This is a genomic window from Actinophytocola sp. (genome assembly GCF_035762905.1).
Taxonomy (GTDB): Bacteria; Actinomycetota; Actinomycetes; order Mycobacteriales; family Pseudonocardiaceae; genus DASYTH01.
Genome location: NZ_DASUCC010000151.1, coordinates 1 through 56858 on the forward strand (window position 1 = coordinate 1; position 56858 = coordinate 56858).

The 56858-nt window shown below is 71.4% G+C and carries 52 protein-coding genes (1 of these 52 running past the window's edge); 20 read left to right on the forward strand and 32 right to left on the reverse strand.

What is annotated here, in order from left to right:
- The 4 genes from cydB to VFV67_RS33040 all read right to left on the reverse strand — a co-directional run.
- The coding region (gene cydB / locus VFV67_RS33025) for a cytochrome d ubiquinol oxidase subunit II (RefSeq protein WP_326474636.1) at positions 1–605 on the reverse strand (605 nt) is incomplete at its 3' end.
- A gap of 15 nt (positions 606–620) precedes the next feature.
- Entirely contained in the window at positions 621–2024 is a 1404-nt protein-coding gene (locus tag VFV67_RS33030) for a cytochrome ubiquinol oxidase subunit I (RefSeq protein WP_326474637.1), read from the reverse strand.
- Between the two features lie 123 nt (positions 2025–2147).
- The gene (locus VFV67_RS33035; protein ID WP_326474695.1) at positions 2148–2540 is read right to left on the reverse strand and encodes a pyridoxamine 5'-phosphate oxidase family protein; all 393 of its coding nucleotides are present in this window, start codon (positions 2538–2540) and stop codon (positions 2148–2150) included.
- Between the two features lie 157 nt (positions 2541–2697).
- Positions 2698–3345: a response regulator transcription factor gene (locus VFV67_RS33040; protein WP_326474638.1), complete on the reverse strand. Its 648-nt coding sequence runs from the start codon at positions 3343–3345 to the stop codon at positions 2698–2700.
- A 36-nt stretch (positions 3346–3381) separates the two neighbouring features.
- On the opposite strand from VFV67_RS33040, the gene VFV67_RS33045 reads away from it, so the two are divergent.
- The 3 genes from VFV67_RS33045 to VFV67_RS33055 all read left to right on the forward strand — a co-directional run bounded on the left by VFV67_RS33045 (position 3382) and on the right by VFV67_RS33055 (position 5755).
- The gene (locus VFV67_RS33045; protein ID WP_326474639.1) at positions 3382–4668 is read left to right on the forward strand and encodes a serine/threonine-protein kinase; all 1287 of its coding nucleotides are present in this window, start codon (positions 3382–3384) and stop codon (positions 4666–4668) included.
- A 10-nt stretch (positions 4669–4678) separates the two neighbouring features.
- Positions 4679–4969: a DUF4342 domain-containing protein gene (locus VFV67_RS33050; protein ID WP_326474640.1), complete on the forward strand. Its 291-nt coding sequence runs from the start codon at positions 4679–4681 to the stop codon at positions 4967–4969.
- A 75-nt stretch (positions 4970–5044) separates the two neighbouring features.
- Positions 5045–5755, forward strand: coding sequence for an HNH endonuclease family protein (locus VFV67_RS33055; RefSeq protein ID WP_326474641.1), 711 nt, complete (start codon positions 5045–5047; stop codon positions 5753–5755).
- A gap of 122 nt (positions 5756–5877) precedes the next feature.
- Here the strand turns inward: VFV67_RS33055 and VFV67_RS33060 are convergent, their stop codons facing one another.
- From VFV67_RS33060 to VFV67_RS33075, 4 genes are all read right to left on the reverse strand, one after another.
- Positions 5878–7017, reverse strand: a complete 1140-nt coding sequence (locus tag VFV67_RS33060) for a DUF222 domain-containing protein (protein ID WP_326474642.1) — start codon at positions 7015–7017, stop codon at positions 5878–5880.
- Positions 7018–8029: 1012 nt separating this feature from the next.
- Positions 8030–8887 carry an ANTAR domain-containing protein gene (locus tag VFV67_RS33065; RefSeq protein ID WP_326474643.1) on the reverse strand — a complete coding sequence of 286 codons (858 nt, stop codon included), beginning with the start codon at positions 8885–8887 and terminating at the stop codon, positions 8030–8032.
- A 91-nt stretch (positions 8888–8978) separates the two neighbouring features.
- A complete protein-coding gene (locus VFV67_RS33070) occupies positions 8979–9704 on the reverse strand; it encodes a GAF and ANTAR domain-containing protein (protein ID WP_326474644.1) in 726 nt (241 codons plus the stop codon).
- Positions 9701–10306, reverse strand: a complete 606-nt coding sequence (locus VFV67_RS33075) for a GAF and ANTAR domain-containing protein (protein ID WP_326474645.1) — start codon at positions 10304–10306, stop codon at positions 9701–9703. Before VFV67_RS33075 ends, VFV67_RS33070 begins: the two co-directional genes overlap by 4 nt.
- Positions 10307–10625: 319 nt before the next feature.
- On the opposite strand from VFV67_RS33075, the gene VFV67_RS33080 reads away from it, so the two are divergent.
- Together VFV67_RS33080 and VFV67_RS33085 are read left to right on the forward strand one after the other, a co-directional pair.
- The gene (locus VFV67_RS33080; RefSeq protein WP_326474646.1) at positions 10626–11189 is read left to right on the forward strand and encodes an HPP family protein; all 564 of its coding nucleotides are present in this window, start codon (positions 10626–10628) and stop codon (positions 11187–11189) included.
- 53 nt (positions 11190–11242) lie between these two features.
- Positions 11243–12937: a GAF domain-containing protein gene (locus tag VFV67_RS33085; protein ID WP_326474647.1), complete on the forward strand. Its 1695-nt coding sequence runs from the start codon at positions 11243–11245 to the stop codon at positions 12935–12937.
- On the opposite strand, the gene VFV67_RS33090 is transcribed toward VFV67_RS33085, so the two are convergent.
- Complete coding sequence (locus VFV67_RS33090; protein ID WP_326474648.1) at positions 12934–13569, reverse strand: response regulator transcription factor; 636 nt, start codon at positions 13567–13569, stop codon at positions 12934–12936. The two genes, VFV67_RS33085 and VFV67_RS33090, sit on opposite strands and share 4 nt — an antisense overlap.
- A 320-nt stretch (positions 13570–13889) precedes the next feature.
- On the opposite strand from VFV67_RS33090, the gene VFV67_RS33095 reads away from it, so the two are divergent.
- Together VFV67_RS33095 and VFV67_RS33100 are read left to right on the forward strand one after the other, a co-directional pair.
- Positions 13890–15101, forward strand: a complete 1212-nt coding sequence (locus tag VFV67_RS33095; RefSeq protein WP_326474649.1) for a lytic transglycosylase domain-containing protein — start codon at positions 13890–13892, stop codon at positions 15099–15101.
- Between the two features lie 31 nt (positions 15102–15132).
- Positions 15133–16107 carry an endonuclease/exonuclease/phosphatase family protein gene (locus VFV67_RS33100; protein ID WP_326474650.1) on the forward strand — a complete coding sequence of 325 codons (975 nt, stop codon included), beginning with the start codon at positions 15133–15135 and terminating at the stop codon, positions 16105–16107.
- 21 nt (positions 16108–16128) lie between these two features.
- Here VFV67_RS33100 and VFV67_RS33105 read toward each other — a convergent pair whose 3' ends face one another.
- The 5 genes from VFV67_RS33105 to VFV67_RS33125 all read right to left on the reverse strand — a co-directional run bounded on the left by VFV67_RS33105 (position 16129) and on the right by VFV67_RS33125 (position 20690).
- On the reverse strand, positions 16129–16728 hold the full coding sequence (locus tag VFV67_RS33105) for an ATP/GTP-binding protein (protein WP_326474651.1): 600 nt from the start codon (positions 16726–16728) through the stop codon (positions 16129–16131).
- Positions 16709–17086: a DUF742 domain-containing protein gene (locus tag VFV67_RS33110; RefSeq protein ID WP_326474652.1), complete on the reverse strand. Its 378-nt coding sequence runs from the start codon at positions 17084–17086 to the stop codon at positions 16709–16711. The genes VFV67_RS33105 and VFV67_RS33110 overlap by 20 nt, the downstream gene beginning before the upstream one ends.
- 14 nt (positions 17087–17100) lie before the next feature.
- Positions 17101–17520 (reverse strand): roadblock/LC7 domain-containing protein, encoded by a 420-nt coding sequence (locus VFV67_RS33115; RefSeq protein ID WP_326474653.1) that lies wholly within the window; start codon positions 17518–17520, stop codon positions 17101–17103.
- Positions 17517–19928: a sensor histidine kinase gene (locus tag VFV67_RS33120; RefSeq protein WP_326474654.1), complete on the reverse strand. Its 2412-nt coding sequence runs from the start codon at positions 19926–19928 to the stop codon at positions 17517–17519. Before VFV67_RS33120 ends, VFV67_RS33115 begins: the two co-directional genes overlap by 4 nt.
- 372 nt (positions 19929–20300) lie before the next feature.
- Entirely contained in the window at positions 20301–20690 is a 390-nt protein-coding gene (locus VFV67_RS33125) for a nuclear transport factor 2 family protein (RefSeq protein ID WP_326474655.1), read from the reverse strand.
- A 56-nt stretch (positions 20691–20746) separates the two neighbouring features.
- Between VFV67_RS33125 and VFV67_RS33130 the strand changes: the two genes are divergently transcribed.
- The gene (locus VFV67_RS33130) at positions 20747–21313 is read left to right on the forward strand and encodes a PadR family transcriptional regulator (protein ID WP_326474656.1); all 567 of its coding nucleotides are present in this window, start codon (positions 20747–20749) and stop codon (positions 21311–21313) included.
- A gap of 6 nt (positions 21314–21319) precedes the next feature.
- On the opposite strand, the gene VFV67_RS33135 is transcribed toward VFV67_RS33130, so the two are convergent.
- From VFV67_RS33135 to VFV67_RS33145, 3 genes are all read right to left on the reverse strand, one after another.
- Positions 21320–22216 carry a MerR family transcriptional regulator gene (locus VFV67_RS33135; protein WP_326474657.1) on the reverse strand — a complete coding sequence of 299 codons (897 nt, stop codon included), beginning with the start codon at positions 22214–22216 and terminating at the stop codon, positions 21320–21322.
- 38 nt (positions 22217–22254) lie between these two features.
- Positions 22255–24036 (reverse strand): carbohydrate-binding module family 20 domain-containing protein, encoded by a 1782-nt coding sequence (locus VFV67_RS33140; protein WP_326474658.1) that lies wholly within the window; start codon positions 24034–24036, stop codon positions 22255–22257.
- Between the two features lie 77 nt (positions 24037–24113).
- Positions 24114–25133, reverse strand: coding sequence for a LacI family DNA-binding transcriptional regulator (locus tag VFV67_RS33145; RefSeq protein WP_326474659.1), 1020 nt, complete (start codon positions 25131–25133; stop codon positions 24114–24116).
- Between the two features lie 136 nt (positions 25134–25269).
- Here VFV67_RS33145 and VFV67_RS33150 point away from each other — a divergent pair, with 136 nt between their 5' ends.
- Positions 25270–25707: a hypothetical protein gene (locus tag VFV67_RS33150; protein ID WP_326474660.1), complete on the forward strand. Its 438-nt coding sequence runs from the start codon at positions 25270–25272 to the stop codon at positions 25705–25707.
- A 16-nt stretch (positions 25708–25723) separates the two neighbouring features.
- Here the strand turns inward: VFV67_RS33150 and VFV67_RS33155 are convergent, their stop codons facing one another.
- Genes VFV67_RS33155 through VFV67_RS33190 form a run of 8 tightly spaced genes read right to left on the reverse strand, consistent with a single transcriptional unit; the run spans position 25724 to position 34113 of the window.
- A complete protein-coding gene (locus VFV67_RS33155) occupies positions 25724–27235 on the reverse strand; it encodes an alpha-N-arabinofuranosidase (protein WP_326474661.1) in 1512 nt (503 codons plus the stop codon).
- Positions 27232–28731: a long-chain fatty acid--CoA ligase gene (locus VFV67_RS33160; RefSeq protein ID WP_326474662.1), complete on the reverse strand. Its 1500-nt coding sequence runs from the start codon at positions 28729–28731 to the stop codon at positions 27232–27234. Before VFV67_RS33160 ends, VFV67_RS33155 begins: the two co-directional genes overlap by 4 nt.
- 5 nt (positions 28732–28736) lie before the next feature.
- Complete coding sequence (locus tag VFV67_RS33165) at positions 28737–29609, reverse strand: amidohydrolase family protein (protein ID WP_326474663.1); 873 nt, start codon at positions 29607–29609, stop codon at positions 28737–28739.
- Positions 29606–30574 (reverse strand): branched-chain amino acid ABC transporter permease, encoded by a 969-nt coding sequence (locus tag VFV67_RS33170; protein WP_326474664.1) that lies wholly within the window; start codon positions 30572–30574, stop codon positions 29606–29608. Before VFV67_RS33170 ends, VFV67_RS33165 begins: the two co-directional genes overlap by 4 nt.
- The gene (locus VFV67_RS33175) at positions 30571–31428 is read right to left on the reverse strand and encodes a branched-chain amino acid ABC transporter permease (RefSeq protein ID WP_326474665.1); all 858 of its coding nucleotides are present in this window, start codon (positions 31426–31428) and stop codon (positions 30571–30573) included. The genes VFV67_RS33170 and VFV67_RS33175 overlap by 4 nt, the downstream gene beginning before the upstream one ends.
- Before the next feature lie 58 nt (positions 31429–31486).
- Positions 31487–32143, reverse strand: a complete 657-nt coding sequence (locus tag VFV67_RS33180) for an ABC transporter ATP-binding protein (RefSeq protein WP_326474666.1) — start codon at positions 32141–32143, stop codon at positions 31487–31489.
- A complete protein-coding gene (locus VFV67_RS33185) occupies positions 32140–32913 on the reverse strand; it encodes an ABC transporter ATP-binding protein (RefSeq protein ID WP_326474667.1) in 774 nt (257 codons plus the stop codon). The genes VFV67_RS33180 and VFV67_RS33185 overlap by 4 nt, the downstream gene beginning before the upstream one ends.
- A gap of 6 nt (positions 32914–32919) precedes the next feature.
- Complete coding sequence (locus VFV67_RS33190) at positions 32920–34113, reverse strand: ABC transporter substrate-binding protein (RefSeq protein ID WP_326474668.1); 1194 nt, start codon at positions 34111–34113, stop codon at positions 32920–32922.
- An 87-nt stretch (positions 34114–34200) separates the two neighbouring features.
- Here VFV67_RS33190 and VFV67_RS33195 point away from each other — a divergent pair, with 87 nt between their 5' ends.
- The 3 genes from VFV67_RS33195 to VFV67_RS33205 are packed head-to-tail and all read left to right on the forward strand — an operon-like array spanning position 34201 to position 37214.
- Entirely contained in the window at positions 34201–35013 is an 813-nt protein-coding gene (locus tag VFV67_RS33195; protein ID WP_326474669.1) for a PaaX family transcriptional regulator C-terminal domain-containing protein, read from the forward strand.
- 60 nt (positions 35014–35073) lie between these two features.
- Positions 35074–35637: a hypothetical protein gene (locus VFV67_RS33200; protein WP_326474670.1), complete on the forward strand. Its 564-nt coding sequence runs from the start codon at positions 35074–35076 to the stop codon at positions 35635–35637.
- Entirely contained in the window at positions 35634–37214 is a 1581-nt protein-coding gene (locus VFV67_RS33205) for an NAD(P)/FAD-dependent oxidoreductase (RefSeq protein ID WP_326474671.1), read from the forward strand. The genes VFV67_RS33200 and VFV67_RS33205 overlap by 4 nt, the downstream gene beginning before the upstream one ends.
- A gap of 23 nt (positions 37215–37237) precedes the next feature.
- Here VFV67_RS33205 and VFV67_RS33210 read toward each other — a convergent pair whose 3' ends face one another.
- Both VFV67_RS33210 and VFV67_RS33215 read right to left on the reverse strand, forming a co-directional pair.
- Positions 37238–38446, reverse strand: coding sequence for an MFS transporter (locus VFV67_RS33210; protein WP_326474672.1), 1209 nt, complete (start codon positions 38444–38446; stop codon positions 37238–37240).
- Between the two features lie 22 nt (positions 38447–38468).
- Complete coding sequence (locus tag VFV67_RS33215; protein WP_326474673.1) at positions 38469–39095, reverse strand: TetR/AcrR family transcriptional regulator; 627 nt, start codon at positions 39093–39095, stop codon at positions 38469–38471.
- 64 nt (positions 39096–39159) lie between these two features.
- Here VFV67_RS33215 and VFV67_RS33220 point away from each other — a divergent pair, with 64 nt between their 5' ends.
- The 5 genes from VFV67_RS33220 to VFV67_RS33240 all read left to right on the forward strand — a co-directional run bounded on the left by VFV67_RS33220 (position 39160) and on the right by VFV67_RS33240 (position 48552).
- Positions 39160–40686: an AMP-binding protein gene (locus VFV67_RS33220; RefSeq protein ID WP_326474674.1), complete on the forward strand. Its 1527-nt coding sequence runs from the start codon at positions 39160–39162 to the stop codon at positions 40684–40686.
- A 263-nt stretch (positions 40687–40949) separates the two neighbouring features.
- On the forward strand, positions 40950–42353 hold the full coding sequence (locus VFV67_RS33225; protein WP_326474675.1) for an FGGY-family carbohydrate kinase: 1404 nt from the start codon (positions 40950–40952) through the stop codon (positions 42351–42353).
- Complete coding sequence (locus VFV67_RS33230; RefSeq protein WP_326474676.1) at positions 42350–43216, forward strand: hypothetical protein; 867 nt, start codon at positions 42350–42352, stop codon at positions 43214–43216. Before VFV67_RS33225 ends, VFV67_RS33230 begins: the two co-directional genes overlap by 4 nt.
- Before the next feature lie 78 nt (positions 43217–43294).
- Entirely contained in the window at positions 43295–47740 is a 4446-nt protein-coding gene (locus VFV67_RS33235) for a serine/threonine-protein kinase (RefSeq protein ID WP_326474696.1), read from the forward strand.
- Positions 47728–48552, forward strand: coding sequence for a hypothetical protein (locus tag VFV67_RS33240; protein WP_326474677.1), 825 nt, complete (start codon positions 47728–47730; stop codon positions 48550–48552). Before VFV67_RS33235 ends, VFV67_RS33240 begins: the two co-directional genes overlap by 13 nt.
- On the opposite strand, the gene VFV67_RS33245 is transcribed toward VFV67_RS33240, so the two are convergent.
- Together VFV67_RS33245 and VFV67_RS33250 are read right to left on the reverse strand one after the other, a co-directional pair.
- Positions 48491–49786, reverse strand: coding sequence for a serine protease (locus VFV67_RS33245; RefSeq protein WP_326474678.1), 1296 nt, complete (start codon positions 49784–49786; stop codon positions 48491–48493). The genes VFV67_RS33240 and VFV67_RS33245 overlap by 62 nt on opposite strands.
- Positions 49786–50439 (reverse strand): hypothetical protein, encoded by a 654-nt coding sequence (locus tag VFV67_RS33250; RefSeq protein ID WP_326474679.1) that lies wholly within the window; start codon positions 50437–50439, stop codon positions 49786–49788. The genes VFV67_RS33245 and VFV67_RS33250 overlap by 1 nt, the downstream gene beginning before the upstream one ends.
- Positions 50440–50561: 122 nt before the next feature.
- On the opposite strand from VFV67_RS33250, the gene VFV67_RS33255 reads away from it, so the two are divergent.
- Both VFV67_RS33255 and VFV67_RS33260 read left to right on the forward strand, forming a co-directional pair.
- A complete protein-coding gene (locus VFV67_RS33255; RefSeq protein WP_326474680.1) occupies positions 50562–51320 on the forward strand; it encodes an enoyl-CoA hydratase/isomerase family protein in 759 nt (252 codons plus the stop codon).
- 8 nt (positions 51321–51328) lie between these two features.
- Complete coding sequence (locus VFV67_RS33260) at positions 51329–52429, forward strand: hypothetical protein (protein WP_326474681.1); 1101 nt, start codon at positions 51329–51331, stop codon at positions 52427–52429.
- A 43-nt stretch (positions 52430–52472) separates the two neighbouring features.
- Here VFV67_RS33260 and VFV67_RS33265 read toward each other — a convergent pair whose 3' ends face one another.
- From VFV67_RS33265 to VFV67_RS33275, 3 genes are all read right to left on the reverse strand, one after another.
- On the reverse strand, positions 52473–53570 hold the full coding sequence (locus VFV67_RS33265; protein ID WP_326474682.1) for a serine hydrolase domain-containing protein: 1098 nt from the start codon (positions 53568–53570) through the stop codon (positions 52473–52475).
- Entirely contained in the window at positions 53567–55057 is a 1491-nt protein-coding gene (locus VFV67_RS33270) for an APC family permease (RefSeq protein WP_326474683.1), read from the reverse strand. The genes VFV67_RS33265 and VFV67_RS33270 overlap by 4 nt, the downstream gene beginning before the upstream one ends.
- Positions 55058–55213: 156 nt before the next feature.
- Complete coding sequence (locus VFV67_RS33275) at positions 55214–55990, reverse strand: CDP-alcohol phosphatidyltransferase family protein (protein WP_326474684.1); 777 nt, start codon at positions 55988–55990, stop codon at positions 55214–55216.
- 74 nt (positions 55991–56064) lie between these two features.
- Here VFV67_RS33275 and VFV67_RS33280 point away from each other — a divergent pair, with 74 nt between their 5' ends.
- A protein-coding gene (locus VFV67_RS33280; protein ID WP_326474685.1) for a zinc-binding alcohol dehydrogenase crosses the window boundary here: on the forward strand, positions 56065–56858 show its 5' portion. Its footprint extends 178 nt past the window's final position; 794 of the gene's 972 nt are visible here — the first part of the coding sequence; its start codon is at positions 56065–56067; its stop codon lies beyond the right edge, outside the window.

Here is a 56858-nt window from a genome sequence, read left to right on the forward strand (position 1 = left end):
GGGATCGCAAGTCTTCGGGCGGCCGCCTCGGCGCGGCCACGCAGTTCGCCGACCGTGCGGAGCGAGAGGAACGTCGCGCCGTGGAACGCGAAGAGCGCGACGACCGCGACTCCGGCGAACACGCTGTACGGGCTGAAGAGATCGAGGAGGTCGCCGGTGAAGTCGCCGTCCGAGTCGATCGGTGTCCCGTACAGCAACGCTGCGAGCCCGGCACCCCACACGAGCGCGGCGCCGAACGAGCCGATGGTGTTCGCCCATGTCCATGTCGTCCGCCACCCGGGCGTCTCGCTCTTCGAGCGCCACTCGAACGAGACGACCCGGACGATCAGGAAGAAGAGGATGAGCAGAAGCGCGAGGTAGAAGCCCGAGAACATCGTCGCGTACCAGGCCGGGAAGGCGGCAAAGGTCGCCGCGCCGGCAACCACGAGCCAGACCTCGTTCCCGTCCCAGACCGGGCCGATCGTGCGCAGCGCGACCTTGCGGTCGACGGCGTCCTTCGCGACGACCGGCAGCAGCATCCCGACGCCGAAGTCGAACCCCTCGAGCACGAAGTAGCCCGTCCACAGCACGGCGATGAGCAGGAACCAGATGTCGGTCAGCGGCATGACATCTCCAGTGCGTCAGTAGGCGAACACGGGTGCCGGCCGGTCTTGGTCCACATCGGACTCATCCGGCGGCGGGGCGGGCGGCGGCGGACCGGCCTTGGCGTAGCGGAACATCAGCATGCCGTCGATCACCGCCAGCACCCCGTACAGGACGGTGAACGCGATCAGCGAGGTGAGCACCATTCCGGTGGAGACGATCGGCGACACCCCGGCGGCGGTCTTCAGCACGCCGTAGACCACCCAGGGCTGCCGGCCCATCTCGGTGAAGATCCAGCCCATGCTGTTGGCCAGGAACGGAAGCGTAACCGCGGCGATGGCGGCGGCGTAGAACAGCCGGGAGGTGGGGGTCCGGCCGCGCCGGAACACCCACAGCCCGACGACGGACAGCAGCGCCATCAGCGCGCCGAAGCCGATCATCAGCCGGAACGTCCAGTAGGTGACCGGAATGTTGGGCCGGTAGTCGCCGGGGCCGTACTTCTGCTCCTCGGCGGCCTGGATGTCGTTGATCCCCTCGACCGTTGCGTCGAACGAGCCGGTGGCCAGGTAGGACAGCAGGCCGGGTACCCGGATGCTCCAGACCTCTTCGGTCCCGTCCAGGGTGCCGATGGTGAACACGGAGAACGACGCCGGTGCGTCGGTCTGGTAGAGCGCCTCGGCGGCGGCCATCTTCATCGGCTGCTGGTCGGTCATGATCTTGGCCTGGAGGTCTCCGCTGATCACCACGCCGACGCTGCCGATCAGCACGGTGACCAGGGCCAGCCGCATGGACGGGCGGAACACCTCGGGCGCGGTGCCCCGGCGCAGCTGCCAGGCGCTGATCGCCACCACGAAGATCCCGGCGGTGACCATCGCGGCGGTGATGGTGTGCGCGAACGCGCCCAGTGCGGTGTTGTTGGTCAGCACGGCGCCGAAGTCGGTCAGCTCGGCCCGGCCGGACTCGGGGTTGAACCGGTAGCCGACCGGGTGCTGCATCCACGAGTTCGCGGCCAGGATGAAGTAGGCGGACAGCACGGTCCCGATCGCGGCCAGCCAGATGCAGGTCAGGTGCAGCCGCTGCGGCAGCCGGTCCCAGCCGAAGATCCACAGCCCGAGGAAGGTGGACTCAAGGAAGAACGCGAGCAGGCCCTCGATCGCCAGCGGCGCACCGAAGACGTCCCCGACGAAGGCGCTGTAGTCGCTCCAGTTCATGCCGAACTGGAACTCCTGCACGATGCCGGTGACCACGCCCATGGCGAAGTTGATCAGGAACAGCTTGCCCCAGAACTTTGTCATGCGCAGGTACTTCTCGTTGCCGGTGCGCACCCACGCGGTCTGCATTCCGGCCACCAGCAGGGAAAGACCGATCGTCAGCGGTACGAAGATGAAGTGGTAGACGGTGATGATGCCGAACTGCCAGCGGGCCCATTCCAGCGCGCTCATCCGGGATCTCCCTGCCAGAGTGGAGTTTCCCGCATTGTGTCCACGCCGGACGAAGCGCCACAACCGGACGCACGGCCCGTCGTTGAGGGACGTAAGTCCCCTTCGATCGGGTGAATAGTCCTGCTATTGAGTGAGCTGGTAGCCGGTCACCAGCTCCGGCTGAATGCGCAGCACCTGCTCACGCTGGCCGTTGACCCACGGACGCAGTAATCGCTCGTACCGGGCCACCTCGTCCGGGTCACACACCAGGGTGGCGAGCCCGGTCACGATCACGCTCCAGCCGAGGTGCTCCGCCGGGTCGATCTCGTCGGCCTCGAAGGCGACCACGACGCCGATGTCGGCCAGCACCTCGGCGCCGAGGTGGGCGCGCACCACGACGGTGCCGTCCTCGACGATGTGGCTGATCGGGCGGACCGCGGGCAGGGCCTGACGGGTGAACACGATGCGGCCGAAGGAGACGCTGCCGAGCAGGCGCAGCGACTCCCACCGGGAGAGCTCGACCATCCGGCGCGGCACGGTGCCCAACAACGACCTCCAACTACTTCGACTCCCGGCCAGCCAGCTTCATGGCTGACCCGGCCGGTGCGCCAGAGTCAAAGTCATCGAAGGATCAGGGACCTTCGGCCCTTGTCGGTCCGGCGGAGTGACGGCGGTCACGCTGCGTGGCAGCGGATCAGTGGTTCTCCTGGTCGCGGCGCAGGTCCGCGGCGAGGACCGCGGCCTGGGTGCGGCGCTGCATGCCCAGCTTGGCCAGTAGGTGGGAGACGTAGTTCTTCACCGTCTTCTCGGCGAGGAACAGCCGCTCGCCGATCTGGCGGTTGGTCAGGCCCTCGCCGATCAGGTCGAACACCGCCCGCTCCTGCTCGGTGAGCGCGGTCAGCGGGTCGCCCTTCTCGCGCTCCCGGCGGATGCGCTGGAGCAGCGCGGCGGTGGTGCGCGGGTCGAGGAGCGAGCCGCCCTCACCGACCGTGCGTACGGCCTTGATCAGATCGGTGCCGAGCACCTGCTTGAGCACGAACCCGGACGCCCCGGCCATGATCGCGTCGAACAGCGCCTCGTCGTCGGCGTAGGAGGTGAGCATCAGGCAGTTCAGCTCCGGGAACTGGGAGCGGAGCTCGCGGCACAGCTCGACGCCGCTGCCGTCGGGCAGCCGGATGTCCAGCACCGCGACGTTGGCGTCGGTGCCGCCGACCCGGGCCATCGCCTCGCCGACCGATCCAGCCTCGCCGACGACCTCGAAGTCGGGCTCGTCCTCGAACAGGTCCGAGATGCCGCGCCGCACGATCTCGTGGTCGTCCACCAGAAAGATCCGTATCGTCACGGCGTTGACGGTACGCCGCGTTGCTACCGTTGTCCGGTGGACCCGGACGAGCTGATCGCAGGCCGGTACCGGCTCGTTTCCCAGGTCGGGCGCGGGGCGATGGGCGTGGTCTGGCGGGCGCGGGACGAGCGGCTGGACCGGACCGTCGCGGTCAAGCAACTGCTGGCCGACTCGGCCGCCCGGGAGGCCCGGATCGCCGGCCGGCTGCGCCACCCGAACGCGGTCGCCGTCTACGACGTGGTTGTCCACGACGGCAACCCCTGCCTGATCATGGAGTATGTGCCGGCGGAGAACCTGGGCCGGCGCGGCGTGCTCCCGCCCGAGCGGGTGGCCCGGATCGGCGCCCAGGTCGCGTCGGCGCTGGCCGAGGCGCACGCCGCCGGCGTCGTGCACCGCGACGTGAAGCCGGACAACGTGCTGCTGGCCGAGGACGGCACCGCCAAGATCACCGACTTCGGGGTGTCCCGGGCGGTCGGCGTCGGCACGCTGACGGCCACCGGAATGCTCGCCGGCACCCCCGCCTACCTGGCTCCCGAGGTGGCCTCCGGGGCCGACGCCGACCCCCGCTCGGACGTGTTCTCGCTCGGCGCCACCCTCTATGCCGCGCTCGAGGGTGAGCCGCCGTTCGGCTTCGAGGACAACCCGATCACGCTGCTGCACAAGGTGGCCCGGGCCGAGATCCGGCCACCCCAACGATCCGGCCCGCTCACCGGCCCGCTGTTGGCGCTGCTCCGCCGCGATCCCGCCGAGCGCCCGACGATGCGTGAGGCCCAGCAACTGCTCGCCGCCGTCGCCGACGGTAGGCCGCCGCCCGCGTTCCGGCCACGCACCCCGACGATGGTGCTCCAGACCCGCCGGGTTCCGCGCCGCCAGCTCGTGCTCGGCGGCGCCGCGGCCGCCCTGGTCGCCGCCGGCGTGGTGATCGGCGTGCTGATCGCCGACGGCTCGGGCGCCGGCTCCCCGGCCGCCGGCGCCGACCCGGCGGCCTCGACCACCACCACCGTGCCCCCGTCCCCCTGCCAGGCCTCGTACGAGGTCAAGCAGTCGTGGGACAACGGCTACCTCGTCGAGGTGACGGTCACGAACCGCGGCGCCGACGACGAGCTCACCGGCTGGCTGGTGACCTGGACCCTGCCCGCCGGCCACCAGATCGACCAACTCTGGAACGGCGAGCGCGAAACCGACGGCCCAGCGGTCACCGTCAGGAACGTGGACTACAACGGCATCATCGCCGCGGGCGCGAACGTCAAGTTCGGGCTCACCATGCGGGCGCCGGGCGCCGGTGAACGAGAGGTACCGGCCATAGACTGCCGGGAGGACTGAGGGAGGAACGATGACCGAGGAACGCGAACCGATCGTCCGCCAGGCCGGCCAGGCCGTGCTCGGCAAGGTGAAGGAGCTGATCCACGAGGGCAACGTGCGCCACGTCGTGATCCGGAACGACGCCGGCCGCACGGTGATGGACATCCCGCTCACCGCCGGCGTCGTCGCCGCCTGCGCCGCGCCCGTGGTCACCGCGATCAGCGCCATCGCCGCCCTGGCCAACGACTGGTCGATCAAGGTCGAACAACCCCTCCCGCCCAGCGACCCGATCGTGATCGACGCCGCGCCCACCGACCACTGAACCATCGACCCCGGAGCCCGCCGACCACCGGGAACCGGGGGATTGACCATCCCACCGCCTGGGAATCCCGTTCCCATGGTCCCCGCCCGGCGCATCGCGGCCACCCTTGCCGCCGCCCTGCTCACCGCTGCCCTGACCGCCTGCGAGCCCGTGGATCTTTCCATCCCACCCGGCACCGGCCCGGCCGCCAACCCCGCCGCCAACGCCCACGAACCCCCGGGCACCGTCGACGCCCCCACCGCCCGCACCCGCCTCGCCGCCCTCATCGAGGCACCCCCCGCCACCCTCGACGGCTACGTGCGCGACTGCGACAACGGCGACGCCTGCGTCTTCGGCCAACCCTGGTTCGACACCGACGGCGACGGCTGCGACCAACGCTCCCAGGTCCTCGCCCGCGACATGGTCGACGTCATCCGCAAACCCGGCCGCTGCGCCGTCACCTCCGGCACCCTGCACGACCCCTACACCGGCCAAACCGTCACCAGCGTCTCCAAGATCCAGATCGACCACGTCGTCCCCCTCGCCGAAATGTGGCGCAGCGGCGCCGCCAACTGGCCCCCCGACCAACGCACCCGCGCCGCCAACGACCTCACCAACCTCCTCGCCGTCAACGGAAAGACCAACCAGTCCAAAGGCGACAAGACCCCCGACGTCTGGCTCCCGCCCAACACCGCCTATCACTGCACCTACGCCCGCATCTACATCACCACCAAGTCGAACTACGCCCTCACCGTGACCGCCATCGAGCGCCAGGCACTGGCCCAGGCCCTCGCCGCCTGCGGTTGATCCATGCTGGGTTGTCATTGCCGGAGCACACTGTTGTCATTGCCGGAGCACGTTCCGCATCGGCCTTTGCTCCGGATCAACCCATTTCGGCGGTCGGAAGTGAGGCAATCCGTTCACGAGTTTTATCGTCCATTTCGAGTGATGCAGCAACCGATGGTGTCTCCTGCAAAGGAGCACCATGTTGGCCATATCGGTCGCACCGCCCTCCGATCAGAATTTGATGTGATGCGCGTCGGTCCATCTCGCCGGTAGATGGCACCCCGGAAACGCGCATCCCCGGTCCGGGCAATCAGTGCTTTGCGCTGTTCGGGTTTCACCAGGCGGCGTTCCCGGCCCACGTCCAGTGGAACCGAGTCGCCGTTGAGCACGACCGGGATCAGCCCCGTATCGCAAGCGATCCGTCGGGCCGCACTCGCCGACAGGAACGCCCCACCGTCCAAAGTGGCGGTACCGATCCCTTCCAGCAGTGCGTTGAGGTCCATGTAGAGGTGCAGGTGCGGCTTGTTCCCACCGGCCGTGCTGTCGTCGAGCTGCGCGGCGCTGTGGCACAGCTGCGCGAACCCGTCACCGCGCCGCCGCTGCGCCGAACGCGGATCCGGCACACCGTCGACCGGAGATAGCGGCAGGCTCAACGCGCCGATCAGGCTGACGAACTCCTCGCCCGCCTCGGGGTCCAGGACGCCCCGGAACTTGATCCACCCGTCTGGCTGGGTGCAGATGTGCAGCTCGTTCTCCGGTTCGGCGAGCTTGTCCTCCTGGTGTGGGTCCTCGCCGTCCTGGTCGATGCGCGCCAGCAGGATCCGCCCGTACTGCTTCACGACCCGCGCATCGGAAGTCCGTGCGGTCTCGGTCAGTGCGGACTCCACCACCTGCTTGTTCTCCGCCCCCGCCCACTCGGGGATCGCGTTGACCGCCTCCGCGATGACCTCGACATGGTCCGCATCCAGCGCCCCGTCCCGCAATGCCTCGCGCACCAGCGGCAGCTTGGCCGGCGTCACATGCCCGGTCGGCGTGACCGACTCGGCCACCTGCTCGGCCTGCGCGATCAACCCCGATGCCTTCCGGGTGGTGATCCGCAACAGCTCAGCCAGGTATCGGGCCGCACTTGGGTACCCGGCGAACAATTCCGTCTGGTGGTGAGCGATGTCGTTCACGATGTCCAGCGCGGCGGCGTAGTCCCGACGCATTCTGGCGAAGATTTCCTTCAGCGCAGCCGGAACCTCCGAACCCCGCAGGGTCGCGTATTCCCGGGCTGCGCTCATGCCGCCATTCTATCGGTGCTCGGTCCTGGTTTCGAGAATGTTCACTCGATCAGGTGTTCGACGGGCGGACGTGCCATTCGCGTGGTTTTCGAGTTGCGGTGCAGAGAAACCTTTGCTGTGGTTGGCAGGGGTCCCCGGCTGCGTCGGAACGCTCGGGGTGGCCGCCTTGGCAGAGCGGGGCCCGGCGTTCCGCCGCACGGCCGTGGACAGGCGCTCCGAGCACCAACCCGGGCCCGGCCTGCCCACAACCGTGCACCGAGCCACCCGCTCACCCGCCGACCCCCACGACTTCCCACCCCCAACACCCGAATCCCCAGCACCGACAACCCAGTTACCACCTCCCGCAGCAACCCCGAACTCCCAGCCCAACAGCCGAGTCCCACCCCCAGCAGCCGAGTACCACACCCAGCAGCCGAGTTCCCAACCCCAACAGTCGAGTCCCACCCAGCAGCCGAGTCCTCAGCTCCGGTAGCCGAACTCCCAGTTCCAGCACCCCAAGTTCCCAGGCCCAGATCCCTTAACGACCTGACCAAGCAACCCGCCATGGTGACGTACCTTGCCCGGTGCACGGTTGTGGGCAGGCCCGCGCCCCGCGTCTGTGCACGAAGCGGCCTGTCCACAACCGTGCGGCGGAACGCCGGGCCCAGCCCCGCCAAGGTGCCCACCCCGAGCGTTCCGATGCAGCCGGGGACGGCACCCAGGCCAACCCGGCCCCCCGGCACCGGCGGTTCGGCTGCCGGGATCAGCGGTGGGGATGCTGGAGTCGGGAGTTCAGGTGCTGGAGCCGGGAGTTGGGGTGCTGGGACCGGCAGTTCAGATGCTGGAGTCGGGAGTTCAGGTGCTGGAGCCGGGGGTTGGGGTGCTGGGACCGGCGGTTCAGGTGCTGGAGTCGGGAGTTGGGGTGCTGGGGCCGGCGGTTGGGGTGTTGGGGTTGGGAACTCGGCTACCGGAGCTGGGAGTTGGGGTGCTGGGGCTGGCGGTTGGGGTGTTGGGGGCGGCGACTCGGGAACGCTTACAGTCCCGAGGTCCCGTCCAACACCGACTGCGCCACTTCCAACAGCGGCCGCTTCAACTCCGCTGCCCGGTTGGCCATCAGTTGGAACGCCTCGGCGCCGGTGGTGTGGTGGCGTTCGGCGAGGGTTCCTTTGGCCTGTTCGATGATGGCCTGGTTTGACAGTGCCAACTCTAGTTGCGTGACGAACTGCTCCCGATGGGTCGCGGCGTGTTCGTGCAGGATCGCCACGGCGGCGAGATCGGCCAGTCCTTGCAGGATCCGGTCGTCGAATCCGCATACCCGGTCGACCCCGGGCAACACCAACGCGCCGAGGATATCGGAGCGGAGCCGCACCGGTGCGGCGTGCACGGTCGAGATTCCCATCCCACGCGCGTGGTCGAACAGTTGCGGCCAGGCGGAGTCGATCTCGATCGGGACCGGGCCGGGTCCGTCCAGGTAGAGCCGGAAGAACTCCCGGAGTGGAGCATCGTCGGGCTCGACGGCGAGCAGCGTTCGCGGCCGCGCCAGGACGATACCGGCGGCGTCCACCGGCAACAGTGCCACGCAGCAGCGCAGCAGCGGGCGCAGGGTGTCGACCAGGGGCATTCCGTTCACCAGCGCGCTTGCGGTGGCCAGGAACGCCTCGACGACCCGCTGCTCGGCCCCGTGTCCGGTCGTGATCAGCCGGACCGCCACGTCCCGGATCTGCGAGATCGCCCGGTCCACCTGACCGATCGCCGACCAGACCCGTTGCCGCGCTTGACCTTCCTGGTTGCGCTCGATCAGCGCAAGCACGCCGTGCAGCTCCATGCTGACCCCGAACAGGCACTGGACGGTGGGATCCAGCATGTCCACCTCGCTGGGAACCTGATCCATCCGGCCTGCCGTCTCCCCGGTTCGGAGTCCAGTGCGGCTCATCGTGACGTGCAACTTGCACGAGGTCAACCGTCCGGTTGGCCGAGCACTGCTACCTGCCGCCGATCTCCGCCAGATCCGCCGAGCCGTGCACCACCTCGCTGGCCAGCTCACCCAGGTTCCGTCCGGTCCGCCTGGCGTAGGCCCGCAACCGCGCGTGCGCGTCGTCCACCGACGTCCCGATGTGCTCGGCCAGCACGCCTTTCGCCTGGTCCAGCACCACCCGCTGGTTCAGTGCGGTCTGCAACTGCCCGAACACCAGGTCGCGGTCCCGCACCGTGCGCTCGTGCATGATCCCGATCGTGGCCACGTCGGCCAGCGCCTGCCCGAGGTCGATCGCCTCCTGCTCCAGCTCACCCGGCTGGCTGTCGAACAGGTTCAGCCCGCCGATCAGCCCGTCCCGCAGCCGCATCGGCAGCGCGTGCGCCGACCCGAACCCGGCCGCCCGGGCCGCCGCCGCGAACTGCGGCCACCGGTCGGTCGCCGCGGCGAGATCACCGGCGTGCACCGCCCGACCCACCCGGTAGCAGTCCAGGCACGGCCCTTCCCGGTTCTGCAGCTGGAACAGCTCAAGCACTCGGCCCTGCTCGGTGGACGCCGCCACCAGCTTGAGCGTGCCGCGGTGGTCGGCGAGCAGCAGCCCGGCCGCGTCCACCTCGAGCAACTCCACGCAGCGTTTCGCCAGCAGCTCAAGAAAGTCCAGGACATCGAAGTCGGTCACCAGCCGGTCGGCCAGTGCCACGAAGGCCTCCCGGACCCGTCTATCCGACGCGTTCATCTCCGCGGTTCCTCCCCGTTGGGCCGGTTGCCTTCGGCAGGCGGATTGCCCGCACCGCCTCCATCGAAGCGCAACCGCCGCCCGAGCACGTCCCTGGCCACCTCGACCAGCCGACGATCACGGGCGTACGCATAGGCACGCAACCGAACCAGCGCCTCCTCGACTCCCAATCCGAGCTGCACCGACACCATCCCGGCGGCCTGGTGCACCTCGGCGCGCCACTCGTCGAAGCCCCCGTCGACCAGGTCCGGGTAGGCGCCGGTGATCCCGCCCCGGTCGTCCAGCACCAGCAGCAGCGCCGCGTCCGCGAAGACCAGCGCGTCGGCCAACTCCTCGCCGGCCAGCCCACCCGCCCGGTCCCGGTACAGGTCCAGGACTCCGACCCGGACGGCGCCGAGCGCGAGCGGGAACGAGAACATCGCCAGCACCCCGCGCCGGGTGGCGGCCGGGGCGAACATCGGCCACCGGCAACGGCTCGCCGGGGCGGACAGGTCCGCCGCCAACACCGGTTCGGCGCCGGACATCGCGTCCGCGGACGGTCCCTCGCCCAGGGTGAACTGCAGCTCGGCCAACTCGGCGCTGTTGTCGTCGGTGGCGACCACGGGATCGTGCCGGCCGGACCCGCGCGTGATCGACAGACCGGCCCCCGTCGCGGCAACGGCCCGCGCGCACGCCGTACACACGTGCCGCAGTGATGCCGATACCCCCTCCCGCTGTGCGTGTTCCGTGATCAGCGCCCAGGCCCTGACCACACGGTCCTGATCCACAGGCGAAAACCGCCTCGCCGCCTTCTCCGAATGACCTAGTGGGGCGGAACCCTATCCAGACCAGCCGACCGGTCTGAAATTCCGGGTGGATTTTGGGCTCGGGCGCGGTACTCCGAAGGTGACGTGGAGTCACCTTCCGCCGGAGGAGAAGGCCATGCAGGCGCGCGACATCATGACCAGCCCGACCAGCACGGTGCGGGTCGGCACCACGGTTGCCGAGGCCACGGCGCTGTTGGCCGCGTGGGGATTCGGCGCGCTGCCGGTGGTGGACGAGGCCGAGCGCCTGGTCGGCGTGGTGACCGAGGGCGAGCTGGTGCGGTCAACGGCGCGGACCGTGGGGGAGGCGATGACCGCGCCGGCAGCCGCCGTCGGCCCGGACACGGAGCTGGTCGACCTGACCGTGGCCCTGCTCGGCCGGGGCCAGCCGTGCCTGCCGGTGATCGAGGCTGACCGGCTGGTCGGCGTGGTCACCCGAGCCGACCTGCTCCGGGTGGTGGCCCGGGACGACGCCGTGATCGCCAGGGACGTGTGGCGCCGGCTGATCGACTACAGCGGGCACGACCGCTGGCGGGTCGAGGTGCACGGTGGCGACGTCACCATCGCCTGTGCCGGGGGCGGTGGGTTCGCCGACGAGACCGATCGGTTCGTGCTGGCGGCGCTCGCCGGGGCGGTGCCCGGCGTGCTGCGGGCGCGCACCGTCGCGGGCAAAGACGGCTGACGCGCGACTGGTCCAGCCTTCGCCGTCGTGGCATCGTTTGGCAGGAGGTCAGGATGCTCGAGGAATCCGGGTCCGCGTCGCTGGCCGGTCTGCGACTGGACGAGTTGCTCGGCGAGGTGCAGGACCGGCTGGCCGAGATCGGCCGAACCCGGGACCGGTTGAAGGGTCTGCTGGACGCGGTGCTCGCGGTGGGCGCCGGCCTCGAACTGGACGGCACCCTGCAGCGGATCATCCAGACCGCGCTGAAGCTGGTCGACGCCCGGTACGGGGCGCTTGGCGTGCTCAACGAGGAGGGCGGCCTGGCCAGGTTCGTCTACGTCGGCATCGACGAGGAGACCAGGGCGTCGATGGGGCACCTGCCCGAGGGAAAGGGTCTGCTCGGGGTGCTGATCGACCACCCGGAGCCGATCCGGTTGCCGGACTTGTCCAAGCACCCGGCGTCGGTCGGGTTCCCGGCCAACCATCCGCCGATGCGCAGCTTCCTCGGGGTGCCGGTCCGGGTGCGCGACGAGGTCTTCGGCAACCTCTACCTGACCGAGAAGCGGGGCGCCGCCGAGTTCACCGCCGACGACGAGACCGTACTGTCCGCGCTGGCCGCGGCGGCCGGGGTGGCGGTCGAGAACGCCCGGTTGTTCGAGGAGTCCCGGTTGCGGGAGCGCTGGCAGCAGGCATCGGCCGAGATCAACACGTTGCTGCTCGGCGGCGCGACCGGCGACGAGGCCATGCGGCTGATCGTGCGGCGGGTCCGCGAACTGTCCACTTCGGACTGTGCGGTGATCATGCTTGCGGTGCCGGGCGATCCGCTGGTGGTGTCGGCCGCCTCCGGTGCGGCCGCCGAGGAGCTGGTCGGCCTGACGGTGCCGGCCGCCGAGCCGGCGTTCGCCGGGGTGGTGACCGCCGGCACCGCGCGGCTCATTCCGGATCTGATGCAGGCGCTGCCCGGCGGGCTCGGTCTGGGCGCCGAGACCTACGGGCCCGCGCTGGCCGTCCCGCTCGGCGCGGCCAGCCAGACCAGCGGTCTGCTGCTTGCCTTGCGCACCAAGGGTTCCGCTCAGTTCGCCGAGGAACAGGTGCCGGTGCTCGCCTCGTTCGCCGACCAGATCGCGCTGGCCCTCGAACTCGCCGGCAAGCAGCGCACCCAGCGCCAGCTCGACCTGCTCGCCGACCGCGACCGGATCGCCGGGGACCTGCACGACCACGTGATCCAGCGACTGTTCGCGACCGGGATGAGCCTGCAGGGCGGGGTGCGCCGGATCAGCGACCCGGATGCGCGCCGCCGGGTGATGACCGCGGTCGAGCAGTTGGACGAGACGGTGCGGGAGATCCGCACGGCGATCTTCGACCTGCACACCAGCGCCGACGACCGGGCCGGCAGCCTGCGCAGGCGGATGCTGGACACCGTGGCGCAGACCGGAGCCGGCGCGCCGGTGACGCCGTCCCTGCGGATCAACGGCGCGGTGGACACCCTGGTCCCGCCGGACATCGGCGAGCATGCGCTTGCGGTGCTGCGCGAGGCGGTGAGCAACGCGGTCCGGCACGCCGCGGCGAAGAGCATCGTGGTCACCGTCGAAGCCGCCGACGAGCTGATCATCGACGTGCTCGACGACGGGATCGGGATGCCGGAGAAGGTGGCCAGGAGCGGGCTGCTCGGCGTCGCGCACCGGGCCGCGCAGTGCGCCGGCAGCGCGACGGTGACCGCCGGCCCACGCGGCGGAACCCGGCTCACCTGGCGGGTTCCGTTGCGCTAGAGCGGTTTGGGCAGTCGGGCGGCGAGCACGGCAGCCTGGGTGCGGCGCTGCACGCCCAGCTTGGCGAGCAGGTGCGAGACGTAGTTCTTCACGGTCTTCTCGGCGAGGTAGAGGCGTTCGCCGATCTGGCGGTTGGTCAGCCCCTCGCCGACCAGGTTGAGCACCGCGCGTTCCTGGTCGGTCAGCTCGGAAAGCGGGTTGTGCCGGTCGCGGTCGCGCTGAATCCGGCTCAGTACGGCCGAAGTGGCGCGCGGGTCGAGCAGGGAGCCACCGGTGCCGACGGTGCGCAGCGCGGAGAGCAGGTCGCTGCCGAGCACCTCCTTGAGCACGAAGCCGCCGGCCCCGGCCATGATCGCGTCGAACATCGCCTCGTCGTCCGGGAACGAGGTGAGCATCAGGCAGTTCAGATCGGGCATCCGGGACCGCAGCTCCCGGCACAGCTCGATTCCGTTGCCGTCCGGCATGCGCACGTCGAGCACGGCCACATCCGGTTCGCAGTGCGGAATCCAGGCCAGGGCCTCGGCGACCGAGGACGCTTCCCCGATCACCTCCAGATCCGGTTCGAACTCGACCAGATCCGAGATCCCGCGTCGCACGATCTCGTGGTCGTCGACCAGAAAGATCCGTACCACAGGCAACTCCCATGATGATCCGACGATTGCTCCGACGAGGCTACGCGGGGTTTTCCGCCGGCACAGGCGTCGTGTGACCCGCATGTGCAGGGTCCAAGGTCCCGGTTCCGACCGGGACCTGCCGCCGGCGCAGGCGGTTCGGCCGGTCCGATCGGGCCGGGTCGGCTGCCCGATCGGACATGGTGCGGCCCGGCGTGGATCGGCGGGCCGGCCGGCGGCTCAGATAACACGTGAGGAATTCGAGAGGCATCCGAGCGGGTCGCGGGCGCGGCGGGCGGCACCGTCTCGGCCGGCCCGCACCGGGGCTGGAGTGGATCATCGTGTGCGAGCCCGGCAGCGGGGGCCGGCACCGTACCGGTGCGGGGGTCAGTGGCGGCGTGCTCGCCGCGGGTGTGGTCCTGGCGGCCACCTCCGCGGCGGCGCCCGCCGTCGCACCGTCCGGCCCGCCCAACGCTCCGCAGCCGGTGGACCAGGAACGGGCGGTGGTCGCGGACCACCGTGGCGGGAACTGGATTCCCGATCGGATTCCCACCGAGGGACCGGATCAGGGCGTGGTGCTCGACGCCGACATCGAGTCCACAGTGGACGATTCGGGTCCCGGTCCGATGATCCCGGCGGTGTTCACCGGGGACATTCCGACCACGGTGCTGGACGCCTACCGGCGCGCCCGGGACGCGATCAACCTGGCCCAGCCCGGCTGCCGGCTGCCACTGGAGCTGCTCGCCGCGATCGGCAAGGTGGAGACCGGGCACGCGCGCGGCGGCCAGGTCGACACCAACGGCAACACGATGCGCCCGATCCTCGGACCGGCGTTGAACGGCAACGGGTTCGCCGCGATCGCCGACACCGACGGCGGCGCGCTGGACGGCGACACCACCTGGGACCGCGCGGTCGGCCCGATGCAGTTCATTCCCGGCACCTGGCGGCGCTGGGCCTCCGACGGCAACGGCGACCGCCGGTCCGATCCGCACAACGTCTACGACGCGAGCCTGGCCGCCGCGCGCTACCTGTGCGCCGCCAACCGCGACCTGGGCACCCCGGAGGGGCTGGACGCGGCGATCCTGAGCTACAACCACTCGACCAGCTACCGGAACCTGGTGCTGCGCTGGATGCAGAATTATCGGGGCGGCACCGTGGTGGTCCCGGACGCGACCGGTCTGCCGCCGGTGGTGATCGTTCCGACCGTGCCGCCAGCCGGACCGCCCGCCGCGCCGGGGACCACGACACCCGCGCCGCCGGCCACCACCGCGCCGAACCCGCCGGTGACCACGACGCCCACGCCGCCGGCACCCACGACCACCACGCCGGCCCCACCGACCACGACCGAACCGCCGGCCACACCGAACACAACCGAACCGCCGGCCACACCGAACACCACCACGACGGCCCCGCCGACCACCGAACCGGCGCCGCCGGCCAGCACCGAGCCGGCCCCGCCGACGTCGACCACCGCGCCGGTCACCGGACTGGTCGGTGGCCTGGTGTGCGGCGTGGCCGGGCTGCTCGACCCGGTGCTGCCGGCGTGTGACTGACCGGCACTGCCCAACGAGTGCGGAGAAAGGGATGGTCACCGTGCGGATCGCGACCTTCAACATCGAGAACTTCGACGAGACGGCGCCGGGCGCCAAGCCGTCACTGGCCGAGCGAATCGAGCTGATGCGCCCGCAGATCGTCCGGCTGCGCGCGGACGTGGTCTGCTTCCAGGAGGTGCACGGCCAGGAGCGGGCCGGGCAACCGCGGGACCTGCTCGCCCTGAAGGAGCTGTTGAAGGGGACCAACCTCGACGGCGCCACGCTGGTCAGCACCCGCACCGGCGACGGCGTCTACAACGAGCGCAACCTGGTCGTGGCCACGCATCTGCCGGTGCTCGCGTTCCGTCAGCTGCGCAACGACCTGGTCGCCATGCCGCTCTACCGGCGGCTGACCGCGGTCCCGGCCGATACCGCCGCCGTGGAGATCGCCGTCGAGCGGCCGGTGCTGCATGTCGAGCTGGACCTGGCCGGCAGCCGGCTGCACGTGATCAACGTGCACCTGAAGTCCAAGATCCCCACCGACATCCCTGGCCAGAAGATCGACGCATTCACCTGGCGCAGCGCCGAATCCTGGGCCGAGGGGTTCTTCATCTCATCGATGAAGCGGATGAGCCAGGCACTCGAGGTGCGCAGGCTGGTCGAGCAGATCCTCACCGCCGATGAGGCTGCCCGCATCGTGGTGGCCGGCGACTTCAACGCCAGCCCGGACGACGTGCCGGTGCAGGCCATCCGCGGCGACGTGGAGAACACCGGCAACGGCGCGCTGGCCGGCCGGGTGCTGGTCCCGATCGAGCAGACGATCGCCGCGCCGGCCCGCTACACGCTGTTCCACCATGGCCGGGGCGAGATGCTGGACCACCTGCTGATCACCCGCAACCTGCTCGCCAACTACCGCGGGTCGGAGATCCACAACGAGCTGCTGCACGACGAGTCGGCCGCCTTCGCCGAGGACAAGAAGTACCCGGAGTCCGACCACGCACCGGTGGTCGCCACCTTCGAGTTCTGACCGCCGAGTTCTGACCAGCCGTCAGCCGGCCCGCACCGGCCGGTTGTCCAGCCGGGTCAGCGCGTGCTGGCTGGCCGCGATCAGCACCTGCTTGGCCGAGTCGGGGGAGCGCGCGTCGCAGGTGATCACCACGGTGTCCGACGGCAGCGCGAGCGCCTCCCGCACATCGGCCGGGGAGTGCTGCTGGACGCCGTCGAAGTTGTTCATGGCGATCAGGAACGGGATCTCCCGCGCCTCGAAGTAGTCGACGGCGGCGAAGCAGTCGGCCAGCCGGCGGGTGTCGACCAGGATGACCGCGGCGATGGCGCCGCGGACGATGTCGTCCCACATGAACCAGAACCGGTGCTGGCCCGGCGTGCCGAACACGTAGAGCACCAGGTCCTCGGCAAGGGTGAGCCGGCCGAAGTCCATCGCCACCGTGGTCGTGGATTTGTTCGGGGTCGCCGCAGCATCGTCGACGCCGACGCTGGCGCTGGTCATCGGCGCCTCGGTGCGCAGCGGCACGATCTCGGACGTGGCCCCGACGAACGTGGTCTTTCCGGCGCCGAAGCCGCCGGCCACCACGATCTTCGCCGACGTGATCCGCTTGCGCGGCGCCCGGCTATTGTGCGCGTAGTCCACTGAGCACCCTCTCGATCAATTCCCGGCGCTCGGCCAGGGTTGTGTCCTCGCCGAGGGTCGCGTGCACGACGACCAGACCCTCGTTGAGCAGGTCCGCCACGAGCACCTTGACCACTCCGGGAGGCACCGACATGTGCGCCGCGATCTCGGCCACCGACCGGGCCTCGTAGCACAGTTGCAGAACATTCCACTGTGGACTGGTCGCGTTCGGCGGCACCGAGTAGCCGGCGCGGGTGGTCTGCACCTGCGCCTCGATGGCGATCTCCACGCTCGGCTCGGTCCGGCCCTCGGTGAAGGAATACGGACGGGCCAGTCCCGGGCGGGAGTGTCGGCCGCTGTACGGCTCGGACTCGGTCACGTTCTCCCCTGGCCTCAGGGCCTGTCGGCTGTCCCGCGCATCGGCGTGTCGACCATCCGACCGACCCGGTCGACGAGCAGCGTCATCTCGTAGCCGACCAGGCCGATGTCGCACCTGGCCGAGGCGAGCACGGCGAGGTGCGAACCGTCACCCACGCTCATCAGGAGCAGGAAGCCCTGCTCCATCTCGATCACCGACTGAACCACCCGGCCACCGGCGAACAGCTGGGACGCGCCCACGGTCAGGCTGGACAGGCCCGCGGCCATCGCCGAGAGCTGGTCGGCCCGGTCCCGGGGCAGCGCGTCGTTCGCCGCCACCATCAGCCCATCGGCGGATACCAGCACGGCGTGTGCGACGCCCGGAACCTCGTTGGTGAACGCGGTCACCAACCAGCCGAGCGACGACTCGGGCGCCGTCGTGATCTCCGTCGTCATGCTTCTCCCTCGGATCGTTCAGTTCGTGCCGCGTCGGAGTCCGACGCATGGCGCGACGTCCGCGCGTTGCGGACTCCGGTGTAGTGGCGCGCCAGGTTGTTGCGGATCGACTCCGGGTCCCGCTGCAGTGCGTGGGCCGGTTCCCGGCTCACCGCGCCGTCGGTCAACCGCGAGCCCGGCCGGCGCATCGGCAGGCCGGATCCGGTCGTCCCGGCCGGCGCCGGCTCCTCGGCGGGAGGCCGGGCGGGCAGCCCGGACACCGGCGCCGCGGGCAGTTGCTGACCGCCGTTGCCGCCGGACCTGCGCTGCGGCAGGCCGGACCTGGTCGGCTGGTCCTGCCGGGGCGCCTCGGACGAGCGCCACTCCCGGTCCGGCGGGTTCAGCCAGGACTCCGGCGCCGGGGGCGGCGGGGCCGGTGGTGGCGGGGTGGCGGTCACCTGGGCCGCGACCGGCTCGGTCCGCCGGAAGCGGGCCGTCTCCATGGTGGGTGGGGTCGGGTCGGTCATCGGCTGGAACCAGTCGCGGAGCGGGAAGTCGTCGGCCGGCCGGGCGGCGTGGCCGTTCGTGGAACCGTTGAACGCGCCGGACCGGATCGGCGCCGCCGGAGCCTCCAGCGCCACGTGCATCGGCGGGATGTGCACGATCGCGGTGATGCCGGACTGGCTCGACCGGCTCTCGTAGGTCGGCCGCAGCCGGACCTTCACGCCGTGCCGCTCGGCCAGCCGGCTGACCACGAACAGGCCCATCCGTCGGGTGGTCTCCGGGCCGACGTCCTCGCCGGCCGCGAGCCGCTCGTTGGCCTCGGCCAGCTCGTCCGGCGGCATGCCGATGCCGGCGTCGATCACCTTGACCAGCAGCCCGCCGTCGTGCGCGCGGTCGGCGCTGAACTGCACCTTCTTGTCCGGTGGGGAGAACCGGGCGGCGTTCTCCAACAGCTCGGCGAGCAGGTGCACGACGTCGGCGGCCGCGGGGGAGCGGACCTCGCCGTTCGGGGCGTGGCCCAGGTTCACCCGGCGGTAGTCGTTCATCTCCGAGATCGACGCGCGGAGCAACTCGACCACGGAGACCGCGCCCTGGCCGCGGCGGGCCGGGGTGCCGCCGGAGAGCACCTGCAGGTTCTCACCGTTGCGGCGCAGGCGGGTGGCCAGGTGGTCGAGCCGGAACAGGTCCTCGAGGCGCTTGGGGTCCTGCTCGTCGGCCTCCAGCCGCTCCAGCGTCTCCAGCTGCAGCTCCACCAGGGACTGCGAGCGCCGGGACAGCGTGGTGAACATGTCGGCGACCTGACGGCGCAGGTCGGCCTGCTCGCCGGCGAGCCGGACGGCCTGCTGGTGCATCTCGTCGAAGGCGCGGCCGAGCTGGCCGATCTCCTCACCGGTGTGCACCGGCACCGGTTCGACGGTGCGCCAGTCCACCTCCTCGCCGTCGCGGATCCGCTGCACGGTGTTGGGCAGCTTCTGGTGCGCGACGTCCAGGGCGGCGGACCGCAGCACGCGCACCGGACCGAGCAGCGAGCGGCCGACCAGCAGGGCGAGGGCAAGGGCCGCGAGCAGCGCGCCGAACACGATCGCCGAGTCACGCAGCGCGTTGGCCTGGGCGTCGTCGGCCAGCTGGCCCGCCTGGGCGTTCAGCCCGTCGAGCACCTGGGCCAGCAGGCCGTCCACGGCCTCGGCCTCGGTTTTGATCTTGGGCAGCAGGGCCGCGGGGGAGACCTTGCGCGGGTCGGCGATGGCGGCCTGGAACGCCTGCCGCCGCTCGCCGGCCGAGGCCACCGCGTTCTCGAACGCCTCGCGCTTGTCCTGCGGGATGTCCCGCTTGATGCGCTCGGCGAGGATGGCCTCCTCGGAGGTGGTTCGCTGACCGGTACCGACGTCCAGCGGCTGCCCGGCGGCGTTGAGCAGCAGGACCACCTGGTCCATGCCCTGCAGACCGCGCACGCGCAGCATCGCCTCGACGGCCTTGCCCGGGCCCTCCAGGTTCTGGTTGCCGGACGCGGCGACGATGCCCGAGGACAGCGCGCTCATGCTGTTGACCAGGTTGTAGTAGGACGTGACCACGTTGAACGGGGTGGCGTCCGGGCTGCTGGCCAGCTTGCGCGCGTTGTCCAGGCCGGCGTAGCTGTCCCGCAGGATGCGGTCCTGGCTCTCCGGCAGCACGGTCGCCTCGTCGGCGCGCTGGAGCTGTTGGAGCTGCTCGTTGACCGCGGCGGCGACCTTCTCGCGATCCCGGCCGACCGGGGACGCGGCCACCAGCTCGTCAGCGAGGCGGGAGGCCAGCTCGGCGCTCTCGCGAAGCAGCGTCACCTGGTCACGCAGGGTGTTCAGGCGGTCGGCCTCGTCCAGCTGGGCCTTGACTCGAAGGGCACCAAGGGCGAGGGCGGCAAGCGCGGGCAGCAGGAGTACGACCGCCACCTTGGTGCGGACGCTCCAGCCATTGATATGCCATCTACGGGTGTTCTGCATGCCTGCTACAGGCACCGCCTTCTCCAACTGGATTTGCCATCACGTATTCGGAAACTCGGACACAATACGAAACGGCCTCACATGTCAAGTTCCCAGGTCACAGTGGGTCGTGCCGTGGTAACCAGTCCAGGGTCTAAAGACCCTACCCGAGGGTTCAAAACCGGCACGGAGAGAGCCGCCCCCAGTACCTACGGTTACGAACGAGCCCAAAATGGTGGCGCACGGTGCCGACTGCAAGCTGCAATCCGCAGTGACCTAAATAACAATATCAATTGGGATTCCAGGACGTGTCGATTTGATTTGTTCGCCAGTCGCACAGAGTCATACCCCGGCCTCCTGCCGGATCCGCTCGAACTGAGCGTTCATCGCCTCGGCGAGCGCCGTGGCGCCGGACAGTGGCCGCACCATCACCGTGAGATCGTCGATCAGCCCGTGCTCGTCGTGGTGCAGGAAATCGCATCCCTGCACCTGGCGGCCGTTCACCGTCGCGGTGAACACGAGCGCATGGTCCCGGCCGTCCGCACTGGCGATCTCCCTGACGTAGCTGAAGTCCTCGAACACCCGCGCCGCCCCGCGCACGATCGCCGCGGTCAACGCCTTGCCCGGGTACGGCCGGTAGGCCACCGGACTGGTGAACACGACGTCGTCGGCCAGCAGGGCCTCGATCGCCGCCAGGTCACGCGCCTCGATCGCCTTCCGGAACGGATGCACGGCGGCCCCCTCTACTCAATTTGTTGACTAGGTGCCGATGACACTATCGTGCCGGCATGTCGCTGCGCCATGCCGTCATGGCCGCCCTTCTCCACGGTGCGGCGTCCGGCTACGACCTCGCCAAGGAGTTCGACGCCTCGGTGGCCAACTTCTGGATGGCCACCCCGCAGCAGCTCTACCGCGAGCTCGACCGCATGCACGCCGCCGGACTGGTCGAAGCCCGCGTCGTGGAGCAGGACCGCCGCCCCAACAAGCGCCTGTTCTCCCTCACCCCCGCCGGCCACCGCGAGCTGCACTCCTTCACGGCCGCCCCCACCCGCCCCGGCACCATCCGCGACGACCTCATGGTCAAGGTGCAGGCCCTGGACGTGGGTGACGTCGAGTCGGTCAGCGCCGCCATCCAGGAACGCCTCACCTGGGCCGAAGCCAAGATCGCCCGCTACGAACGGCTTCGCGCCCGCCTGCTGCACGGTCGCACCGAGCAGCAGTACCTCGCCGAATCGTCCCGCGTCGGCCCCTACCTCACCCTCACCCGCGGCCTCACCTTCGAACGCGAGAACCGGCACTGGTGCCAGTGGGCCCTCACCGTCCTCACCCACCGCACCCCCAGTTCGAGCACCTGAGTCGGGTCAGCCGGCGGCGCGCAGGGCGGCGATGAGCCATTCGACGGCGGGGACCCGGGTGGGGATGGGGGGCCAGCCGTTGATGGTGGCCATGAGTTGCCAGTAGCGCTCGGCGCGGGTGTCGGTGCCGGTGGCGATGTGGTCGGCGGCCTGGGCGGTGGAGATGCCGAGGGTGGTGGTGATCTCGGTGCTGAGGGCGCGGGCGCGAGCAGAGGTCGGGGGTTCGTCGGCGGCGAGGGCTTCGGCGGCGATCTCGGTCCAGCGGGGCCAATCGTCGGCGGGTGCCATGGACTGGCCGGCGGTGCGGGCGGCCGAGTGGGACTCGCTCATCTGCCGGATGCGGGCACGGAAGTCCTTGTCGCGGACGAGTTCGGCCAGTTCGATCCAGGCTTCGAGCTGTTCGGGGGTGGGGTCGGCGGGGAGTTGGGGCTTGGCCGAGCGCATCCGGTCGGCGAAGGCCGGGTCGATGTTCAGGCCGCCGGTGACCTCGTCCCAGAACTCGTCGATCAGGCGGTCGCGTTCCTCGTCCGTCATTCCGGCGAGCTTGGTCATCAGGGTCACCTCGTCCGATCCGCGGTTGGTCACCGCGCGCAGCACCGCGCGGCGCAGGTTGAGCAGGCGGATCTGGTTGTCCAGCACATCGATGTGGTGCCGGGCCAGGTCCACGATGGTCGTCTGGCCGGCCAGCGCCCGATCGATCTCGGGCAGGCCGAGGCCGAGCTCGCGCAGCGTCTTCACGAGCTCGATGGCGGCGAGCGACCGGGCGTCGTAGAGCCGGTAGCCCCCGGCCGAACGCTCGGCCGGGGGCAGCAGACCCTCGTCTGAGTAGAACCGGATCGTGCGCGTGGTCAGACCGGTGCGCCGGGCCAGCGCACCGATCGTGAACCTTCCGTTGTCCGGCACCGGACCATCGTCAACCTTCCAGTAGCTGGAAGGTCAAGTCAGTTTCGCCAGACCTCGTCGAACGAGACCGAGCACGCGCTGCCGGTGGACCGGACCCGGTTGGCACCGGACTCCCAGATCACCTGACTGCCCATGCGCTTGATGTACTTGTACTCGAAGGTCACGTTGGCCGGCAGGTTGACCGTGCCGCGCCAGATCGGATAGGTCGCCGCGGACAACGGCAGGCTGTTCGCCGGGTCCCAGTTCCCCAGCTCCGGCCGGTTTCCGGCGACGAACACGTTCTCGCCGAAGATCGTGAACGCCTCGACGTTGAAGCCCACCGCGACCGTGGTGCAGCCACCGCCGCCACCGGACGTCCGGGCGCCCACGTGCAGCGCGAGCATCCGTCCGGACGGCACCGACGCGACGAACCTGCCACCACTGTCCACCGTGTACGCGGCACCGGTGCAGGTGCCGGCACTGAAGTCGCCGTTCGCGACGTCACAGTAGGTTCCGGCCGGCAGGTCGGTCTGGAACGTACGGGACAGCGTGCCGCCGTCGCGGTTGAACGCCAGGTACGCCTTGCCGGCCCGGCCGAAGCCGATCTGGCTCGATCCGTTGCTCCACCAGTTGGTCACGCCGGCACCGCTGCTGTTGTTGCGCAGTCCCACCAGGTTCGCCGTGGTGCGCCAGCGGTGCTCGCACACCCAGCCGCTGGCGCAGTTGACCGGCGAGGTGGTGCCGTTGCCGGCGGCCGGCGGGCCCTGGTCGCCGCCGTTGAACGTGAAGCTGGACATCACCTGCGGCACCCCGTACGGCCAGGCCAGCATGAACGCCTCGGCCAGCGCGTAGTTGTTGCCGTCCTTGTAGGTCAGCCGGGCGCGGCCGTTGCGCTGGGTGTCGTGGTTGTCGATGAACGCCACCGCGTCTGGTGAGCCGAGCGCCATGGAGCCGGCCAGGTTGTTGAGGTTGCTCAGGTTCCCGTCGCGGAAGGCGTTGCCGACCACGTCGCCGTAGCGGAACTCGGTGACGTCACCGATGCCGGTGTACTCGCCGGGTGCGATCTCGCCGGGCCCGCCCTCGATCACCTCCTGGAAGACGTAGCGCGGCGAGGCCATCGGGCCGTAGATCGCCTGCAGGTCGGCGACCGGCACGTGCTTGGCCGCGTCCACCCGGATGCCGTCCACCCCGAGCCCGGCCAGGTCCTGCAGGTACGCGGTCAACTTCCCGCGCACGTAGGAGGATTCGGTCTTCAGGTCGGACAGGTCGACCAGCTCGCAGTTCTGCACCTCGAATCGGTCGGTCCAGTTGCGGATGTCGTCGTTGCCGTTGCGGCCGCAGTGGTGGAAGTCGTCGAACCCGTACGGCACGGCGGGATAGCCGTACTGGGTGTAGCTCGATCCGCCGCTGCCGGGCCCGGCGGAGGCGCCGCCGGCCATGTGGTTGACGATGGCGTCGACGAAGATCTTCACGCCGGCGGCGTGGCAGGTGTTGACCATGTTGGCGAACGCCGCCCGGTTGCCGCGGCGGGAGACGAGCTGGTAGCTGACCGGCTGGTAGTCCTGCCACCACGGGTACCCGCTGCCGGGCAGCACCACGTGCTCCTGTGGCGGGGACACCTGAACGGCGCCGAAACCCTTGGGCCCCAACACGTTTGTGCATTCCGAGGCGACCGAGGCCCAGGGCCACTGGAACAGGTGGACGATCACGTCCTTGGCGCCCGGGCTGGTTCCGGAGGCGATGCCGGCCGGTTCCGAGGTTGCGGCCGGCACGCTCACGCCGGCCAGGACGGTGGTCGCGATGGTCAGAAGACGCAGGGTTGATCGCATGCGACGGTGCATGACGCCTCCTTACGGAGGTGAAAAGAGTTGCAGGGAGTTTCCGCAAGATTACCAAGGAGAGTGCCCCGGGTAAACCCTCAGGACGGCGCCGCTCCGGTCGAACCGCGGACCACCAGCTCCGGCAGGAAGACGAACTCCGCGTGCGGCGCCGGGGTGCCGCCGACCTCCTCGAGCAGCGCGTTCACCGCGGCCTGGCCCATCGCCTCGACCGGCTGGCGCAGCGTGGTCAGCGGCGGATCGGTGAACACGATCAGCGGCGAGTCGTCGAAGCCGACCACCGACACGTCCGCCGGCACCCGCAGCCCGCGCTGCCGGGCGGCCCGCACCGCGCCGAGCGCCATCAGATCGCCGGCGCAGATGATCGCGGTGCAGCCCTTGTCGATCAGCGCGTGCGCGGCCGCCTGCCCACCCTCCACGGTGAACAGCGAGTGCTGCACCAGCCGCTCGGCGGCCTCCGCGGACAGCGGCAGCAGGGTGCGCATGTGCTGCACGAAGCCCTCGATCTTGCGCAGCACCGGGACGAACCGGCGCGGCCCGACGGCCAGCCCGATCCGCTCGTGGCCCAGCTCCACCAGGTGCGTCACGGCCAGCCGCATGGCCGCGCGGTCGTCGGTGGAGACGAACGGCGCGGACACCTTCTCGGTGTAGCCGTTGATCATGACGAACGGCACGCCGCGCCCGGCCAGCTTGACGTAGCGGTTCATGTCGGCGGTGGAGTCGGCGTGCAGCCCGGAGACGAAGATGATCCCGTTCACCCCGCGGTCGACGAGAGCGTCGGTCAGCTCGTCCTCGGTCGACCCGCCGGGCGTCTGCGTGCAGAGCACCGGCGTGTACCCGTCCCGGGTCAGCACCCGCTCGATGACCTGGGCGAACGCCGGGAAGACCGGGTTGGACAGCTCGGGGGTGATCAGCCCGATCAGCCCGGCGCTACGGGCCCGCAGCCGGGCCGGCCGCTCGTAGCCGAGCAGATCGAGCGCGGCCAGCACGGCCTCCCGGGTGGCCGCCGAGACACCGGCCTTTCCGTTGAGCACCCGGCTGACCGTGGCCTCGCTGACGTTGGCCTGCGCGGCGATGTCCGCCAGCCGGGTCCGCTCCATGGGGTCAAGGTACCGCAACATCTTGCCGGAACATTCAAAGATCTTGCATTCGTAACGGCCCGTCGAAGCGGGGCGATGCGCAGGTCATCGGCCGGCCGAGCAGAACGTCCACTTTCCTGAGGAGTATTTGTCTACAATGGACAGTCGTATCCGTCTGGCGTTCGCCGGCGGTCTGCTGTTGACGCTGGCCGCCTGCGGCACCGCGCCCGGATCCCCGGTCGAGCCGTCGGTTTCCGTCGCGCCCGCCACCACCGTCCCGGACCCGACCACCACGACCACGCCGCCGCCGGTCACCACGACCACCGTGGAACCGCCACCGGCCCCCGCCGAACCACCGCCCGCGCCACCCGCGCCGAAGCCGCCGACCCCGAAGCCGCCGGCTCCGAAGCCCGTGCCGCCGCCCAAACCGCCCGCGCCCAAGCAGAACTGCGACGCGTCCTACCCGGGGGTGTGCATCGCACCGGCACCGCCGGATCTGGACTGCCCGGACGTTCCCTACAAGAACTTCCAGGTGCGGCAACCGGATCCGCACCGTTTCGACGCCGACCACGACGGGATCGGTTGCGAGACCTAGCCTCGAAATTTCGAGGCTAGGCCGGCTCGCCCGCGTGCAGGGTGATCACGCTCCAGGACACCGGAGGCAGGACGGCGGTCAACCGGCCGCCGTCCGGTGCGGGCAGGTCGAGCGCCCTTGGCCGGACCCGGTCGGGATGCGCACGGTCGTTGACCGCGTGCGGGTCGGGGTCGGCCAGGATGTGCGCGCCGGTCACCGTGACCGGGCCGAGCGCGCGCAGGTCGGCGGTCAGCGTGACCGGCTCGGTGGTGTGCCGGTTCATCGCGAACAGTGCCACGGCACCGGACTCCGGGTCGTGCGTGGCGACCGCGTCCAGCACCGGGACCTCGCCGTGCGCCACGGTGTCCACGGTCGGACCCGCCGGTTCCACCCGCAGCACCTCGCCGCGGGCGTGTCGGGCGGTGAGCGCGAACGGATGGAAGATCGTCTGGCGCCAGGCGGCACCGCCCCGGTCGGTGCGGATGGGGGCGATCACGTTGACCAGCTGGGCCTGGCAGGCGACCGCCACCCGGTCGGCGTTGCGCAGCAAGGTGATCAGATACCCGCCCACCGCGACCGCGTCGGCCGCCGTGTAGGTGTCCTCGATCAGCACCGGGGCGTGCTCCCAGTCCGCCTCGGCGCGGCCGGGGAACCGCGACATGTTCCAGACGTTCCACTCGTCGAACGACAGCGTGATCCGCTTCTGCCGGCGCAGCTTGGCCCGCACGTGGTCCGCGGTGGCGACCACGTCCGCGATGAACCGGTCCATCGCCACCGGGGTGGCCAGGAAGCTCGCCAGATCAGCGTTCTCCTCGTAGTAGGAGTGCAGCGAGATGTGGTCCACCGCGTCGTAGGCCAGCTCGAGGACCGTGGCCTCCCAGGCGCCGAAGGTCGGCATGGTCGCGCCGGAACTGCCGCACAGCACCAGCTCGACGCCGGGGTCGACGGCCCGCATCGCCTTGGCCGTCTCGTTCGCCAGCCGCCCGTACTCCACCGCGGTCTTGTGCCCGATCTGCCAGTGCCCGTCCACCTCGTTTCCCAGGCACCACAGGCGAATCCCATACGGATCCGGGTCGCCGTGCCGGGCCCGCAGGTCGGCGAGGTAGGTGCCGCCCGGGTGGTTGGCGTACTCGATCAGATCGCACGCCTCCTGGATGCCGCGGGTGCCGAGGTTGACCGCGAGCATCGGCTCCACCCGGGCTGCCCTGGTCCAGGCCATGAACTCGCCCAGCCCGAAGGCGTTCGGCTCGATCTGCCGCCAGGCCAGATCGAGCCGGGTGGGCCGCTCGGCCGGCGGGCCGACGCCGTCCTCCCACCGGTACCCGGACACGAAGTTGCCGCCCGGGTAGCGCACCACGCCCACCCCCAGCTCCCGCACCAGTTCCAGCACGTCGCCGCGGAACCCGCGATCGTCGGCGGCCGGGTGGCCGGGCTCGTAGATGCCGGAGTACACGCACCGGCCCATGTGCTCGACGAACGAGCCGAACAGCCGCCGGCCCACCGGTGCGATCCGCACCGCCGGGTCCAGGGTCAACGCGGCGGTGATCACCGGCCGACGCTCGCCCGTAGCGGTCCCTTGAGCACCTTGCCGGAACCGCTGCGCGGCAACGTGTCCACGAACACCACCGACTTCGGGATCTTGTACTTGGCGATCTTGCCGGCGAGGAAGTCGAGCAGCTCGTCCGGTTCGGCCCCCGCCCCGGCGCGCAGCACCACCACCGCCCGGCCCACCTCCCCCCAGCGTTGGTCCGGCACGCCGATCACGGCGCACTCGGCCACCGCGGGATGCCGGTACAGCACGTCCTCCACCTCGGCCGGGTAGATGTTCTCCCCGCCCGAGATGATCATATCCTTGATCCGGTCCCGGATGGTGAGGTAGCCGTCCTCGTCCGCAACGGCGATGTCCCCGGTGCGCAGCCAGCCGTCCCCGGAGCGCACCGCCGCGGTTTCCTCCGGCTTGTGCCAGTAGCAGGTCATGAGGCTCGGGCCGTGCAGCAGAACCTCGCCCGGCTCACCCGGCCCGGCGTCGGTCCCGTCCGGCCGCACCACCCGGACATCGGTGAAGAAGCACGGGGTTCCGGCCGAGCCGATCTTGCTCGGGCCGTCCTGGGCGCGCAGGAACAGCGCACCGGGCGCGGACTCGGTCAACCCGTAGCCCTGCAGGAAGGTCAGCCCGCGTGCGGTGTAGATGGCGATCAGCGACTCCGGAACCGGTGCGCCGCCGCAGATCATCGAGCGCACCGAGGACAGGTCGGCATCGGCCCAGCCCGGCGCGGACGCGATCGCCTGGAACATCACCGGAACGCCGAACAGGTAGGTCACCCGGTGCCGGGCGATCAGCTCAAGCGTGCGGACCGGGTCGAACGCGGAGTCCAGCACCAGCGTGCCGCCCTTGAGGATGGTGGGCAGCACGGTCTGGTTCAGCGCGGCGACATGGAACATCGGCGCGTTCACCAGGGTCACCTCGTCGCCGGCGAGGTCCACGTCGATCAGCAGGTTCAGGCTGTTCCACACGATGTTGGCGTGGCTGAGCGCGACGCCCTTCGGCTGCCCGGTGGTCCCCGAGGTGTACATGATCATGCTCAGCTCGCCGTCGGCCACCGGCTCGTCCAGCGGGTCGGCCGGGCGCGCGGCCAGCAGCCGCTCGTACGACTCGAGGTCGAGCACGTCCACGGGCTCGGCACCGGAACCCAGCTCGGCGGCGATCTCCGCGTGCGTGGGGGCGTGCACCAGCAGCCGGGCGCCGCTGTCGCGCAGAATGTAGGCCAGCTCGGGCGCGGCCAGCCGGGTGTTCAGCGGCACGAAGATCGCGCCGAGGGTGCCGGTGGCGAACAGCGTCTCCAGGAACGTCGGGTGGTTCGGTCCCAGGTAGGCGACCCGGTCCCCGGACCGCACGCCGCGTTCGGCGAACACCCGGGCCAGCCGGACCACCCGGTCGTAGAGCTGCGCGTAGGTCCACTCGCGACCGTCGTGCACCACCGCGGTGCGCTTCGGCGACATTCGCGCCCGGCGCGCCGGCCACGACCCGATTCCCTGGTTTCGCATGGCTGTCAGGCACTTCCGGTCAGGCCGAGCAGGCGTGCGGCGTTGTCCTTGAGGATGAGCGGGCGGACCTCCGGCCGGATGTCCAGCTTCTCGAAGTCGGCCAGCCAGCGGTCCGGAGTGATCACCGGGAAGTCGCTGCCGAACAGCACCTTGTCCTTGAGCAGCGTGTTGGCGTAGCGCACCAACTGCGGCGGGAAGTATTTGGGCGACCAGCCGGACAGGTCGATGTGCACCAGGGGCTTGTGCGTGGCCACCGCGAGCGCCTCGTCCTGCCACGGGAACGACGGGTGCGCGATCACGATCTTGAGGTCCGGGAAGTCCGCCGCGACGTCGTCGATCGCCATCGGGTTGGCGTACTTGAGCCGCACCCCGCCGCCGCCACGAACCCCGGCGCCGATGCCGGTCTGTCCACTGTGGAACAACGCGACCATGCCCAGCTCCTGCAGCACCTCGTAGAGCGGGTAGGCGAGCGGGTCGTTCGGGTGGAACGCCTGCAGGCACGGGTGGAACTTGAAGCCGCGGATGGGATGGCTCTCGGCGAGGCGCCGGGCCGTGCGCGCCGCGTCGGCGCGGTGCGGGTCGACGCTGGCGAACGGGATCAGTACGTCGGCGTTGGCCGCGCAGGCCTGGGCCACGTCCTCGTTGGGCACCGGCGGATGACCGGTCCCGTGCTCGGCGTCGACGGTGAACACCACCGCGGCCATCCGCCGCTGCCGGTAGTACTCGGCGATCGCCGGCACGGTCGGCGCCCGGTCGCCGGTGACCGCGAAGTACTTGGCGGAACCGGCCATCAGGCGCTCCGGCAGCGCGTGGTGGCCGTCCGCGGACACCTCGGCGTGCGTGTGCACGTCGATCGCGACCAGGTCGTCGAGGTTCACCGCCGCTCCCTTCCCCGGCCGAGCCGGGCCCGCAGGTCACCGAGCGCGGGCACGATGCCGCGGGGCAGGAACAGCACGACCAGCACCAGCAGCACGGCGTACACCGCATAGGACAGTACGCTCGGCGCGTAGCTCGGCATGCCCGGCCGGGTGCCGAGATCGTTGAGCAACTGCACCAGCAGCACGATGCCGGCCGCGCCGACCACCGGTCCGGCGATCGTGCCGAGCCCGCCGACCACGGCCATCACCACGTACTCGATCGACAGCAGCACCGGGAACGAGCCGGGGCCCAGATACCCGAGGTAGAACGCGTAGATTCCGCCGGCCAGCCCGGCGAACGCGGCCGAAAGGGCGAACACCGCCAGCCGGTACCGGCCGACCGGCACCCCGCTCGCGGCCGCGGCGGTCTCGCTGGTGGCCAGGGCCCGCAGTCCCCGGCCGGCCCGGGAGTGCACCACGTTGCGGGCCACGACCAGGGTCAGCGCCAGCGCGCCAAGGGTGAGGTAGGCGTACTGGATGTCTTCCGCCAGCTCGAAACCGCCGATCGAGAACCGCGGCACACCCTGCAGCCCGATCGCTCCGCCGGCCCACTCCGCCTGGGCCAGCACGGAAAGCAGGATCAGCTGCATGGCCAGGGTGGCGAAGGCGAGGTAGTGGCCGCGCAGCCGGAGCAGCCCGATCCCGACCACGGCGGCGAACCCGGCGGCCACCGCGGGCGCGGCCACCAGCCCGAGCACCGGCGGCGCACCGGCGGTGGCCAGCAGCCCGGCGGTGTAGCCGCCGATGGCGTAGAACGACGCCTGACCGAGCGAGATCTGGCCGGCATAGCCCATCAGCAGGGACAGCCCGACCACCACCATCGCGGCCAGGCCGAGCAGGATGAACACGGCCAGCTGATCGCTGTCCAAAAAGGACGGAAGGGCGACAGCGGCGGCCGCTGCGGCCAGCAGGATCGCGTATCTCATACCGGTTCTTCCAGCTGTGCCGGGCGGCGGACCGCACGCCAGATCATCACCGCGAGCATCAGGCCGAGCGCGATCTCCGCCTGGTGCGCCGCGTTTCCGTAGCCGGCGACCAGCGCCTGCGCCACACCGAGCAGCAGCCCGCCGAGCAGGGTGACCGCCGGTCGGGTCAGGCCGCCGAGGATCGCCGCGGCGAACCCATTGATCGCCAGCGTCACGTCCGCGTCGAAGGAGATCTGCTGCACCGGGGTGACCAGCACGCCGGCCAGCCCGCCGAGCGCGCCGCCGATGCCGAACGTCAGTACCCCCATGCGGGTCACGTCGATGCCGACAACTCGTGCCGCGTAAGGATTCGATGCGCACGCGGTGAGCGCCTTGCCCAGGTCGGTGCGGGTGAAGAAGACCGCCATGCCGGCGAACACCGGCAGCGTCACGCCGATGATCAGCAGGTAGTGGGTCTGCACCCGGGCACCGAGCAGCTCGACCGCGCCCGGCAGCCCGGCGAACGAACGCGGCTGGTCGCCCCAGATCAGCACCTCCACCGCATAGGCGAACACCCCGAGGCCAAGCGTCACGATCAGCGACGCCTGCGGGGTGGTGCCCGGTTTGCCGATCGCGATCAGCCCGACCAGAAGCCCCGCGCCCGCGGCGATCGCCACCGCGGTCAACTCGGCGAGGCCGTGCGGCAGCGTGGTCAGCAGGGACGACGCGCTCATCGCGGCCAGCACGGCGAACGAACCCTGGGCGAAGTTCACCACCCGGGTCACCCGGAAGATCGCCACCAGCCCGCTGCCCACCAGAGCGAACCCGCATCCGACAGCCAGTCCGGTGATCAGGTAACCGAGCAGCTCACTCACTGCTGCACCTCGCAGGCTCGGCGCGGGGCAGTGTTCGATGGTTCGCTCGCAGGCTCACTCACGAGCCCGCACCCAGGTACGCCGTGGCCACCGCCGCGCTCTCGGCCAACTCGGCGGACGGACCCTGCGCCACGATCCGGCCGGCCTCCAGCACGTAGGCCCGCGAGCACAGGTCAAGGGCCAGCCGGGCGTTCTGCTCGATCAACAGCACGGCCAGCCCGCGCTCGGCGTGCAGCGAGCGCAGGTAGCCGACCAGATCGGCGATCACCAGCGGGGCCAGGCCGAGGGACAACTCGTCGACCACCAGCACGTCCGGCCGGCGCATCAGCGCCCGGCCGACCGCGACCATCTGCTGCTCACCGCCGGAGAGCAGCCCGGCCCGCCGGTGCCGCAGCGGGACCAGTGCGGGCATCACCTCGTAGATCGGCGCGGTGTCCCGGTTGCGGATCCGCCAGCCGCCCAGCCGGAGGTTGTCGTCCACGGTCAGGTCGCCGAACAGCTGCCGGCCCTCCGGCACCTGGGCGAGCCGGCCGTGCACCGTGACGGTGCCCGAGTGCGGCCGCAGGATCCGGGACAACGTCTTGACCAGAGTGGATTTTCCGGCCCCGTTCGGTCCGATCAGCGCCACCAGCTCGCCGGCCGCCACGGTGAGGCTCACCCCGTCCAGTGCGACCGCCGCGCCGTAGCGGACCACCAGATCGGACACCTCGATCATCGCGGGACCACCTCCTGGCCCAGGTACGCGGCGATGACCTCCGGATCGGCCCGGATCTCGGCCGGGGTGCCCTCGGCGATCACCCGACCCAGGTCGAGCACCGTGACCCGATCCGCGAGCCGGGTCACGAACGCGACGTCGTGCTCGATCTTGAGCATGGTCAGCCCGCCCGCCCGCAGCTCCTCGATGAGCTGGGCCAGTGCCTCGCGCTCGGCGGCCCGCAGGCCCGCGGCCGGCTCGTCGAGCAGCAACAGCCGCGGTTCGCCGCACAGCGCGCGGGCCACCTGGACCGCCCGCTGCTGGCCGAGCGGCAGCGCCTCGGCGGGCCGGCCGGCCCAGTCGGCCAGGCCGACCCGCTCGAGTGCCTTCCCGGCCCGGTGCCTGATGTCCCGCTCCTCGCGGCGGTGCCGGGGAAGTCGCAACACGCCCGAGCCGAACCCCGAGCGGGTGATCGCATGCGCGCCGACCATCACGTTCTCCAGCGCCGTCATGCCGCGGAAGATGCTGGCCCCCTGGAACACGACGGCGATCCCCAGCCGCGCCCGGCGGTGCGGCGGCAGCCGGTCGATCCGCCGGCCGGCGTAGGTGATCGTGCCGCCCTGTGCGCGCAGCTGCCCGCCGATCAGCTTGAACAGGGTGGACTTTCCGGCCCCGTTCGGGCCGATCACCCCGTGCAGCTCACCCGGCGCGACCTCGACGCTGACCTCGCGCACGGCGAACACCCCACCGAACGACCGGGACACCCCGGTCACGCTCAGCAGTGCGGCCATCGCCCGTCACTGCCCGGCGATGCCGGCCAACTGGCCGCGGGTCCAGTCGGTGGGCACGAACTTCCCGCCGCGGACCGTGGTGATCGCGATGTAGTCGCCGGGCAACCCGGAGTGGTCGGACCCGCTGTAGCCGTACTTTCCGTTGGGGGTCAACAGGGTCAGGCTTTCCAGCGCCTGCCTGATCTGCTCCGGCTCGGTGCCGCCGGCCTGCTCGATGGCCGCCACGAGCAGTTTCACCGCGCTGTAGCCGTCCTGCGCGAACTGCGGCGGCGGGTAGCCGTACTTCGCCGCGAAGGGCGTGGCCAGCTCGTCGATCGCCTGCTTCAGCGGGCCGGCCGGCACATCCGCGCCGACCACACCGATCGAGCTGGCCACCGTCACCCCTTCGGCGGCGGGACCGACCGGGTCGAGGAACAGCTTGCTGGCCTGTGCGCCGGTGAGAACCAGCGGCACACCCAGCCCGGCCGTGGCGTACTGCTTCGTCAATGCCACGGCCGGCGCCCCGGTCGCCCACACAACCAGCGCCTGTGCGCCGGAAGCCTTGGTACGGTTGAAGACCGAGCTGAAGTCGGTCGCGGTGGTCTGGAACTCCTCGGGGGCCACGATGGTCACGCCGTACTGGCCCGCCTTGGCCTGCATGCCCTTGAACCCGGCGACCGCGTAGGAGCTCTTGGTGTCGTGCGCGACGGCGATCCTGGTCAGGTTGCCGGCCTGCAGGTAGCGCAGGATCCGTTCGCCGTAGGTCGCCGCGGTGGCCGGCACCATGAACACATACGGGTGCACCGGGTTGACCTGCTCGTCGGCCGGGCTCGGCGACAGGTACGGAATCTTTTCCCGGTCCACCAACGGAATCGTGGCCAGCGCCGAGTTGGAGAACGGCGAGCCGATCACCGCGGCCACGTCCTGGCCCTTGAGGTCGTTGAAGGCCAGCACCGACTGGTCCGGCTGGCTCTTGTCGTCCTTCACGATCAGCTCGATCTTGCGGCCGGCCACGCCGCCGGCGTTGTTGATCTGCTCGACGGCCAGCTCGACCGACTTCTTGTTCTCGCTGCCCAGCGGGGAGTAGTTGCCGGTCAGCGACACGATCTGACCGACCCGGATCGGACCGCTCTCGCCGCCGCCGCCGCTCGAGTTGCCGCCGCTCCCGCAGCCGGCAACCAGCAGGGCGACGGCCACCAGCGGTGGCGCCAGACGACGCACGAGTACCTCCGTGTACTGCGGGTGCGGGTCGGGTACAAAGTTATGCTGATCTCTTGCAGCCGTCAACGATATGCATAACATCATCTGGTGTCCACGCCACCGCCGCAGTCGCTGATGTTCACGTTTCTCGGCGACTACCTGTACGACAGCGGCGCCTGCGTGTTCTCCGGCAGCGTGATCGACGTGCTGTCCCGGCTCGGGGTCAACGAGCACGCCACCCGGTCCACCCTGGCCCGGATGGTCAACCGCGGCCTACTGCGCCGCCAGCGGCACGGCCGGCGGATGTACTTCGGCCTCACCCCGCGCACCGTCGAGATCCTGCAGGACGGCGAGCAGCGGATCTGGAAGACCGGCGCCGTCAACCACGACTGGGACGGAACCTGGACCCTGCTCGGCTTCTCCCTGCCCGAGTCCTGGCAGCGCCAGCGCCACGACCTGCGCTCCCAGCTCGTCTGGGCCGGCTTCGGCCCGCTGCAGGGCGGCCTGTGGATCGCCCCCGGTCCCGTCACCGTCGACGCGATCGTCGCCGGCCTCGGCCTGGCCGCGCACGTCCGCGTCTTCCGCGCCACGGCCGACCAGCTCACCGACATCCCCCAGCTGGTCGACGACGCCTACGATCTCGACCGGCTCGCCACCGGCTACCGCGCCTTCCTGGACCGCTGGGCCGCCCCCGCCCCCGGCCCGTTCCCGCAGGACCCGCTCGCCGCCCACCTGTCCATCGTCACCGAATGGCTCCGCCTGATCCGCCGCGACCCCCGGCTGCCCGTCGCCCACCTCCCCGACGACTGGCCCGCCGTCCCGGCCCAGCAAACCTTCCACCGGATCGAAGCCGACCTCGAACGCCCCGCCAGAACCCTGGCCACCGCCCTGCTCGACACCGTCCCCGACGAAACCGCCTAGCCGCACGGGCAGCTCGGTCGTTTCCCGGCGCGCGGCGGGGCGGCGTGGGAGCCTTGGCGGGTGCGGCTGGGACGGGTTGTGGTGGTGGGATTGGCCGGGTGGCTCGGGGTGAGCGGCTGCGCGGTGCCGATCGAGGGGGAGCCGCGGGCCGGGGCGGTGGTGTCGAGTGCGCCGGAGGTCGACCCGGACAGCCGGGAGGCGCGGTGGATGGATGACTACTGCGCGTTCGGTCAGTACTTCCAGGAGTTGGAGCTGCCGGAGCCGAGGACGACCAGTGATCCGGCGGAGTTGAAGCGGCAGATCAGCGAGTCGACCGGGCGGATGGTGGAGGTGCTGGACAACGGGCTGGCGAAACTGCGCAAGCTGATGCCGGCGCCGGCCGGCGGCGTGGACGACGTCATCAACGACCTCATCGAGCATCTGAGCACGGCGCGCGGGTCCATCGCCACCGCGAAGTCCACTGTGGACAACGTGGCCGAGCTGACGGCGGAGACGGCGCAGGCGGCGCTGGACTCGTTCACCCGCGGCGTGACCAGCCTGCAGGAGGCGGTCAAGCTGCTCGACATCATCGACCTGCCGGACGAGCTGAAGGACGCCGCCGAGGTGGCGCCGAACTGCCGATGACGCCGACGGTCGACGCGGTGGTGATCGGCGCCGGGCACAACGGCCTGGTGGCGGCGAACCTGCTGGCCGACGCGGGCTGGGACGTGCTGGTGCTGGAGGCGGCCGAGGCGCCGGGCGGGGCGGTGCGGACCGCGGAGATCACCGCGCCGGGGTTCCGCAGTGACCTGTGCAGCGCGTTCTACCCGCTGGCCGCGGCGTCGCCGGTGCTGACCGGGTTGGGGCTGCAGCGGTACGGCCTGCGCTGGAGGCACGCGCCGGAGGTGCTGGCGCACGTGTTGCCGGACGGCCGCAGCGTGCTGCTGTCCCGGGACATCGAGCGCACGGCGGAGTCGGTGAGCGCGTTCGCGCCCGGGGACGGGGCCGCCTGGCGGGCCGAGTTCGAGTACTGGCAAGGGATCCGGGACGACCTGCTGGCGGCGATCCTGCGACCGTTTCCGCCGGTGCGGGCCGGCGCCCGGCTGTGGCGCACGCTCGGCACCGCGGAACTGGTGCGGCTGGGCCGGACGATGCTGCTGCCCGCCCGCCGGCTGGGGGAGGAGCGGTTCGCCGGGTTGGGCGCGCGGCTACTGCTTGCCGGCAACGCGATGCACACCGATCTGGGGCCGGACCGGGCCGGCGGCGCGATGTTCGGCTGGCTGCTGTCGATGCTCGGACAGGACGTGGGGTTCCCGGTGCCGGAGGGCGGCGCCGGGCGGATCACCGAGGCGCTGCTCGCGCGGCTGGCCGAGCGCGGCGGGCGGGTGCACTGCGGCCGGCCGGTGACCCGGGTGCTGGTCGCGGGCGGCCGGGCCATGGGGGTGTGCGACGCCGGGGGCGAACCGGTCCGCGCCCGCCGGGCGGTGCTCGCCGACGTGCCCGCCCCGGCCCTGTACCGCGACCTGGTCGGCGCCGGTCACCTGCCGGCCCGGCTGGTCCGCGACCTCGACCGGTTCCACTGGGACGACGCAACGATCAAGGTGGACTGGGCGCTGTCCGGGCCGGTGCCGTGGACCGTGCCCGGTGCCGCGCTGGCCGGCACCGTCCATCTCGGCGCCGACCTGGCCGGGCTGTCCGGCGCCGCCGCGGACCTGACCCGGGGCTGGCTGCCGGCCGCGCCGTTCCTGCTGATCGGCCAGATGACCACGGCCGACCCGACCCGCTCGCCGCCCGGCACGGAGTCGATGTGGGCCTACACGCACGTGCCCCGCGGGCAACGATGGCCGGCCGACCGGCTGCGCCGGGCCGCCGACCGGATCGAGCGGGCCATCGAACGGCACGCTCCCGGGTTCACCGGCCGGATCCTGGCGCGGGCGGTGGCCGGCCCGGCCGAACTGCAGGCGCACAACCCGAGCCTGACCGGCGGCGCGATCAACGCCGGCACCGCCGCGATCCATCAGCAACTGATCTTCCGCCCGGTACCCGGCGCCGGCCGCGCCGACACCCCGATCGACCGGCTGTTCCTGGCCGGCGCCTCCGCCCACCCGGGCGGCGGCGTGCACGGCGCCCCCGGCGCCAACGCCGCCCGCGCCGCCCTCGCCCGGGCCGGCCGGCTGGGCGGCGCCTACCGGGCCGCGGTGCGACGTGCCCTGATGGTGTGACTCGGCCGGTGTCGCGGCGGTGCTCACCGGCGCCGCGCTGGTACCGGGTCCCCGACCCGGATGGCCCGGCCGGCGCCGAGGGCGACCACGGCCTGGACCGTGATCAGTCCGGCCAGGATGACCAGCGGCACGGTCCAGCCGCCGGTGCGGTCGTGCAGCAGGCCGAACAGCAGTGGGCCGAGGGCGGCCAACCCGTAGCCGAGGGACTGGCCCATTCCGGACAGGGCCGCCGCCTGGTTGGCGTCCCGGGCGCGCAGCGCGAAGAAGGACAGGGCGAGGGTGATGCCGACGCCCTGGCTCAGGCCGACCGTGGCGCTCCACAGTGGACTTAGTCCGGGAGCGAGCACGAAACCCAGGTAGGACAACACGCCCAGCAGCGCCGCCCCGGCGGTGAACAGGCGCTGGTCGGGTAGCCGGCGGACGATCGCCGGGGAGGCGGCCGAGGCGATCAGCCCGGTCAGTTGCATCAGGGCCAGGTACCACCCGGCGCTCTCCGGGCTGATCCCGTTGGTGTGCAGGATGGACGGCAGCCAGGACACCGCGACGTAGAAGCCGAGCGACTGCAGGCCCATGAACGCGGTCAGCTGCCAGGCCAGCGGCGAGCGCCAGTGCGCGCGGTCGGTCGCGTGTGGACCGTCGCCTGTTGGCGCGGCATGGCCGCGGAGCCGGGGGATCCAGGCGATGAGGGCGGCCACAGCGACCACCACCCACAGGCCGAGCGAGGTGCGCCAGCCGCCCGGGGCGGCCTGCGCGACCGGCACCGCGATGCCGGAGCCGAGCATGGCGAAGCCGCCCATCACGGTGGTGTAGAGCCCGGTGAGCGCCGCGGCGTGGTTCGGGTGGTCCCGTTTGATCAGCCCGGACAGCAGCACGTTCACCAGCCCGATGGCGACCCCGATCAGCGCGGTGCCGGCGAACAGCGCGGGATGGCCCGGCACCGACCGGAGCACGATGCCGCCGGCCAGGACGACCAGTGCCGAGCCGATCGCCCACTCCAGACCGAGCCGCCGGCCGAATCCCGGGGCCAGCGGGGAGACCACGGCGAAGGCCAGCAGCGGCAGCATGGTCAGCACCCCGGCGGCGGCCGCGGACATGTCCAGTTCGGACCGGATCTGCTCGAGCAGCGGCCCGACCGAGGTGAACGGCCCGCGCATGGTCGCCGCGACCAGCACGATCCCGGCGAGGATCAGCGGGGCGGTCGCGGCCAGGATTCGCGTGGACCGCTCCGGCACAAGGCCAAGTCAAACAGCCACGTCAAACCCGCCACGCCGCGACCGCGCGCCGCACCAGGGCCATCAGCGGCTCGTGCAGGCTGGGCAGGCAGGCGGTCTGCCCGGTGCCCACCCGGTTGGTGACCAGCGAGCTGATCGCGGCGACGAGGGCCTCACAGGCGAACCGGTCCTCGGGCGTCCTGGCCTCGAGGATCCCCGCGGTGATCTCCACGAACTGGTCCATCAGCGCCATTCGGCGGGCGATCGCCGCCGGCCCGGCCGCGTAGACCTCGACGTTGAACGTGCGCGCGATGCCCTCGTCCAGGCTCAGCGTGCGCAGGTAGGCGGCGAGCGCGTGGCTGTACCGCTCGGCCGGGTCGCTCGGTGCTTCGGTCAGCGCGTTGGACACCGCACGCCGGACCGACCGGACGCCGTGGTCGTATGCGGCCAGGAAGCAGTCCTCCTTGCTGCTGAACTGCTCGTAGAACGTCTCTCGGGAGACCCCCGCGCCGGCGATCACGTCGGCCACCGAGGTGTGCGCATAGCCCTTCCGGGCCACCGCCGCGGTCATCGCGGTGAGCATCCGCGTGCGCTGGGAGGCGACCACCTGCTCGCGGCTGAGGCCATGCCGACCCCGGGGCAGTTGCTCCGTGCCCTGGATCGGTCCCATGACGAAAGAATAGTGGTGAACGGGATTGTTCACCACGAACACGGATGTTCGCTAAGATCCGAACATGGCTCTGTTCGGCCCGCGAGTGGACGACCCGCCGGCTCGGCTCGTCGAGCTCGCCAGGGCCGAACCCGATGTCCCCGCCCTGATCTGCCCGATGACCCGGCGCTCGCTGACCTTCGCCGAACTGCACCGCGACAGCGACATCCTGGCCCGCGGGCTGGTCGCCCGCGGGGTCGGCCCCGGCGTGCGCGCCGCGCTGGTCATCCCGCCGGGCCCGGACTTCCTCACCACCGCCTTCGCGCTGCTCAAGACCGGCGCGCTGGCCCTGCTCATCGATCCGGACCTGCGCGGCAAGCGGCTGGCCGAGTGCCTCGACCGGATCGCGCCGCAGGCCTTCATCGGACCGCCGGGCCGGCTGTTCGGCTGGGCCCGGCGCCGCCCGCCGGTCAACCACACGCTGGCCGAGTTACGCGCGGCCGGGGCCGCCACGATGGCATTACCCGGCCTCGACCCGCGGGCGCCGGCCCTGGTGGCGGTGTGCGCGGGCGGCACCGGCGCGCTCTACCGGCGCGAGCAGCTGGCCGGTCAACTCGACGCGCTGGGCAGCACGTTCGGCTGGCGGCGCGGCGAGGTGGAGCTGACCACCGTCGCGCTGTTCGCGCTGTTCGCGGTCGCCGCCGGCGCCACCGCGGTACTGCTGCCGCCCCGGCCGGATCCGGCGATGCTGGCCAACTGGGTGACCACCCACGGCGCCACCGGGCTGTCCGGCACGCCCACCGTGCTGGACCGGCTCAGCCACTGGGTCGGCGGCGTTCCGCTGCCCGGGTTACGCCGGCTGACGGTGTCCGCGGGCGCTCCGGTGCCGGACGACCTGGTGCACCGGTGCCGCGCGATGCTGCCCGACGGGGCCGAGCTTTTCCTGTCCTACGGCGGCAACGCGGCGCTGCCGGTGACCGTGCTCGCCGGCGGCGAGCTGCCGGACGCCGGCCAGGAACCCGGCGTGGGCAGCTGCGTCGGGTCCCCGCTGCCCGGCGCCGAGGTGGAGATCGTCGAGGTGGCCTCCGGGCCGATCGCCGAGTGGGAGGCGCCGCTGCCGGACGGCGAGCCCGGGGAGATCGTGGTGCGGGCGCCGTGGGTGTCGGCCGAATACCTCGACGACCGGCAGATCACCGCCCTGACCAAGATCCCGCACGCGGACGGCACGTTCTTCCACCGCACCGGCGATGTCGGCTACCGCGACCTCAGGGGCCGGATCTGGTTCTGTGGCCGGGCCGGCGAGCGGGTGATCGCCGGGAAGCACACCCTGCTGACCGGCCCGTGCGAGGCGGTGTTCAACTCCCACCCGGCGGTGCGGCGCTCGGCGCTGGTCGGCCCGCGGCTGTGCGACGGCGTGCATCCGACGATCTGCGTCGAGCTGCACCCCGGCTCGCGGAACACCCTGATGCTGCACAAGGAATTGCTCGATCTCGCGCTGGCCCACGAGCACACCCGGGCCGTGCGTCATGTGCTCGTGCACCGCGGTCTTCCGATGAACGGCGGCATCGACCGGGCCGCACTCACCTCCTGGGCGGAGCGTCGCCTGCGCTGATAGCGGGCGCGACCGGGGGTCCACCGGCCGGGCGGTAGCGGATGCCGCCCGGCCGGCCTCATTCGGCGAAGCGCCGGCCAGCACGCTGGTGCTCGGGCTGGGTACCCCCGGATGGCTGATTCTCGGCGCTCTGTTTCCGCTCGCCGGCGTCGCCGTCCGGCTGGTGCTGCCCGCCGTCCACTTGGGCCGCGCGCCCGGACGGGTTGCGGTCGCATCCTGCTGACCTAGATTGACCGGGTGACTTCTCGCCCGGTTGCCGCGACGTGACGGACCGGCCGGTCTTGCTGGCCGGGGTCGACGTCGGCAGCACCAACTGCAAGGTGGGTGTGTACACCGCCGCGGGCGAGCGGGTTGCCCAACAGCGCCGCCCGACCGGGCGCGACGCCGCCGAACTGGTGGCCGGCGTGCTCGAGGACCTGACCGCCTGCGTCGAACGGGCCGGCGCGCCGCCCGAGGCGGTCGGGATCACCGGCATGGCCGAGACCGGGGTGGCGCTGGACGACGAGTTGCGGCCGATGCTGCCGATGCTGCGCTGGGACGATCCGCGCGGCGGCGAGGACGCCGGCACGATCGAGGAGTTGCTCGGCCGGGCGGCGCTGTTCGACGCCACCGGCGTGCGGCTGGCCGCCAAGACCCCGTTGGCCCGCTGGCTGGGGCTGCGCCGGCGCCGGCCGGAGGTGCACGAGGGGATGCGGATCTGGGTGGGTGCCGCGGACCTGGTCGCCTGCGCGCTCACCGGGGAGCCGGTGACCGACCCGACGCTGGCCGGCCGGACCGGGGCGTTCAACCAGCACACCGGCGCCTGGGACGAGGACCTGGCCGCGGCCGCCGGGCTGGGACCCGAGCGGCTGCCCCGGGTCGCCACCGGGGTGGCCGGCCGGGTCGCCGGCGACTCCGGCGGGCTGCGCGCCGGCACCCCGGTCGTGGTCGCCGGGCACGACCATCTGGTGGCCTCGTGGGCCGCCGGTGCCCGGGCTCCCGGCGTGACCGTGGACTCGATGGGAACTGCCGAGGCCGTGCTGACGTTGACCGAAACGCCACCGGGTCGTTCAGCGATGGCCCGGGGGATGTCGTGGAACAGATACGTCGACGGTGCGCACTGGGCGCTGGTGTCCGGGTTCCCGGGCAGCGGGCGGCTGGCGTGGTGGGCGTCGGACCGGCTGCTCGGTACGCCCGGTCCGGCGGCGTTCCACCGGCTGGTGCGCGAGGTTCCGCGGCCGACCGGGATCGTCGTGCAGCCCTACCTTTCCGGTCGGGCGGCACCGGCACCCGACCCGACGCGCCGGATGACCCTGCATGGGGTGACCGCGGCACACGGGCCGGCGGACCTCGCGGTCGCCGTGCTCGAGGGGGCCTGTTTCCAGGTGCGGTGGATGGCCGAGGACCAGGCCGAGATCCACGGCATGGCACCCGGGACCGGGCTGGTGCTCGGCGGTCCGTCCCGCAACGAGACCTGGATGCGGATCAAGGGCGACGTGCTGCCCGGCCCGGCCCGGCTGTGCGCCGTCGCCGACGCGGCCGTCGTCGGGTCGGCGTTGCTCGCCGGCCGGGCCCTCGGCCTCGATCCGGACGTGCTTCCTTCGCTGGCACTGCCCCGCGACACCGACCGGGCCGCGCGGTACCAGAAGATCTACACCGACGACTTTCTGCGGGAGGCAACACGATGAGCCTGGACGCCCTCGCTCGCCCGTCCGGCGGTCTGGCGATGGTCGCGATGGACCAGCGGGAGAGCCTGCGCAGCATGATCGCCGCGCAGCGCGGTGGACCGGTCGACGACGACACGTTGATCCGGTTCAAGCTCGCCGTAGCCCGCGAGGTCGGCCGGCACGCGTCCGGGTTTCTCATCGACCGCGAGTACGGATTCCGCACGGTGACCGAGGAACGGCTGCTGCCGCCGGACTGCGGCCTGATCCTGGCCGCCGACTCACTGTCCTATCAGGACGATGGGCGGGTTTCGGACACGGTTATCGACCGGGTGATCGACCCGGGCGAGGCGCGCAGCCGCGGTGCCGCGGCGCTCAAGCTGCTGGTGGTCTGGCGCAACGACGGCAACGCCGACCGGCGGATCGGCATGGCCGCGGAATTCGTCCGGTCGTGTGCGGCGGCCGGGCTGATGTCGGTGCTGGAGGGCGTGATCCGGCCGGCGCCAGGGGAGAACCCGGACCGGTTGCAGGTGGATGCGGCCCGTGAGCTCGGCGCGCTGAGACCGGCGCTGTACAAGACGCAGATGCCGCGCGCAGGCGTCGGCGACCCGGCCGAGGTGGCCGACGTCTGCACCCGAATCACCAACGCGATGCCGGTACCCTGGGTCGTGCTGTCCCAGGGAGTGTCCATTGCGGACTTCCCGCGCACCGTCGAGCTGGCCTGCCGGTCCGGCGCGTCCGGCTTCCTCGCCGGCCGGGCCATCTGGAGCGACACCGTCGGCGCCGCCGACCCCGTCCCGCTGCTCCGCGAACGCTCCGTCGCCCGGCTGTACTGGCTCGCCGAACTGGTCGACAAGCACGCCCGGCCCTGGCAAGAGGCGGGCTGATCTGCCCCAACCGTGACCAGTGATTCGCTAGTCTGATGCGACGGCGAAGCATAGGGGGTTGCCCTGGTGGTCGCGGGGATGGCCGAGGCCGGCCGGACGGACTTACCGGAGTTTGGGCCGTATCGCATTCTCGAGTTGCTCGGTCAGGGTGGCATGGGTGTGGTGCACAAGGCCTATGACACCGCGCATGACCGGGTGATCGCGTTGAAGCGGCTGCCCGCGTCGGTCTCCGACCACGACTTCCGGGCCAGGTTTCAGCGTGAGGCGCGGATCGTGGCGAACCTGGATCACCCCAACGTGATCCCGGTGAACGCTGCCGGGGAGATCGACGGGCAGCTGTTCCTGGACATGATGCTGGTGGACGGGACCGACCTGCGCCGGGCGTTGGGTGCGGGAACGATCGGCCAGGACCAGGCGATCACGATCCTGACCCAGGTGGCGTTGGCGTTGGAGGCGGCGCATACCAGCGGGTTGGTGCACCGCGATGTCAAGCCGTCGAACATTCTGATCGACCGGGACGGGCATGCCTATCTGGCCGATTTCGGTATCGCGAGGGAGACCTCGCCGGAGGCCACCGAGCTGACCAGGTCCGGTGATCTGGTCGGGTCCTGGGACTACATGGCGCCGGAGCGGCTGTCCGGTGGCGTGGTCGACGGCCGGGCGGATCAGTACTCGTTGGCGTGCGTGCTGTTCGAGTGTCTGACCGGGCGGTTGCCGCATCCGGGTACCGATCCGGCGGCCAAGGTGGCCGCGCATCTGTTGCAGCCCGCGCCGGCGCCGTCGGTGTTCGTGCCGACCATCACGGCGGCGTTGGACGATGTGGTGCGGCGGGGTTTGGCCAAGGATCCGGCTCGCCGGTTCCCGACCGCGGCGGCGATGATGACCGCGGCGGTGGCGGCCGCCTATACCGGACTGACGGTGAAGTCCGCCGCGCCGACCGAGCAGGGCCCGGGCCGGGACCGGGACCAGGCCCGGCTGGTCCGGGCGATCCTGAAGTCCTCGGCGGTGCGCAAGCCGCCGCAGCGCCGCCTGGACGACCGGGCGCCGGACTGCCCCTATCCCGGCCTGCGCGGGTTCGACAAGGCCGACGCCGATCTGTTCTACGGCCGCGACCATGTGGTGACGGATCTGTTGGTGCGTCTGGCCGAGCAGCTCGACGGCGGGGAGCCGGTGGTGCTGGTCGGAGCGTCCGGGGCCGGCAAGTCCTCGGTGCTGCGGGCCGGGCTGCTGCCCGCGCTGGCCGCGGCCGACGGGGCCGAACCGGCCGTCTGGCCGCAGATCGTGATCACGCCGGGGCCCGACCCGATCGCCACCCTGGCCTACTCGGTGGCCAACCAGATCGGCGCCGGTCCCGAGGAGTTGGCCCGCACGATTCGGACCGCGCCAACGGACTTCGGTGCCCGGTGCGCCATGGCGATGGGCACCTCGCCGGTCCGGCCGGTGATCGTGGTGGACCAGTTCGAGGAGCTGTTCACGCACGGAACCCCGTATCCGGACCGGATCGCGTTCGCCACGGCGCTGGCCAACGCCCATCCGGCGCTGGTGCTGGTGGCCGTGCGGGCCGACCTGATGGAGCGGTGCATCGAGCTGACCCCGCTGCTGCCGGCGCTGACCGCGCCGGTGCTGCTCGGGCCGATGGACCCCACCGAGCTGCGCCAGGCGATCGTGGCCCCGGCCCGGGACGCGGGCGTGGAGGTGGAACCGGGGCTGCCCGAGCGGCTGATCGCCGATCTGGGGGTGCGCGGCGAGATCGGCTACGACCCCGGCGCGCTGCCCCGGCTGGCGCACGCCCTGCGGGAGACCTGGAACCACGGCGACGGGCGCAGCCTGACCCTGGCCGCCTATCGCGCGGCGGGCGGGATCGACGGCGCGGTCGCCCGGACCGCCGAGGAGGTCTACGACCGGCTGGACCCGTCCGGACGGTACGCGCTGCGGGCGATCCTGCTGCGTCTGGTGACCGTGCTGGACGACGGCGGGGTGGCCCGGCGGCGGGTCGACCCGCACGAGTTCGGCACCCTGCGCCCGATCCTGGACCGGCTGATCGCCACCCGGCTGGTGACCGTGGACGACACCGGTGCCCGGCTGGCCCACGAGGCGCTGCTCACCGCGTGGCCGCGGCTGCGTGACTGGATCGACGAGGACCGGGCCGGCCTGGTGCAGCACCGCAGGCTGGGTGACGCGGTGCGCACCTGGACCGACTCCGGCCGGCACGACGACGACCTGTACCGCGGCGTTCGGCTGTCCACTTTGAACACCTGGCTGGAAGGCGCCTGGGGCCGGGTCCAACTGCAGCCGGCCGAGCAGGAGTTCCTGGCCAGATCCAACGCCGCCGAGCACGCCGGGCAGCTCACCGCCCGGCGCCGCACCCGCCGGCTGCGGATGCTGGTGGCCGGGCTGAGCGTGCTGCTCGTGGTGGCATCGGTGGCCGTGTTCGTGGCCACCCGCTCGCAGCGCGAGGCGGTGGCCGAGCGCGGCCGCGCGGACGAGGGCGCGCGGGCCAACCTGTCCCGCACGCTCGCCGCCGAGTCCGCCCTGGCCCGCGGGATCGACGCCCGCCGGGTGGCGCTGCTCGCCCTCGGCGCCTGGCGGGCCGACGAGACCGTCGAGGCGCGCAGCGCGTTGCTGGCCAACCAGACCGACCACTACCGGGGCCTGATGACCGGCCACACGGACAACGTCACCTCGGTCGCGGTCAGCGGCGACGGCCAGGTGGCCGCGACCGGCAGCCGGGACGGATCGCTGCGCCTGTGGGACGTGTCGCAACGACGTCAAATCGCCGTTCTGGACGAGAGCGAGGAAGGCTGGTACCGCGTCGTGTCGATGAGCGCCGACGGCCGGCTGCTCGCCGCCGCCGACTCGATCCGGCACTTCGTGACCCTGTGGAGCGTGCCGGACCGGCGAAAGGTGTTCGAGGTGCCCGGCGCGGCGCTGGACACGGCGCTGTCCCGGGACGGCAAGCTGCTGGCCGCCAACCACGGCGGCGTGGTCAAGATCTGGGACACGGCGAGCCAGGCCGAGCTGGCCCGGTTCGCCGGGGCCGACAACTCACTGCGGATGACCCTGAGCCCGGACGGCACCATGATCGCGATCACCAGCAAGGAGAAGGTGATCGTGCACCGGACCAGCGACGGCGCCGTCCTGGCCACCCTGACCGGCCACGCCGAGGACATCACCGACCTGGACTTCGACGCCACCGGCGGGCAGTTGGCCAGCAGCGCCTTCGGCGGGGAGGTCCGGGTGTGGGACACCAGGTCCTGGACCCAGAGTCAGCTCTGGGAAACCGTCGACCTCGCGGTCAACGCGGTGGCGTTCACCCCGCAGGGCGCGCTGATCGCCGCAGGGTCGGCACCGACCATCTACGCCTGGGACCCGGGAACCGGCCGCGAGCTGCTGCGGCTTGGCACCGGTGCGACCGGCAAGTTCGACCTGGCCGCCACCGCCGACGGGCACACGCTGTTCAGCGCGAACGCGGACGGTTCGGTCACCCTGTGGGCGTTCGAGCGCGTGGTCCTCGACGTGCCCGGCACCGCGGTGATCGGCGTGGCGGCCCAGCCCGGCGGTGATCTCGTGGCCACGACGAGCGGCGACGGCGCGGTGATTCTCTTCGACCGCACCACCGGCGACCGGGTCCGCCGCCTGGCCGGGCACACCGACGCCGTGCCGGGGGTGGCGTTCCTGCCCGGCGGCACCGAATTGGTCACGGCGGGCACCGACGGCGCGCTCATCGTGTGGGACGTCGCGACCGGGGCGGAGAAGCGGCGGTTCACCCGGCCGGGCGCCACCCTCGGCCGGGTTGCGGTCGGACCGGGCGGCGAGACCATCGCCGTGGCCAGCAGCTCGCCCCCGGACGGAGACGACGACAACGTCCACGAAGCGGTGTTGCTGCTGGAGGCGGCGGATCTGAGCCTCATCGCCCGCCGGTCCACAAAGGTCCCCGGCGAGGGCGTCGACGGCAGCCCGGCCGGCCTGGCGTTCAGCCCGGACGGCCTCCTCGCGGTCGCCGTGTCCGACGGCAAGGTGGTGCTGATGGATCTGGCCGATCCGGGGGCCGCTTTCCGGGTCCTGCCAGGACACGACGGCCAGGCGGTGAACGTGGCGTTCAGCCCGGACGGTGCGCTGCTGGCGACCGGCGGGCTGGACCGGAAGGTGCGGCTGTGGCGGGTCGGGGACGGTCAGGAGATCGCCGAGTTCAGCCATGATGCGGTGGTCCGCGCCGTGGCGTTCAGCCCGGACGGCGCCATGCTGGCCACCGCCAGCCAGGACCAGGTGCTGCGGTTGTGGGACGTGCCCGGCAAGCGTCCGGTCGCCCGGCTGGACCGACACGGCGACGAGCTGAACGACGTGAGCTTCGCCGGTGACGACCTGGTGGTCACCGGCAGCGCGGACGGCACGGCGCGGCTGTGGGACCTGCGGCCGCAGACCGCCGTGCGGACGATCTGCGGTCTGCTCGATCAGGACCGGCTGGCCGAGGAGTGGCGCGCGATCGGGCCCGAGCGGGGCGATCCGCCCCGGTGCCCGAGCTGAGCGGCGCGATGACTCGGGTCGTGGTGCGCGGAGCGGGGATGGCCTCGGTGGTGCTGGGGCCGGGGGAGCGGCTGCTGTTCGGGCGGGCGCCGCAGTTCGCCCGCGAGGCCGGTCGGACCGCGTTGGCCCTGCCGGACTGCGCTCCGCACGTGTCCCGGCTGGTGGGCGAGCTGGTGGTGGACGGCGACACGGTCACGCTGAACTGGCTGGGCTCCGGCGAAGCCCAGCTGTCCGGGCTGTTCGACGCGCCCGGCGGGGCCCGCCGGGTGATCCTGACCCGGTCGATGTCGGCGCTGCTGGACGACGGGGAGAGCCAGCTGGTCCTGCTGCTCGGCCGGCGCACCGGCGACGGCCTGGCCGATCTGGTGATCAGCATCGACGTGCAGCGGGACCGGGCGGACGCGCCGGCCGGGCCGGACACCCCGGACGGGGGAGACGCGACGGCGGAAGGGCCACGGTTGACTCGGGGCAGCCGGGAGTGGTTCGTGGCGCTGGCGCTGACCGAGCCGTGGCTGGACGGCCGGGACGACTATCCGCGGCCGCCGTCCAACCGGGAGATCTTCGAGCGGGTGCGGTACTGGAACGGCTACACCTGGTCGCTGGACCGTTCGCAGCGGGTGGACGACGTGATCCGGACGATCTCGTCGATCGCCTTCGGTCCCCGGGACGACCCGTACCTGGCCCAGCATGCCGGCCGGCTGCAGAACATCCGGTTCGCCGTCGCCCGGCGCGCGGCCGAGCTGCGCCTGGTCACGGCGAAGGATCTGGCCGAGGTGGAACGGGCGGCGCGGGATCGGGACCAGAATTCCTGACCGTCGGCGCGTCCGAGGTCACCTCGGTCGGTCCCTCGCTCACCTGCGCCGGCAACGGAAAACCGAACGGCGGTGTGTCCATGGTGGACAGCAGGGCGCGCCGGTGCAGCCGGAGCACGGCCAGGCCGAGTCCGCCGGCCAGCAGCCCGATTCCCGCGCTGAGGAACAGGAACACCAGAAGCAGGGGGTTGCCGGACCCGACCGACCCGCCCCGTTCCACGGCCAGTTTCCGGTATGCCGCGGCCTGTTCGTGCTCGGGCGCGGCGGCAAGCACCGCGTCGAGGAACTCCACCGAGCCGTCGTAGTCGCCGGCGTAGTACCGGTCGAGGCCGGACCGGTAGTTGCGGTCGTGCGCGCCCTGCTCGGCGTTGATCTCCTTGTCCCGCACCACATCCAGCAGTGTCGCGGCGGCCGTGGCCAGGTTGAACGACTGGGTCTCGCCCGGGGTGCCTCGGCTGATCAGCCCGACCACCCGGCCCTGCATGTCCACCACCGGGCCGCCGCTCATGCCGTGTGTGGCGGCCGCGCTGAACTCGTAGAACGGGTGCTCGTCATGGGTGCGCTGCGCGGAGATCTGGCCGTTCTTGGTGCTCGGCTCCGGCCGGTCGCCGGCCTCCTCCACCGATCCCGGGTAGCCGATGGCCAGGATCGGGGTGCCGACCGGCGCCGGGTCCGGCCGGATCGCCACCGCGGGCAGTCGGTCGCGCGGCACCTTGAGCACGGCGACATCCCCCTGGTCCGGCGCCACCACGTTCGCCACGGTGGCCGGCGCGATGTCGTCGCCGAACCGCACCTGGATCTGGCGATCCACCGCGCTGTCCGCCTTGGCGCCCTCGGCCACGGCGTGCTCCGCGAGCAGGGCCCGGGCCCGTGCCGGGTCGGTGACCCGGCCGACCCGGGCCAGGTCGGTGGCGGCGGCGTCGAACAGCACCGCGCTGCCGCCCATGGCTCCGGTGTGGACACAGTGGCTCGCGGTCGCCACGTAGCCGTCCGGGCTGATCACGGTGCCGGTGCAGGTGACCGTCACGTGATAGCCCGGGTTGCCGCCGAACACCTCGCCGGTGCGCCGGTCCCGGACCCAGCCGCGCCAGGAAACCTGGATCAGCACCACCGCCGGCCGGGCCACGGCGGCGGCCAGTTCCTCCGGGCTGGACGGCTGCGCCGCCACGGGCGGGGGAACCGCCAGCAGCAGCGCCGCCGCGGTGACACCCAGGGTCGCGATCCGGGCGGCCATCAGTACATCCCGAAGTCGGCGGTGCGCACCCAGGCCGACTGGTACTGGGTCGCCGGGTTGCTCTCGGTCATCCGGTTGCCTTCGCAGGTGTAGTTGTCGACTTCGTTGTGCTGCGGGTCCGCGTTGACCGGTTGGGTGGACAGGTGCCCGCGCTGGTCGAAGTAGGCGAACGACAGGTCGGACCGGGTGTAGGACACGTAGGTGAGCGTCTTGTCGTCTGCCGTCCAGGTGAACTCCAGGTTGCCGTGGCCGACGATGCGCAGTTGGTTGCCTCGGAACGAACCGGTGTAGACCACGCCGTCCTCGGACATCACCCCGGTGCCGTCCGGCCGGAAGGTGAACGTCCGTCCACTTGCGACGAACGGGATCAGGCCCTGGTCGGTGTAGAACTTGATCATGAAACGCTCGTCGACCGTGCGCCACGAGCCGATCAGGCAGATCGGCTTGAGCTCCACGGGATTGCGCGGCCCGGGTGGCGGGGCCGTCGTCGGGGAGGGCCGGCTGGCGGCGACCGCGGCCGGCGCCGAGCTCTCGGGTGCGTCGTCGAGGACCACGAACACGGTCAGCGTCGTGGCCGCGAGCAACGCGCATCCGGCAACGGCGAACAGTGCGACGACGGCGGAGCGGCCTGTTGCCCGCGACGGATCACCCACCCGCTCATGTTATTTGGCCCGCAGCCGGCAACCGAGCGTCTTGTGCCGGAATGTTCCGGACTGAAGTGATCAGGGCCACCAGCCCCTACCGCCGGCCGGCCCGCGGTTGATACGACGTGGGCATGAGTAGTCCAGTAGTGTTCGCGCGCCGCGAGGGTCCGATCGGCGAGATCGTGCTCAACCGCCCGGAGAAGCTGAACGCCATGAGCCTGACCTGGGTGCGGGACCTGGAGGCCGCTGCCGGCGAGCTGTCCCGCGATCCGGCGGTGCGGGTGGTCGTCGTCCGCGGTGCCGGCCGGGCCTTCTGCGCCGGACTGGATCTGGACATGATGGGCGAGAGCGGCATGCCGCCGGAGTTCTTCCCGGTCCAGGAACGGGCTTTCACCGTGCTGGAGCGGATGCGGCCGATCGTCGTCGCGCAGATCCACGGCTACTGCCTCGGCGGCGGGCTGCAGCTGGCGCTCGCCTGCGACATCCGGGTGGCGCGGGCGGACGCGACGCTCGGCCTGCCGGCCACGCTCGAGGGCCTGATTCCGGGCATGGCCGGCTGGCGGCTGCCGCGGTTCGTCGGCATGGGTCGGGCCATGCGCCTTGCCGTGCTCGGCAAGCCGATCGGCGCGACCGAGGCGCTGGACATCGGTCTGGTCGACCACCTGTTGCCGAACCGGCGCTTCGAGCGCCGGGCCAGGGAGATCGCGTTGCGCTACGCCGAGATACCGCGGCTGGCCGCCGCCGGCATCAAGGAGCAGATCCGGTCGGCGTTCGAGATGACCTTCGAGCAGTCCTACGGCCGGGCCCGGGAGATCGTCGCGGACTGCCTGAGCTCACCGGACGTCGATCTGGCCAAGCAGGCTTGGGCCGAGCGCTCGGCCGGAGGTTAGTCTCGGGCATGAGGTTCTCGGTGGCGTGGCTGGTGATCGTCCTGGTGGCCGTGCTCGGTTGCGGCCCCGCCGAGGAGTTCCCGACGATGCCGGCGAGCCGGATCGATCTGCCGGCCGGCGCGGCGCCGGTGGTGCTGGCCGGACACGGCGCCGACGGGCTGCTGATCGGGGTGCGCCGGGACCAGGTGCCCGGGCTGCTCCGGCGAGCCGGCGACGGTGCCGTGACCGAGATCCCGGTCGCGCCGGCGAGCCCGTACGGGAAGTTGGCCCTGTGGTACTCGATCGTCTCCGACGGTGACCGGATCGTGGCCATCGGTGGCGAGCGCGGCGGCGCGCACAGCAACGTGCGGTGGAGCGTGTGGAACGGCACGGCGGCGGGTCTCGCCGAGCAGCCTCAGGGGTTCAGCACGTTCGGCGGGTGGGGGGCCGGTGAGCTGGTGGACGCCGTGCAGACCCCGCACGGGCCCGCGCTGATCGGGTCGTGGGGCAGCGCGAGCGCCGGGCTGGACATCGCGGTCTGGACCAATGCGGACACCAGCTGGAACCGGCAGGACTCGGCCGGCACGGCGCTGCAGAGCACGCTGGACGGGCTCAACTTCCCGATCTCGGCCACCGCGCTGGACCAGGGCGTCCTGATCGCCGGCTGGCGGCTGACCCCGGCCGGCCAACCGGCCGCGGTGTGGCGGTCCGGCTCCGGGGTGACCGGCTGGACCGTCGCGGAGTTGCCCGGCGCCGGCCGGGTCAACGCGGCGCTGGCCGTGCGGTGCTGGGAGTCCACCTGCGGCGTGGCCGGACGGGTGGACAACCGGCTGGCCGTGTGGCAGTTCTCGGGCGGTCAATGGACGCGGTTGCCCGATGTGCCGCCGGCTCCGGTCGGAGACAACGACAAGGTTGTCGCGCCGGTGTGGCACGACGGCGCACTGACCCAGGTGTACACCGAGGGCGACCGGGTGTGGATCGCCCGGTGGGACGGGCAAACCTGGTCGACGCCCCGCGAGGTGTCCGGCCCAACCGGCCGGGTGACCGCGGCGGTCGTCGTCGGCGGCGCGCTGTACCTGCTCGCCGGTCCGGACGAGAACTCCCAGCTGTTCCGCCTCTTCGGGGATTAACTGCTGTCGTTACGTCCCAGCGAAAGTGCGGGATCACCGGTCCTTATGTCACCGCGCTGTAGCGCCAGAACGCACGCATCACCTCTGGTGGGGTCGGGCTGTCCAGCTCCACCTGGGTGAGCAGCACGGTGACCGTGCCGGTATCCGGAACGACGTGCAGGCTGGTACCGGTGCCGCCGGACCAGCCGTACCGGCCGGGGACATTCCACGGCTCGGTCGGCTCGACATCGACCGCGCCGCCGAACCCCCAACCCTGGCCGTCCAGGAACGCCGCGCTCGCGGCCCGCTGCGCGGCGGTGAGCTGGTCGGTCATCATCTGCCGAACCGACCGCTCGGACAGCAGGTGCTGCCCACCGGCCAGCAGCATCCGGCCGAACCGGTGGCAGTCCGCGGCGGTCGAGACCAGTCCACCGGCCCCCGCCGGGAAGCTCGGCGGCCGGCTCCACAGCCCGTCTGGTCCGTCGACCGCCGTCAGCCCGTCCGGGCCGTTGCGGTACTGCGTCGTGAACCGGTCCCGCTTTTCTTGCGGCACATGGAATGCGGTGTCCACCATGCCGAGCGGCTGGAATATCCGCTCGGCCAGGAAGTCCGGCAGCGACTGTCCGGAGACCCGGGCGATCAGCACCCCCTGCAGGTCCGAACAGGTGTTGTACAGCCACGCCTCGCCCGGCTGGTGCAGCATCGGAATCCGGGACAGTTCGGCCATCCACTCGTCCACCGGCCCGACGATCTTCGGGTCGTAGATGTCCTGCACCCGCTCGAAAAGGGCCGCCACCGCGGGTAGCTCGAAATCGGTGAACCCGTACCCCGCGCGGAAATCGAGCAGATCCCGCACCGTGATCGCCCGTCGGGCCGGCACGGTGTCGTCAAGGGGCGACTCCGGGGTCCGGACCACCCGGGGTTCGGCCAACTCCGGCAGCCATGGGTCGACCGGGTCGGCCAACCCGACCAGGCCCGCCTCGACCAGCATCATCACCGCGGCCGCGGTGATCGGCTTCGCGGCCGAGGCGAGCCGGAAGATGCTGTCCTGCTCGACCTCGCCGACCGCCGCCACCTCGACGTGGTCCCCCCGCCCGACCAGCCCCACCGCGCCGGGCACGGATCCGGCGTAGCTCTCCAGCAAACTCCGCAGCGTCGTCATTTCGTATCCATGGTGTCGCCGCGGAAATAGCTGGGCGAGACGAGTTGGTAGACGATCATCAGGACCACGCCGAGCAGGATCGAGCCGATGCCGTAGAGAAAGGCGCCACCGACGCCGAACAGCGTCGTGTCGCCGGAGCCGGGATCGAGCAGATCGAGGGCGGTCTTGACGAAAGCGGCGAAGAGGAGGAGCGCGCCGAGGAACGGCAGGATGACTTGCTGGAGGGCGGGTTTGGGACCGGCGCGCAGCGATTGGCGGAAGTGCCAGGCGGAGGCGACGCCGGTGAGTCCATAGTAGAACGCGATCAACAGGCCGATCGACAGGACCAGGTCGGCGAGGCTGCCTTCGGAGACGATGTAGAAACCGGCGAAGCAGGCGACGGACACCACGCCCATGGCCCAGGTGGACAGCGTCGGCGTCTGGTAGCGGGGATGGACGGTGCCGAAGGAACGGGGCAGTGCCTGGTATGCCGCCATGGCGAGGGTGGTGCGGGCGGTGGGCAGGATGGTGGTCTGGGTGGAGGCGGCGGCGGAGGTGAGGACCGCGAGGATCACCAGTTTGGCGCCCCAACTGCCCAGGACTTCGGGACCGAGCACGGCGAACACGTCGTCCTCGTTGGCGGGGTTGGCCAGGCCGATGCCCTCGGTGCCGACGCCGGCGAAGGCCTGGGTGGCGATGGTGATCATCAGGTAGGTCAGCAGGAGCAGCACGGTGGAGATCACGGCGGAGCGGCCCGGGTTCACCGACGGGTTCTGGGTTTCCTCGTTCACCGACACCGCCGAGTCCCAGCCCCAGTAGATGAACACGGCGAGCAGGAAACCGGCGGACAACGCGCTGAACGACAGGGTGAACGGGTTGAACCAGCTCCAGGACAACGTGATCGCCTGTTCGCCGGCCGTTCCGGTGTAGACCTTGACCAGCGCCACCACCGAGAACACCGCCAGGATGATCAGCTCGGCGCCGAGCAGGACGTACTGCGTGCGCGCGGACATCTCGATGCCGCGCCAGGCGATCCAGGTCATCACCAGGATCCATGCCGAGCCGGCGGCGATGAGGGCCAACTTGTTGTCCGCCAAGGACTCCAGGCCGAGCAGCTGGAACGAGTAGCTGGCCGCGATCTGGGCGAGGGAGGCCATCACGATCACGTCGGCGACCACGATCACCCAGCCGGTCAGCCAGCCGGTGCGCCGGCCGAGCACCCGGGCCACCCAGGTGAAGCTGGTCCCGCAGTCCGGCGTCTCGCTGTTGAGCGACTTGTAGGCGTAGGAGATGAACAGCATCGGCAGAAAGGCGAGCAACATGACGATCGGGGCCCGGTCGCCGACCTCCTGGGCGATGCCGCCGAGCGTGGCGGCCGCGCTGTACCCGGGCGCGGTCGAGGCCACCGCGATCACGATGCTGGACAACAAACCGATCGCGCCAAGCTTGAGCCCCTTGCGGGCAACGGAGGGCAGTTCGGGCGCATTCTCGGGTGCGGTGGCGGTCACCGGGGGATCATCCCCCAACCCCCTAGCCCAGACAATGATCAACGTTAGGGGATTTCAAAAAAGCCCCGATTGACGGACAGAATTGGCTTTCTTAATGTCGCGGAATGCGCAGGACGCCGACGGTGTACCGGACCTGGCCGCCCCGACCGACAACGGTCACCCGCCTGGTCGTGCTCGACCCGGATCATCGGGTCGAGCTGGTGAACTGGCCGGCGGCCCCACCGGATCTGGAGACGCTGCGCCGGATCCGGGACGGGATCCGCAACCTCTGAGCCGGTTCCGGTACAGCCAGCCGACGTCGCGGGCGAAGGACCAGGTGAGCGCGGCGAGTGCCAGGGCCGTCCCGGCCACCGCGAGCCGCATCGGGAGCAGGCCGGAGGCCACCGTGACCAGGACGACGCCCTGCGCGGCGGCCACCGCCTTGGCGGTCCGGCCGGCCGGTACCGGGCGGCGCAGCCAGGGCAGCACCCGGCCGGCGGCGACGAACACGTAGCGCATCGCCCCGATCGCCAGCACCCAGGGACCCAGCCAGCCGGCCACCTCGATGCTGAGCAGCAGGATCAGCGCGGCGTCCACCTCGAGGTCGAACCGGGCACCGAGCCGGGAGTGCTCGCCTTCCCGCCGGGCGACCAGACCGTCCACCGCGTCCATCAGCAGGGCGGTCGCCGCGACCGGGACCAGCACCCGGGCCGGCGCATCGGCCGCGATCAGCGCCGCCACGCCACCCACCAGGACGGCCCTGAGCAACGTGATCCGGTTTGCCGGGCCGAACGACCGGGCACCCAACCTGTGCAAGGCCAGGCCAAGGACGGTGTAGGCGGTCAGCGCGTATCCGCTGCCGACCAGCCAGCCCGCCGGGCCGAGGCGTACCACGGTCGCAAGGGCAGCCAGCAACATCAGCTGCGCTACCAGACCCGCAAGCGTCACACGCACCGGAAGCCCTGCCACCGCGACCTCCGCCAGGCACGTATGGTGACCGGCAGCATAGCCCGAGGAGGACGGAGCCGATGGAACGAGCGTTCTGGCTCCGTGCACCCGGTCACGGCGAGGTCCGGCCGGTCGAGCTACCCACCCCGGGCGAGGGCGACGTGCTGGTTCGCACGCTCTACTCCGCGGTGAGCCGCGGCACCGAGTCGCTGGTGTTCCGCGGTGCCGTCCCGGCCAGCCAGCACCAGGCCATGCGCGCCCCGTTCCAGGACGGCGACTTCCCGGCTCCGGTCAAGTACGGCTATCTCAACGTCGGCGTCGTCGAGCAGGGCCCGGACCGGCTGCGCGGCCGGACGGTGTTCTGCCTCTACCCGCACCAGACCGCCTACGTGGTCCCGGCGACCGCGGTGACCGTCGTGCCGGACGAGGTGCCGGCCGCCCGGGCGGTGCTGGCCGGCACGGTGGAGACCGCGGTGAACGCCGTATGGGACGCGGCGCCCCGGCTCGGCGACCGGATCACGGTGGTCGGCGCCGGGATGGTCGGCGCATGCGTGGCCAAGGTGCTCGCCGGGTTCCCGGCCGCCCGGGTGCAGCTGGTGGACGTCGACCCGAACCGGGCCAAGCTCGCCGCCGCGCTCGGACTGGACTTCGCCGCGCCGCGGGACGCCGATGCGGACCGTGACCTGGTCGTGCACACCAGCGCGAGCGAGGCCGGCCTGGCCCGGTCGCTGGAGCTGCTCGCCCCGGAGGGCGTGGTCGTTGAGCTGAGCTGGTACGGCGACCGGCGGGTGAGCGTCCCGCTCGGAGAGTGGTTTCACTCACGTCGCCTGGTGCTTCGCGCAAGCCAGGTCGGTGTGGTATCGCCGGCCCAGCG

What these genes read in the sequence shown, in the direction of transcription:
- VFV67_RS33100 (WP_326474650.1), top strand. Translation starts at nt 15,133, where the DNA reads ATGGTCACCGTGCGGATCGCGACCTTCAACATCGAGAACTTCGACGAG.
- VFV67_RS33030 (WP_326474637.1), bottom strand. Translation starts at nt 2,024, where the DNA reads ATGAGCGCGCTGGAATGGGCCCGCTGGCAGTTCGGCATCATCACCGTC.
- VFV67_RS33265 (WP_326474682.1), bottom strand. Translation starts at nt 53,570, where the DNA reads ATGACGACGCTGCGGAGTTTGCTGGAGAGCTACGCCGGATCCGTGCCC.
- VFV67_RS33140 (WP_326474658.1), bottom strand. Translation starts at nt 24,036, where the DNA reads ATGCACCGTCGCATGCGATCAACCCTGCGTCTTCTGACCATCGCGACC.
- VFV67_RS33145 (WP_326474659.1), bottom strand. Translation starts at nt 25,133, where the DNA reads ATGGAGCGGACCCGGCTGGCGGACATCGCCGCGCAGGCCAACGTCAGC.
- VFV67_RS33130 (WP_326474656.1), top strand. Translation starts at nt 20,747, where the DNA reads ATGTCGCTGCGCCATGCCGTCATGGCCGCCCTTCTCCACGGTGCGGCG.
- VFV67_RS33050 (WP_326474640.1), top strand. Translation starts at nt 4,679, where the DNA reads ATGACCGAGGAACGCGAACCGATCGTCCGCCAGGCCGGCCAGGCCGTG.
- VFV67_RS33065 (WP_326474643.1), bottom strand. Translation starts at nt 8,887, where the DNA reads ATGGATCAGGTTCCCAGCGAGGTGGACATGCTGGATCCCACCGTCCAG.
- VFV67_RS33170 (WP_326474664.1), bottom strand. Translation starts at nt 30,574, where the DNA reads ATGAGATACGCGATCCTGCTGGCCGCAGCGGCCGCCGCTGTCGCCCTT.
- VFV67_RS33235 (WP_326474696.1), top strand. Translation starts at nt 43,295, where the DNA reads ATGGCCGAGGCCGGCCGGACGGACTTACCGGAGTTTGGGCCGTATCGC.
- VFV67_RS33085 (WP_326474647.1), top strand. Translation starts at nt 11,243, where the DNA reads ATGCTCGAGGAATCCGGGTCCGCGTCGCTGGCCGGTCTGCGACTGGAC.
- VFV67_RS33185 (WP_326474667.1), bottom strand. Translation starts at nt 32,913, where the DNA reads ATGGCCGCACTGCTGAGCGTGACCGGGGTGTCCCGGTCGTTCGGTGGG.
- VFV67_RS33205 (WP_326474671.1), top strand. Translation starts at nt 35,634, where the DNA reads ATGACGCCGACGGTCGACGCGGTGGTGATCGGCGCCGGGCACAACGGC.
- VFV67_RS33150 (WP_326474660.1), top strand. Translation starts at nt 25,270, where the DNA reads ATGGACAGTCGTATCCGTCTGGCGTTCGCCGGCGGTCTGCTGTTGACG.
- VFV67_RS33160 (WP_326474662.1), bottom strand. Translation starts at nt 28,731, where the DNA reads ATGCGAAACCAGGGAATCGGGTCGTGGCCGGCGCGCCGGGCGCGAATG.
- VFV67_RS33180 (WP_326474666.1), bottom strand. Translation starts at nt 32,143, where the DNA reads ATGATCGAGGTGTCCGATCTGGTGGTCCGCTACGGCGCGGCGGTCGCA.
- VFV67_RS33220 (WP_326474674.1), top strand. Translation starts at nt 39,160, where the DNA reads ATGGCTCTGTTCGGCCCGCGAGTGGACGACCCGCCGGCTCGGCTCGTC.
- VFV67_RS33080 (WP_326474646.1), top strand. Translation starts at nt 10,626, where the DNA reads ATGCAGGCGCGCGACATCATGACCAGCCCGACCAGCACGGTGCGGGTC.
- VFV67_RS33070 (WP_326474644.1), bottom strand. Translation starts at nt 9,704, where the DNA reads ATGAACGCGTCGGATAGACGGGTCCGGGAGGCCTTCGTGGCACTGGCC.
- VFV67_RS33260 (WP_326474681.1), top strand. Translation starts at nt 51,329, where the DNA reads ATGAGGTTCTCGGTGGCGTGGCTGGTGATCGTCCTGGTGGCCGTGCTC.
- VFV67_RS33230 (WP_326474676.1), top strand. Translation starts at nt 42,350, where the DNA reads ATGAGCCTGGACGCCCTCGCTCGCCCGTCCGGCGGTCTGGCGATGGTC.
- VFV67_RS33055 (WP_326474641.1), top strand. Translation starts at nt 5,045, where the DNA reads ATGGTCCCCGCCCGGCGCATCGCGGCCACCCTTGCCGCCGCCCTGCTC.
- VFV67_RS33060 (WP_326474642.1), bottom strand. Translation starts at nt 7,017, where the DNA reads ATGAGCGCAGCCCGGGAATACGCGACCCTGCGGGGTTCGGAGGTTCCG.
- VFV67_RS33255 (WP_326474680.1), top strand. Translation starts at nt 50,562, where the DNA reads ATGAGTAGTCCAGTAGTGTTCGCGCGCCGCGAGGGTCCGATCGGCGAG.
- VFV67_RS33115 (WP_326474653.1), bottom strand. Translation starts at nt 17,520, where the DNA reads ATGACGACGGAGATCACGACGGCGCCCGAGTCGTCGCTCGGCTGGTTG.
- VFV67_RS33215 (WP_326474673.1), bottom strand. Translation starts at nt 39,095, where the DNA reads ATGGGACCGATCCAGGGCACGGAGCAACTGCCCCGGGGTCGGCATGGC.
- VFV67_RS33245 (WP_326474678.1), bottom strand. Translation starts at nt 49,786, where the DNA reads ATGGCCGCCCGGATCGCGACCCTGGGTGTCACCGCGGCGGCGCTGCTG.